At 70.1% G+C, this 54,678-nt stretch carries 57 protein-coding genes (2 of these 57 only partly in view); 19 read left to right on the plus strand and 38 right to left on the minus strand.

What is annotated here, in order from left to right; genetic code table 11:
- Positions 1–923, plus strand: the 3' portion of a protein-coding gene (locus tag ABZX12_RS34135; RefSeq protein WP_355699557.1) for a winged helix-turn-helix domain-containing protein. It extends 55 nt beyond the left edge of the window; the window shows 923 of its 978 coding nt (coding positions 56–978); its start codon lies off the left edge, out of view; it ends in the stop codon at positions 921–923.
- 15 nt (positions 924–938) lie between these two features.
- Here the strand turns inward: ABZX12_RS34135 and ABZX12_RS34140 are convergent, their stop codons facing one another.
- Positions 939–1,742, minus strand: a complete 804-nt coding sequence (locus ABZX12_RS34140) for a TetR/AcrR family transcriptional regulator (RefSeq protein WP_355699558.1) — start codon at positions 1,740–1,742, stop codon at positions 939–941.
- Between the two features lie 68 nt (positions 1,743–1,810).
- Between ABZX12_RS34140 and ABZX12_RS34145 the strand changes: the two genes are divergently transcribed.
- From ABZX12_RS34145 to ABZX12_RS34155, 3 genes are read left to right on the plus strand one after another with little or no spacing between them, the layout of a single operon-like run.
- Positions 1,811–2,674, plus strand: a complete 864-nt coding sequence (locus ABZX12_RS34145; protein ID WP_355699559.1) for an NAD(P)H-binding protein — start codon at positions 1,811–1,813, stop codon at positions 2,672–2,674.
- Entirely contained in the window at positions 2,655–3,218 is a 564-nt protein-coding gene (locus tag ABZX12_RS34150; RefSeq protein ID WP_355699560.1) for a DinB family protein, read from the plus strand. Before ABZX12_RS34145 ends, ABZX12_RS34150 begins: the two co-directional genes overlap by 20 nt.
- A gap of 32 nt (positions 3,219–3,250) precedes the next feature.
- Positions 3,251–4,279, plus strand: coding sequence for an Rv2578c family radical SAM protein (locus ABZX12_RS34155; protein WP_355699561.1), 1,029 nt, complete (start codon positions 3,251–3,253; stop codon positions 4,277–4,279).
- Between the two features lie 144 nt (positions 4,280–4,423).
- Here the strand turns inward: ABZX12_RS34155 and map are convergent, their stop codons facing one another.
- On the minus strand, positions 4,424–5,191 hold the full coding sequence (map, locus tag ABZX12_RS34160) for a type I methionyl aminopeptidase (protein WP_355699562.1): 768 nt from the start codon (positions 5,189–5,191) through the stop codon (positions 4,424–4,426).
- Between the two features lie 106 nt (positions 5,192–5,297).
- Between map and ABZX12_RS34165 the strand changes: the two genes are divergently transcribed.
- Positions 5,298–6,437 carry a CapA family protein gene (locus ABZX12_RS34165; protein ID WP_355699563.1) on the plus strand — a complete coding sequence of 380 codons (1,140 nt, stop codon included), beginning with the start codon at positions 5,298–5,300 and terminating at the stop codon, positions 6,435–6,437.
- Between the two features lie 61 nt (positions 6,438–6,498).
- Entirely contained in the window at positions 6,499–7,041 is a 543-nt protein-coding gene (locus tag ABZX12_RS34170; protein WP_355699564.1) for an rRNA adenine N-6-methyltransferase family protein, read from the plus strand.
- A gap of 65 nt (positions 7,042–7,106) precedes the next feature.
- Here the strand turns inward: ABZX12_RS34170 and ABZX12_RS34175 are convergent, their stop codons facing one another.
- Positions 7,107–8,843, minus strand: a complete 1,737-nt coding sequence (locus ABZX12_RS34175; RefSeq protein WP_355699565.1) for an ABC transporter ATP-binding protein — start codon at positions 8,841–8,843, stop codon at positions 7,107–7,109.
- Positions 8,840–10,558, minus strand: coding sequence for an ABC transporter ATP-binding protein (locus tag ABZX12_RS34180; protein ID WP_355699566.1), 1,719 nt, complete (start codon positions 10,556–10,558; stop codon positions 8,840–8,842). Before ABZX12_RS34180 ends, ABZX12_RS34175 begins: the two co-directional genes overlap by 4 nt.
- A 169-nt stretch (positions 10,559–10,727) precedes the next feature.
- Between ABZX12_RS34180 and ABZX12_RS34185 the strand changes: the two genes are divergently transcribed.
- Positions 10,728–11,693 carry a glycerophosphodiester phosphodiesterase gene (locus ABZX12_RS34185; protein ID WP_355699567.1) on the plus strand — a complete coding sequence of 322 codons (966 nt, stop codon included), beginning with the start codon at positions 10,728–10,730 and terminating at the stop codon, positions 11,691–11,693.
- Positions 11,694–11,761: 68 nt separating this feature from the next.
- On the opposite strand, the gene ABZX12_RS34190 is transcribed toward ABZX12_RS34185, so the two are convergent.
- Positions 11,762–12,097 (minus strand): PspC domain-containing protein, encoded by a 336-nt coding sequence (locus ABZX12_RS34190; protein ID WP_355699568.1) that lies wholly within the window; start codon positions 12,095–12,097, stop codon positions 11,762–11,764.
- Between the two features lie 129 nt (positions 12,098–12,226).
- Here ABZX12_RS34190 and ABZX12_RS34195 point away from each other — a divergent pair, with 129 nt between their 5' ends.
- The 3 genes from ABZX12_RS34195 to ABZX12_RS34205 are packed head-to-tail and all read left to right on the plus strand — an operon-like array spanning position 12,227 to position 13,907.
- Positions 12,227–12,718, plus strand: a complete 492-nt coding sequence (locus ABZX12_RS34195) for a SigE family RNA polymerase sigma factor (RefSeq protein WP_355699569.1) — start codon at positions 12,227–12,229, stop codon at positions 12,716–12,718.
- Positions 12,715–13,539: a PASTA domain-containing protein gene (locus tag ABZX12_RS34200; RefSeq protein ID WP_355699570.1), complete on the plus strand. Its 825-nt coding sequence runs from the start codon at positions 12,715–12,717 to the stop codon at positions 13,537–13,539. Before ABZX12_RS34195 ends, ABZX12_RS34200 begins: the two co-directional genes overlap by 4 nt.
- A 32-nt stretch (positions 13,540–13,571) precedes the next feature.
- Positions 13,572–13,907 (plus strand): MmcQ/YjbR family DNA-binding protein, encoded by a 336-nt coding sequence (locus ABZX12_RS34205; RefSeq protein ID WP_355699571.1) that lies wholly within the window; start codon positions 13,572–13,574, stop codon positions 13,905–13,907.
- Here the strand turns inward: ABZX12_RS34205 and ABZX12_RS34210 are convergent.
- The gene (locus ABZX12_RS34210) at positions 13,888–14,451 is read right to left on the minus strand and encodes a GNAT family N-acetyltransferase (RefSeq protein WP_355699572.1); all 564 of its coding nucleotides are present in this window, start codon (positions 14,449–14,451) and stop codon (positions 13,888–13,890) included. The two genes, ABZX12_RS34205 and ABZX12_RS34210, sit on opposite strands and share 20 nt — an antisense overlap.
- Positions 14,452–14,683: 232 nt before the next feature.
- On the opposite strand from ABZX12_RS34210, the gene groL reads away from it, so the two are divergent.
- Positions 14,684–16,309, plus strand: a complete 1,626-nt coding sequence (gene groL, locus ABZX12_RS34215; RefSeq protein WP_355699573.1) for a chaperonin GroEL — start codon at positions 14,684–14,686, stop codon at positions 16,307–16,309.
- A 173-nt stretch (positions 16,310–16,482) separates the two neighbouring features.
- On the opposite strand, the gene ABZX12_RS34220 is transcribed toward groL, so the two are convergent.
- A complete protein-coding gene (locus ABZX12_RS34220) occupies positions 16,483–17,430 on the minus strand; it encodes a glycoside hydrolase family 6 protein (protein ID WP_355699574.1) in 948 nt (315 codons plus the stop codon).
- Between the two features lie 55 nt (positions 17,431–17,485).
- A complete protein-coding gene (locus tag ABZX12_RS34225; protein WP_355699575.1) occupies positions 17,486–17,896 on the minus strand; it encodes a ribonuclease domain-containing protein in 411 nt (136 codons plus the stop codon).
- A gap of 215 nt (positions 17,897–18,111) precedes the next feature.
- On the opposite strand from ABZX12_RS34225, the gene ABZX12_RS34230 reads away from it, so the two are divergent.
- Both ABZX12_RS34230 and ABZX12_RS34235 read left to right on the plus strand, forming a co-directional pair.
- The gene (locus ABZX12_RS34230; protein ID WP_355699576.1) at positions 18,112–19,044 is read left to right on the plus strand and encodes a GNAT family N-acetyltransferase; all 933 of its coding nucleotides are present in this window, start codon (positions 18,112–18,114) and stop codon (positions 19,042–19,044) included.
- A gap of 80 nt (positions 19,045–19,124) precedes the next feature.
- The gene (locus ABZX12_RS34235; protein WP_355699577.1) at positions 19,125–19,586 is read left to right on the plus strand and encodes a hypothetical protein; all 462 of its coding nucleotides are present in this window, start codon (positions 19,125–19,127) and stop codon (positions 19,584–19,586) included.
- Here the strand turns inward: ABZX12_RS34235 and ABZX12_RS34240 are convergent.
- The 12 genes from ABZX12_RS34240 to ABZX12_RS34295 all read right to left on the minus strand — a co-directional run bounded on the left by ABZX12_RS34240 (position 19,583) and on the right by ABZX12_RS34295 (position 33,247).
- The gene (locus ABZX12_RS34240) at positions 19,583–20,323 is read right to left on the minus strand and encodes an FHA domain-containing protein (protein ID WP_355699578.1); all 741 of its coding nucleotides are present in this window, start codon (positions 20,321–20,323) and stop codon (positions 19,583–19,585) included. The genes ABZX12_RS34235 and ABZX12_RS34240 overlap by 4 nt on opposite strands.
- Entirely contained in the window at positions 20,320–21,597 is a 1,278-nt protein-coding gene (locus tag ABZX12_RS34245; RefSeq protein ID WP_355699579.1) for a VWA domain-containing protein, read from the minus strand. The genes ABZX12_RS34240 and ABZX12_RS34245 overlap by 4 nt, the downstream gene beginning before the upstream one ends.
- Before the next feature lie 28 nt (positions 21,598–21,625).
- Entirely contained in the window at positions 21,626–22,681 is a 1,056-nt protein-coding gene (locus tag ABZX12_RS34250; RefSeq protein ID WP_355699580.1) for a PP2C family serine/threonine-protein phosphatase, read from the minus strand.
- Positions 22,678–25,023, minus strand: a complete 2,346-nt coding sequence (locus ABZX12_RS34255; protein ID WP_355699581.1) for a tetratricopeptide repeat protein — start codon at positions 25,021–25,023, stop codon at positions 22,678–22,680. Before ABZX12_RS34255 ends, ABZX12_RS34250 begins: the two co-directional genes overlap by 4 nt.
- On the minus strand, positions 25,020–26,060 hold the full coding sequence (locus ABZX12_RS34260) for a hypothetical protein (RefSeq protein ID WP_355699582.1): 1,041 nt from the start codon (positions 26,058–26,060) through the stop codon (positions 25,020–25,022). Before ABZX12_RS34260 ends, ABZX12_RS34255 begins: the two co-directional genes overlap by 4 nt.
- A 71-nt stretch (positions 26,061–26,131) precedes the next feature.
- On the minus strand, positions 26,132–27,103 hold the full coding sequence (locus ABZX12_RS34265) for a glutamate ABC transporter substrate-binding protein (RefSeq protein ID WP_355699583.1): 972 nt from the start codon (positions 27,101–27,103) through the stop codon (positions 26,132–26,134).
- A complete protein-coding gene (locus tag ABZX12_RS34270; RefSeq protein ID WP_355699584.1) occupies positions 27,100–28,431 on the minus strand; it encodes a hypothetical protein in 1,332 nt (443 codons plus the stop codon). The genes ABZX12_RS34265 and ABZX12_RS34270 overlap by 4 nt, the downstream gene beginning before the upstream one ends.
- Positions 28,428–29,915, minus strand: a complete 1,488-nt coding sequence (locus ABZX12_RS34275; RefSeq protein WP_355699585.1) for an AAA family ATPase — start codon at positions 29,913–29,915, stop codon at positions 28,428–28,430. The genes ABZX12_RS34270 and ABZX12_RS34275 overlap by 4 nt, the downstream gene beginning before the upstream one ends.
- Entirely contained in the window at positions 29,912–30,490 is a 579-nt protein-coding gene (locus ABZX12_RS34280) for a hypothetical protein (protein WP_355699586.1), read from the minus strand. Before ABZX12_RS34280 ends, ABZX12_RS34275 begins: the two co-directional genes overlap by 4 nt.
- A gap of 48 nt (positions 30,491–30,538) precedes the next feature.
- Positions 30,539–31,813 (minus strand): toxic anion resistance protein, encoded by a 1,275-nt coding sequence (locus ABZX12_RS34285; RefSeq protein WP_355699587.1) that lies wholly within the window; start codon positions 31,811–31,813, stop codon positions 30,539–30,541.
- Between the two features lie 190 nt (positions 31,814–32,003).
- Positions 32,004–32,459 (minus strand): dihydrofolate reductase, encoded by a 456-nt coding sequence (locus ABZX12_RS34290; protein WP_355699588.1) that lies wholly within the window; start codon positions 32,457–32,459, stop codon positions 32,004–32,006.
- Positions 32,456–33,247, minus strand: a complete 792-nt coding sequence (locus ABZX12_RS34295) for a thymidylate synthase (RefSeq protein ID WP_355699589.1) — start codon at positions 33,245–33,247, stop codon at positions 32,456–32,458. Before ABZX12_RS34295 ends, ABZX12_RS34290 begins: the two co-directional genes overlap by 4 nt.
- A gap of 33 nt (positions 33,248–33,280) precedes the next feature.
- Between ABZX12_RS34295 and ABZX12_RS34300 the strand changes: the two genes are divergently transcribed.
- A complete protein-coding gene (locus ABZX12_RS34300) occupies positions 33,281–33,958 on the plus strand; it encodes a peptidyl-tRNA hydrolase (protein WP_355699590.1) in 678 nt (225 codons plus the stop codon).
- A gap of 5 nt (positions 33,959–33,963) precedes the next feature.
- Here the strand turns inward: ABZX12_RS34300 and ABZX12_RS34305 are convergent, their stop codons facing one another.
- Genes ABZX12_RS34305 through ABZX12_RS34320 form a run of 4 tightly spaced genes read right to left on the minus strand, consistent with a single transcriptional unit; the run spans position 33,964 to position 35,951 of the window.
- Complete coding sequence (locus ABZX12_RS34305; protein ID WP_355699591.1) at positions 33,964–34,551, minus strand: dihydrofolate reductase family protein; 588 nt, start codon at positions 34,549–34,551, stop codon at positions 33,964–33,966.
- Positions 34,551–35,150, minus strand: a complete 600-nt coding sequence (locus ABZX12_RS34310; RefSeq protein ID WP_355699592.1) for a dihydrofolate reductase family protein — start codon at positions 35,148–35,150, stop codon at positions 34,551–34,553. Before ABZX12_RS34310 ends, ABZX12_RS34305 begins: the two co-directional genes overlap by 1 nt.
- A 1-nt stretch (position 35,151) precedes the next feature.
- Entirely contained in the window at positions 35,152–35,622 is a 471-nt protein-coding gene (locus ABZX12_RS34315) for an SRPBCC domain-containing protein (RefSeq protein ID WP_355699593.1), read from the minus strand.
- A gap of 2 nt (positions 35,623–35,624) precedes the next feature.
- A complete protein-coding gene (locus ABZX12_RS34320; protein ID WP_355482873.1) occupies positions 35,625–35,951 on the minus strand; it encodes a metalloregulator ArsR/SmtB family transcription factor in 327 nt (108 codons plus the stop codon).
- 124 nt (positions 35,952–36,075) lie between these two features.
- Here ABZX12_RS34320 and ABZX12_RS34325 point away from each other — a divergent pair, with 124 nt between their 5' ends.
- Both ABZX12_RS34325 and ABZX12_RS34330 read left to right on the plus strand, forming a co-directional pair.
- Positions 36,076–36,300 (plus strand): hypothetical protein, encoded by a 225-nt coding sequence (locus ABZX12_RS34325; RefSeq protein ID WP_355699594.1) that lies wholly within the window; start codon positions 36,076–36,078, stop codon positions 36,298–36,300.
- Entirely contained in the window at positions 36,300–36,782 is a 483-nt protein-coding gene (locus ABZX12_RS34330) for a Clp protease N-terminal domain-containing protein (protein ID WP_355699595.1), read from the plus strand. The genes ABZX12_RS34325 and ABZX12_RS34330 overlap by 1 nt, the downstream gene beginning before the upstream one ends.
- 11 nt (positions 36,783–36,793) lie before the next feature.
- Here ABZX12_RS34330 and ABZX12_RS34335 read toward each other — a convergent pair whose 3' ends face one another.
- The 6 genes from ABZX12_RS34335 to ABZX12_RS34360 all read right to left on the minus strand — a co-directional run bounded on the left by ABZX12_RS34335 (position 36,794) and on the right by ABZX12_RS34360 (position 40,991).
- Positions 36,794–38,299 (minus strand): multicopper oxidase domain-containing protein, encoded by a 1,506-nt coding sequence (locus ABZX12_RS34335; protein ID WP_355699596.1) that lies wholly within the window; start codon positions 38,297–38,299, stop codon positions 36,794–36,796.
- Positions 38,296–38,730 (minus strand): hypothetical protein, encoded by a 435-nt coding sequence (locus ABZX12_RS34340; RefSeq protein ID WP_355699597.1) that lies wholly within the window; start codon positions 38,728–38,730, stop codon positions 38,296–38,298. Before ABZX12_RS34340 ends, ABZX12_RS34335 begins: the two co-directional genes overlap by 4 nt.
- Positions 38,727–39,092, minus strand: a complete 366-nt coding sequence (locus tag ABZX12_RS34345; protein ID WP_355699598.1) for a hypothetical protein — start codon at positions 39,090–39,092, stop codon at positions 38,727–38,729. The genes ABZX12_RS34340 and ABZX12_RS34345 overlap by 4 nt, the downstream gene beginning before the upstream one ends.
- Positions 39,093–39,150: 58 nt before the next feature.
- Positions 39,151–39,495 carry a hypothetical protein gene (locus ABZX12_RS34350; RefSeq protein ID WP_355482883.1) on the minus strand — a complete coding sequence of 115 codons (345 nt, stop codon included), beginning with the start codon at positions 39,493–39,495 and terminating at the stop codon, positions 39,151–39,153.
- A gap of 152 nt (positions 39,496–39,647) precedes the next feature.
- A complete protein-coding gene (locus tag ABZX12_RS34355) occupies positions 39,648–39,872 on the minus strand; it encodes a hypothetical protein (RefSeq protein WP_355699599.1) in 225 nt (74 codons plus the stop codon).
- Between the two features lie 81 nt (positions 39,873–39,953).
- Positions 39,954–40,991, minus strand: coding sequence for a LacI family DNA-binding transcriptional regulator (locus ABZX12_RS34360; RefSeq protein WP_355699600.1), 1,038 nt, complete (start codon positions 40,989–40,991; stop codon positions 39,954–39,956).
- A 100-nt stretch (positions 40,992–41,091) separates the two neighbouring features.
- Here ABZX12_RS34360 and ABZX12_RS34365 point away from each other — a divergent pair, with 100 nt between their 5' ends.
- Complete coding sequence (locus tag ABZX12_RS34365; protein WP_355699601.1) at positions 41,092–41,796, plus strand: copper homeostasis protein CutC; 705 nt, start codon at positions 41,092–41,094, stop codon at positions 41,794–41,796.
- Positions 41,793–42,059 (plus strand): DUF4031 domain-containing protein, encoded by a 267-nt coding sequence (locus ABZX12_RS34370; RefSeq protein ID WP_355699602.1) that lies wholly within the window; start codon positions 41,793–41,795, stop codon positions 42,057–42,059. The genes ABZX12_RS34365 and ABZX12_RS34370 overlap by 4 nt, the downstream gene beginning before the upstream one ends.
- 16 nt (positions 42,060–42,075) lie before the next feature.
- Here ABZX12_RS34370 and tuf read toward each other — a convergent pair whose 3' ends face one another.
- The 4 genes from tuf to ABZX12_RS34390 form a co-directional block, all read right to left on the minus strand.
- Entirely contained in the window at positions 42,076–43,263 is a 1,188-nt protein-coding gene (tuf, locus tag ABZX12_RS34375) for an elongation factor Tu (protein ID WP_355699603.1), read from the minus strand.
- Positions 43,264–43,547: 284 nt separating this feature from the next.
- A complete protein-coding gene (locus ABZX12_RS34380; protein WP_355699604.1) occupies positions 43,548–45,929 on the minus strand; it encodes a PQQ-binding-like beta-propeller repeat protein in 2,382 nt (793 codons plus the stop codon).
- A gap of 205 nt (positions 45,930–46,134) precedes the next feature.
- Positions 46,135–48,384, minus strand: coding sequence for a PQQ-binding-like beta-propeller repeat protein (locus ABZX12_RS34385; protein ID WP_355699605.1), 2,250 nt, complete (start codon positions 48,382–48,384; stop codon positions 46,135–46,137).
- 67 nt (positions 48,385–48,451) lie between these two features.
- Positions 48,452–48,763 (minus strand): metalloregulator ArsR/SmtB family transcription factor, encoded by a 312-nt coding sequence (locus tag ABZX12_RS34390; protein WP_355699606.1) that lies wholly within the window; start codon positions 48,761–48,763, stop codon positions 48,452–48,454.
- Positions 48,764–48,854: 91 nt separating this feature from the next.
- Here ABZX12_RS34390 and ABZX12_RS34395 point away from each other — a divergent pair, with 91 nt between their 5' ends.
- The gene (locus tag ABZX12_RS34395; RefSeq protein WP_355699607.1) at positions 48,855–50,045 is read left to right on the plus strand and encodes an MFS transporter; all 1,191 of its coding nucleotides are present in this window, start codon (positions 48,855–48,857) and stop codon (positions 50,043–50,045) included.
- Here the strand turns inward: ABZX12_RS34395 and ABZX12_RS34400 are convergent.
- The 4 genes from ABZX12_RS34400 to ABZX12_RS34415 form a co-directional block, all read right to left on the minus strand.
- Positions 50,032–52,041, minus strand: coding sequence for an AAA family ATPase (locus tag ABZX12_RS34400; protein ID WP_355699608.1), 2,010 nt, complete (start codon positions 52,039–52,041; stop codon positions 50,032–50,034). The two genes, ABZX12_RS34395 and ABZX12_RS34400, sit on opposite strands and share 14 nt — an antisense overlap.
- Positions 52,042–52,078: 37 nt before the next feature.
- The gene (locus ABZX12_RS34405; RefSeq protein ID WP_355699609.1) at positions 52,079–52,858 is read right to left on the minus strand and encodes a phosphatase PAP2 family protein; all 780 of its coding nucleotides are present in this window, start codon (positions 52,856–52,858) and stop codon (positions 52,079–52,081) included.
- Between the two features lie 79 nt (positions 52,859–52,937).
- Positions 52,938–53,825: a carbohydrate ABC transporter permease gene (locus ABZX12_RS34410; protein ID WP_355699610.1), complete on the minus strand. Its 888-nt coding sequence runs from the start codon at positions 53,823–53,825 to the stop codon at positions 52,938–52,940.
- Positions 53,822–54,678, minus strand: the 3' portion of a protein-coding gene (locus ABZX12_RS34415) for an ABC transporter permease subunit (protein WP_355699611.1). 88 nt of this gene lie beyond the right edge of the window; the window shows 857 of its 945 coding nt (coding positions 89–945); its start codon lies beyond the right edge, outside the window — the gene reads right to left on this strand; its stop codon occupies positions 53,822–53,824. The genes ABZX12_RS34410 and ABZX12_RS34415 overlap by 4 nt, the downstream gene beginning before the upstream one ends.

The following is a 54,678-nucleotide window of genomic DNA, read 5'->3' on the forward strand; positions in this document are numbered from 1 at the left end:
AGCCCGATCCGTTGTGGGAGGTCCTGCTGGGTCTCCACGTCCTGCAGACCGATGACGAGCCGGAGACGTTCGGCAGGTGGCGCGAGCGGGCCAGAGCCCGGCTGAGCGCCCTGGAGCAGGAGTTGCTCGCGGTGACCCCGCCAGTGGGGTACTCGCCGGACTTCCTGACACCGCGGGCTGCGGGCGAGGGACTCGAGGCGGGACTGGCGGCCGTCGCTGCCACGCCGCCCGGTCAGCTGCGGTCCGAGCTGGGTCGGCTGTCCGACACCGTCCGGCTGCCCGCCTGGACCCGGCGGCTCGCGGCCGGCGAGACCGCCGTGATGCACCGGCTCGTGCAGGGCCTGAAGTCGTTCCACCGGACCAAGATCGCGCCGCAGATGCCGATGATCACGACCGCGATCGAGCCGGCCGTTGCCAAGCACAACGACACGGTCGCGAACGGCGGGCTCGAGTCGCTGATCCCGCAGCTGCACCCGACGCTGCACTGGGACGCGCCGGTGCTGTCGGTCGACCTGCCGCACATCGACCGCGACCTGCACCTGAACGGCCGCGGACTGCGGCTGGTGCCGTCGTTCTTCTGCTGGAAGTACCCGATGATGCTGCTCGATCCCGCGCTGCCGCCGGTCCTGGTGTACCCGGTCCGGCACGAGGCCTTCCCGGTCGTCACCCGCCGGGCGGACCGTGACGGCGCCGTCGCCGATCTGCTCGGGAAGACCCGGGCGCGGGTGCTGCGGAGCATCTCGAGCGGCGCCTGCTCGACCAGCGAACTCGCGGTCCGTGCCGGCATCTCTCTGGCCTCGGCCAGTGAGCACGCGCGCGTCCTGCACGACACCGGCCTGGTGACGACGCGCCGCATCGGCAGCTCCGTGCGGCACATGCTGAACCCGGTCGGCGCGGACGTCCTCACCGGTGTCCGCGGCTGAGCCGGAGCCCTTGGGCTATTGGGGTTTCATGGACTGGATGCCGTCGAGGAGGCGGTCCAGGCCGTACCGGTACGAGTCGGCGGCGGCCTCCCGGGTGGACGACTGGTAGCCGTCCGCGTGCCAGATCGCGGTCATCGCGGGATGCCTGTCGACGTCGAAGTACGTCTCCCACAGGTCGTTCCGCTCATACCACCAGGCGTCGTTGGTCTGGCCGGTCGCGCGCTCGACGAGCCGGCTCTCCGCCTCGAGACTCGCCGCGGAGTCGACGTACGTCGTGACGGCGAGCGCGGCCGTGTTGGTCTCGAGCGCGCCGAGTCCGAGGCCGAGCAGCGCGGACAGCAGGTACTCGCGGCCGGCCAGCATGCCCGGGCCGACCGGCGGGCGGATCGTCGACACCTGTGACAGCCACAGGTGCCGCTGGAACATCGCACGGGTCTGCTCGGAGTAGATCTCGACCTGGTCCCGCCAGTCCTCCGGTCGCGCCTCACCAGGGCCCGGCAGCTCGCGTTCGCCGAGCACCTGGTCGACCATCAGGTCGAGCAGCTCGTCCTTCGACGGCACGTACGTGTAGAGCGTCATCGTGCCGACGCCGAGCTCCTTCGCCAGCCCGCCCATCGACGCGGCTGCCAAGCCTTGGTCGTCCGCGAGCTGGATGCCCGTGCGCACGACGTCGTCCACGTTCAGCGACGGCCGACGGCCCGCGCCCCGCTTGCGCGCCGCTCTGTCGACGAGCTCATCGGCGGCCGGCTGGCGGTGGTTTCGCCACAGCAGCGCCAGCGTCTTGTCCGGCTGCCCCTCGCCACTCCGCCGCTCGCTCACGGCCCTACGATAGGCGCTTCGATTAATTCTCGTATACCCTACGAGAATTCGAGTGAGGGGAGATCCGGATGACCATCCTGGTGACGGGTGCGACCGCGAGTGTGGGGCGCCTGCTGGTCGACGAACTGGTCGCGGCCGGAGCGCCGGTGCGGGCGCTGACCAACCAGCCGGCCCGGGCCGCGCTGCCGCCGGGGGTAGAGGTCGCGCGCGGGTATCTCGGCAAGCCCGAGACGCTGCCCGCGGCGCTCGCAGGCATCGACACGGTGTACCTGGCGCCGCTTCCGGCGTATGTCGACGACTTCGTCCGCTGCGCGCTGGACGCCGGCGTGCGGCGGGTCGTCGTACTGTCGGGGGAGCCCGCGGAGTACGAGGCGCAGGGTGATCCGTCGACGTGGCACTACTACCGGATCGAGCGGGCGATCGAGGCGGCCGGCTTCGACTGGACGTTCCTGCGGCCCGGGCAGTTCATGAACAACACGCTCGACTGGGCTCCGTCGATCAAGGCCGACTCCGTCGTGCGCGCGCCGTACGCCGGCGCCGTGCAGACGCCGATCGACCTCGCCGACATCGCGGCGGTGGCGCGGGTGGTGCTGCTGTCCTCGGCGTACGGCGGGCAGAAGATCACGATGAGCGGGCCTGAGGGGATCACGCCTGTGGAGCAGGTCGCGTGCATTGCGGACGCAATCGGGCGGGAGGTGCGGTTCGAGGAGCTCACGCCGCAGGAGTACCTGGACGGTCTGGCGCCGGTGATCGGGCTCGAGACGGCGCAGTGGCTGCTGGACGGTTTCCGGATGATGGCCGAGCACCCGATGAAGCCGGAGCCGGCCGTGGTCGAGCTGACCGGCCGGCCGGGAACGACGTACCGCGAGTGGGCGTTCTCGAACGTCGGCGCCTTCCGGCATGATCGCGGGCGTGAAGGAAACTCTGCATGACTACCTCCGTAATGCCCGCGAGGCGATCGTCTGGAAGCTCGACGGTCTCGGCGAGTACGACATCCGCCGGCCGCTGACGCCGACCGGCACGAACCTGCTCGGTCTGGTCAAGCACCTGACGATCGTCGAGGCCTGGTATTTCGGCAAGAGCTTCGACCGGCCGTTCCCCGAAGAGCTGACCTGGTGGGACGACGACGCCGAGCCGAACGTCGAGATGTGGGCCACGGCCGACGAGACGCGCGCCGAGATCGTCGACCGCTACCGGCGCGCGTGTGCGCACGCCGACGCGACGATCGAAGCGCTCGACCTGTCGGCGGTCGGGAATGTCCCGTGGTGGCGCAAGTCGTCGGTCACGCTGCACGGGATGCTCGTCCACGTCCTCGCCGAAACCTGCCGGCACGCGGGCCACGCCGACATCATCCGCGAACAGGTGGACGGCGCCGCCGGCCTGCGCGCCGACAACTCGAACCTCCCCGAGCAGGACGCCGCGTGGTGGCAGGCCTACCGCGCGAAGGTCGAGGAGGCCGCGCACGCCGCTGTTTGACGCCTACGGGAACATGTGTTCGACTATGAGGCGTGAGGTGGGCCGGGCAGCAGATCGACGCCGAGACCCCGGGGACGTTGCCCGGGCTCGGGGCGATCGCCGGGCTGGTCCGGTCGGTGACGACGCCCGAGTTCCAGGGCGTCACGTTCCATGAGGTGCTCGCCCGCTCGGTGCTGAACTCGGTGCCCGGATCGGCGCTGCCGTTCAACTGGACCGTGAATCCGTACCGCGGGTGCACCCACGCCTGCCGGTACTGCTTCGCTCGGCCGACGCACACCTACCTCGAGTTCGACACCGGCCGCGACTTCGACCAGCAGATCGTCGTGAAGACGAACGTGGCCGACGTCCTGCGCCGCGAGCTCGCTCGCCCGTCCTGGCGGCACGAGCGGGTCGCCCTGGGCACCAACACGGACCCGTACCAGCGCGCCGAGGGCCGCTACCGCCTGATGCCCGGCATCATCGACGCCCTCGCGTCGTCCGGCACGCCGTTCTCCATCCTCACCAAGGGCACGCTGCTCCGCCGCGATCTCGATCTGCTGTCGGCGGCCTCGGCCGACGTCTCCGTCGGTATCGGCATCTCGCTCGCGCTCGGCGACGAGGAGCTACGCCGGCGTCTGGAGCCCGGCGTGCCGTCGGTCCGCGGCCGCCTCGATCTCATCCGCGCCCTCCGCGCCGCCGGCCTCCCGTGCGGCGTCATGGTCGCGCCCGTCCTCCCCTGGCTGACAGACTCGACCGACCAGTTGGACCACCTGCTTGAAGAACTCTCCGCCGCCGGCGCCACCGGCGTGACCCCGCTCGTCCTGCACCTACGCCCCGGCGTCAAGGACTGGTTCATGCAATGGCTCGCCCACGACCACCCGCACCTGGTCAGCCGGTACGAGTCGTTGTACGCCCGAGGCGCCTACGCCTCCCCGAGCTACCGCAACACCTTCGAGGAGAAGATCCGCCCCCTCCTGGAGAAACACGGCTTCGCCGGCCCCTCGTCCCACCGCTCGGAACCAATCCGAGGCATGCACCCCACCAAACCCGCCAGCACCCCATCCCAGCAACGGCTGTTCTGAAGCAGGATCTGCAGTTCGACAGGTAGAGCACCGCCGAGACACCGTACGCGCCGAGCCGACCAGACTCAGGTGCACTACCCAGCCGACCGACACCTCCTGTCCACCCGCAGGCCGAGAGTGCTCGGGCGACCGCATCCCCAGTTGTCAGGGGAGGGTGAGGATCTGGGGGCCTTCGGGGGTGATGGCTACGGTGTGTTCGGCGTGGGCGCCTCGGGTGCCGTCGCTGGAGCGGAGGGTCCAGCCGTCGTCGTCGATGGTGTAGGCGGACCCGGGGCCCGCCCAGAACCAGGGCTCGATCGCGAAGACGTGGCCGGCATGGAGTTTGAGGCCGCGGCCGGGGCGGCCGCCGTTGGGGATGTGCGGGTCCTCGTGCATGCGCCGGCCGACGCCGTGGCCGCCGAAGTCCAGGTTCGTGCCGAATCCGGCGTCCTTCCCGACCCGGCCGATCGCGGCGCCGATGTCGCCGATCCGGTGGCCCGCGACGGCGGCGGCGATTCCGGCCGCCAGCGCCTCTTCGGTCGTCGCGATCAGCTCCAGGTCCTCGGCGCGCGGGGTGCCGACGCAGAAGCTGATCGCCGAGTCCGCGCACCACCCGTCGACCGAGGCGCCGCAGTCCACGTTCAGCAGGTCGCCATCGGCGAGCCGCAGGTCCGACGGCAGCCCGTGCAGGACGGCGTCGTTCACCGACGTGCAGATCACGCCGCTGAACGGCGATGCCGCGAAACCGGGCTGGTACCCGTCGAACAGCGACACCGCGCCGGCAGCCCGCAGTACGTCGCGCGCCACCTCGTCGAGCTCGCGCAAGGACACCCCGACCGCGGCCTCCTTCTTCACCGTCGCGAGCGCGGTGCCGACGACCCGCCCGGCGACGCGCATCTGCTCGATCTGCGCCGGTGTCTTCAACTCGACCATGGTTCCTCCGGGATAGTTATACCGGCAGTCCTACCACAACGCGCTCTCAACCAATCCGCCCCGCACAGCGTCTTAGACGACAACAGCAGAGTTTTGGGGGCAGGGGATGGCGGTACGACGACGCGCGGTGCTCGGGGGAGTACTCGCCGGCGCCGCGGCGGTGGCGACGAGCGGGTGTATCGCGGACACGTACGCGAGCACGCCCGCCGGTAGGCCCACGCCGACGCCGAAGGCGAAGCCGGACAAGCAGCCCGAGCGGCTGACCGTGGTCGCGACCGGCGACGTCCTGCTGCACGAGCGGCTGTGGACCACCGCGAAACGTGACGGCAAGGGCGGCCGCTGGGACTTCGCGCCGTTGATGAGCAGCGTGAAACCCCTGGTGCAGAAGGCGGATCTCGCCATCGCGCACCTGGAGACACCGCTCGCCCGCGCGGGCGGTCCGTACCACGGGTACCCGCTCTTCCAGGGCCCGCCGCAGATCGCCGCGGCGCTCAAGCAGACCGGGTACGACCTGTGCACGACCGCGAGCAATCACAGCTTCGACGGCGGCGCGGACGGCGTCGACCGGACGCTCGACACGCTGGACAAGGTGGGCCTCAAGCACGCCGGCACGGCACGCTCGCGGGCGGAGGCCGAGGAGATCACGATCGTCGACGTCCACGGAGTGAAGGTCGCTTCACTGAGTTTCACCTTCGGATTCAACGGCCTGCCGTATCCGAACGGCCAGACCTGGCGGGCCGGCACGATCAGCACGAAGACGATCAAGCTGAAGGCGCGAGAAGCCCGGGACCGCGGCGCCGACCTCGTGCTGGTCAGCTGCCACTGGGGTACGGAGTACTCCAGCAAGCTCAACGACCAGCAGCGCGAGATCGCCCCGCAACTGCTTGCCGACAGCAACATCGACCTGGTGATCGGCCACCACGCGCACGTCGTGCAGCCGATGGAGGAGATCGACGGCAAGTGGGTCGCGTACGGACTCGGCAACCTGGTGGCCGCGCATCGCGAACCCGACAGCACCAAGGCCGAAGGGCTGCTGGCCCGCTTCACGTTCACCCGCAGCGGCGACCGCTGGACGACCGAGGCCGAGTATGCGCCGCTGCTGATGACGGACGACCTGCCGGTCAGGGTCCTCGACGTACGCCGGGAGCTCGCGAAGGACACCGCCCGGCGCAGCCGTCTGGAGCTGGCGCAGCGGCGGACGACGGACACCGTGACGGCACTGGGCGCGAGGCCGAAAATGCTTTGAGTCATGGCGTTGCGGCGGTCTAGGGTCGGGCGCATGATTACGTACTTCGTGATGGTCCGTCGTGCCCGCCTCCGGGCAGGCGCGGGGTGCCTGGGGATGGCATCCGCTCGATAGTCGTTGGGCGCAACGGGTCGTGGACGCGGCCGGGATCGTTCCCGGCGAGCTCGTCCTCGACGTCGGGGCCGGCCTCGGTGCGCTGACCGCGCCGCTGGTCCGGGCCGGCGCCCGGGTGGTCGCCGTCGAACTCCATCCCGGCCGGGCGGATCGGTTGCGCCGTCGGTTCGCCGACGCGCCGGTGACGGTCGTCCGGGCCGATGCCGGTGACCTGCGGTTGCCGTCGCGCCCGTTCCGGGTGGTGTCGAGTCCGCCGTACAACATCTCCACGTTGTTGCTGAAGCGCTTGCTGTCGCCGGGCTCCCGCCTGGTGTCGGCCGATCTGGTGCTGCAGCGGCAGGTGGCGAATCGGTGGGTTCGCGGCGACGCGCCCGGGGCGAACCGCTGGTTCCGCCACTACGACCCGTCGATCGGGCTTCGCCTTCCCCGCAAGGCTTTCACCCCACCGCCGCATGTCGATTCAGCAGTGTTGATACTGCGCAAACGCTAGAACCTGAGACCAGCAATTGTGGGCTGGGACCTGCTATTTCAGGTCCCAGCCCACCCGTTCAGGTCTCAGCCGTGCCAGGAGTTCCAGAGGGCGGCATACGAGCCTTGGCGGGCGACCAGCTCGTCGTGGCTGCCCAGCTCCGAGATCCGGCCGTCCTCCACCACGGCGACGCGGTCGGCGTCGTGCGCGGTGTAGAGCCGGTGGGCGATCGCGATCACCGTCCGGCCTTCCAGTACGGCGGCCAGCGAGCGCTCCATGTGCCGCGCGGCCCGCGGGTCGATCAGCGAGGTCGCCTCGTCGAGGACCAGTGTGTGCGGGTCCGCCAGCACCAGCCGCGCCAGCGCCAACTGCTGCGCCTGCGCCGGGGTCAACGCCAGCTGACCCGATCCGACGCGGGTGTCGAGACCGTCCGGCAGCGCTTCGGCCCACTCCCGCGCGTCCACCGCACCGAGCGCGTCGAGCAGCTCCGCGTCGGTCGCCGAGGGACGCGCCATCGACAGGTTGTCCCGCAGCGTGCCGACGAAGACGTGATGCTCCTGCGTGACCAGCGCGACCTGCTTGCGCAGCGCGTCCAGCGGCAGCTCGGTCATCCCGACGCCGCCGACCGTCACCGAACCGGTCCGGGGCGGGTGGATGCCCGCGACCAGCCGGCCCAGCGTCGACTTGCCCGCGCCGGACGGCCCGACCATGGCGATCCGCTCACCCGGCTGGATCGTCAGGTCGACGCCGTGCAGCACGTCGCGACCGTCGACGTACGAGAACCGCACGTCGCGGGCCTCGACCAGCTCACCGGCCGGTGCCTGTCCCGACGGCGTCCGGTCGTCCGGCACGTCGCTGATGCCGAGCAGCCGGGCGAACGCCGCGCCGCCGGACTGGAGCTCGTCCAGCCAGGACAGCAGCCGGTCGACCGGGTCGATCAGCTGGTTCACGTACAGCACGGCGGCCGTGACGGCGCCGAGCGACGCGTGGCCGTTGAGGTGCATCCAGCCGCCGAACAGCAGCGTGCCGACGACCGGCACGAGGTACCCGAGCTCGGCGGCCGGGAAGTACACGGTGCGGAGGAACAGCGTGTAGCGCTCCGCCAGATAGCTGCCGCGGATGTCCGCGTCGCCGCGCCGCACGCGGTCGTCGTACCGCCGGAGGGCCTCGACGGTGCGCGCGCCTTCGACCGTTTCGGCGAGCGAGCTGGTCATCTGCGCGTACGCCGCGTTCTCCCGGAGGTAGCCGTCCTTGGCTCGGCGCAGGTACCACTTCGTGCTCAGCCAGAGCAACGGGACCATCGCGACCAGCGGCACCAGCACCCAGACGCCGACCAGCGTCGTTGCGACCACGGTGAACACCACGGTCACGAACGCGATGATCGTCTCCGGTACGGCGAAGCGCACGGTGCGGGACAGCGTGTCGACGTCCCGCGACGTCCGCGACAACAGGTCGCCGGTGCCGGCCCGCTCGACGGTGCCGATCGGGAGCGCCAGCGCGTTGTCGACGAACTCCTCCCGCAGCTCGGCCAGCACCTGCTCGCCCAGCGCGAACGACCGGTACCGCGCCCAGCGGGTCAGCAGCGACTGCGCGACGATGAAACCGGCGATCACGGCGATCACCAGGTTGACCTTCGCGGCAGTGGTGCCGTTCTGAACGTCCTCCACCAAGCCGCCGATCAGCCGCGGGGCGGCCAGACCCGTGACCGCCGCCAACCCGTGCAGCCCGAGCGCGATCAGCAGAGCGCGTGGGTGCCGGCGGGCCAGCCGCCGGGCATGCCGCCGGATCTCGGCCGACCCGGCCACGGGCAGGATCTGCCTCATCGGACGGCCTCCTCTTCGGTCTGACGGGTGACGGTACGGCGGTACTGCGGGGTGGTCTCGAGCAGCTCGCGGTGCTTGCCGGTAGCAACCACTCGGCCGGCGGCGACGAAGATCACCTCGTCGACGCGGTCCAGCAGCAGCGGGCTCGCGGTCAGCACGACGGTGCTGCGACCGGATCGGTGCTCGCGCAGCCGGTCCGCGATCCGTGCCTCGGTGTGCGCGTCCACGGCCGACGTCGGCTCGACCAGCACCAGCACGGACGGGTCGGCGAGCAGCGCGCGCACCAGCACCAGTCGCTGACGCTGCCCACCCGAGAACGAGCGGCCCTTCTCCTCCACCTCGGAGTCGAAGCCGTCCGGCAGCGCGACCAGCACGTCCTCCGCCGACGCCGTACGCATCGCGGCCATCAGTTCGTCGTCGGTGCACCGGCCGGACGGGTCCAGCTCCGTGCGCAGGTGTCCGGTGAACAGTTGGGAGCCTGTGTCGCTGACCAGGATCCGCTCACGGATGTCGGCACGCGTGGCGCTGGCCAGCGTCACACCGCCGTATCTGACCTCGCTGGCGTCGTCATACCGACCCAGGCGGTCGGCGAGCTCGCCGTAGCTGTCGGGCTCCGCGCTGACCACCGCGGTCAGCAGACCGTCGCGGGCGCGGATGCCCGAGACCGGATCGACCAGGTCTCCGTGCTCCGGCAGCCGCACCGACGTCTCCGGCTCGGTGATCTCGGTCTCCAGCTTCAGCACGCGGATCACCCGGCCCGCGGCGACCAGCCCGCGCATCAGCTGGTTGGCGAACTCGGTCGCCGTCCGCAACGGCAGCACGAGGAACGTCGCATAGCCGTAGAACGCGACCAGTGAGCCCGCGCTGAGCTCTCCGCGCAGCGCGAAGTGCGCACCCAGGCCGACCACCAGCACGACGAAGACGCCCGGCAGCAACACCTGCGCCGCGTCCAGCACGGACTGGATGCCGGCCACCCGCACGCCCGCCTGCCGGACCTGCTGCGACTCCGTGCGGTACCGCCGGGAGAAGGAGTCCTCGCCGCCGATGCCGCGCAGCACCCGCAGGCCTGCCACGATGTCGGAGCCGAGCGAGTTCAGCTCGCCGACCGCTTCGCGTTGCGCGGACTGCCGCTTGTGCAGCGGCCGCAGCATCGGGCCGAGGCAGAACAGCATGATCGGCACGCCGATCAGCACCACCAGGCCGAGCACGGTCGACGACGACAGCAGGATCGCCGCCACCACGGCGAACGCGACGATCGCGCCCGCGAACCGGGCCGAGATCTCCATCAGGTTGCCGATGTAGGACAGGTCGCCGGCGCCGATGCTGACCACCTCGCCGGTGGCGAGCTGCTTGGGCAGCGTGGCGCCGAGGTCAGCGGATTTCCGCGTCACCACCTGGACCGTCCGGTACGCCGCGGTCAGCCAGTTGGTGACCGCGAACCGGTGTCGCATGATGCCCGCCGTCGCCTGCACCACGCCGACCGCGAACAGCAGCGCGGTCCAGCGCAGCAGCCGCTCGCCGTCCTGCGCCGCGATGCCCTCGTCGATCGCCCGCCCGAGGATCGCCGGGATGAAGGCCTGCGCCGCCATCCACAGGATGCCGAAGGTCATCCCGCCGGCGAGCGTGCGGGCCTGACCGCCCGCGACCCACCACAGGTAGCGGGCCGGCGAGCGATGGTTCGGGACGCCGGGATCGGCGAGTGGAAGTTGTCTCATGGCCCACTCAGGCTAGGTGTCGCCACGGACAGTCCGCATGCGAATTACTCGCACCTGTGGACCCCGCCCGCGGCCGGCCGGCGTGCTGCGTGGTGACGGTCGGTAGACCTTCACCTTGCGTTGGGCAACGGGTTCCCGTCGGGCCATGTCGGGCCCCTGTCCTGGATCCATGTTGGTGATCGCGCATCGCGGAGCCAGTGGCTACCGCCCGGAACACACGACGGGGGCCTACCGGCTGGCGGCGGTCCAGGGAGCCGACTACCTGGAGCCGGATCTGGTCGCCACGCTCGACGGCGTCCTGGTCTGCCGGCACGAGAACGAGATCTCCGGTACGACGGACGTCGCGGAGCACCCGGTGTTCGCGGACCGGAACATCACCAAGATCGTCGACGGGACCGCGGTCACCGGCTGGTTCGTCGAGGATTTCACGTACGCCGAGCTGCGGACCTTGCGGGCCCGGGAGCGGATGCCCGCGCTCCGGGCGAGCAACACGGCCTACGACGGGCTCGAGGAGATCCCCACCTTCGACGACGTGGTCGCACTGGCGCGCCGGGAGTCGGCGCGGCTCGGCCGGCCGATCGGGGTGATCCCGGAGATCAAGCACCCGGCGTACTTCCGGCGGCTCGGCCTGCCGCTGGAGGAGCTGCTGACAGAGCGGATCCTGGCGCTCGGGCTGCGCCCCGACGAGGTCATGATCCAGTCCTTCGAACCGACGAGCCTGCGCCGGCTGTCAGTGATGACACGCGTCCCGCTGGTGCAGCTGATCGACTCCGAGAGCGCACCGAACGACTTCCTGCGGATCGGCGACGGCCGCACGTACGCCGACCTGATCGAGCCCCGCGGCCTCCGGGAGATCGCGACCTACGCGCAGGTGCTGGCGCCGTACAAGGACCTCGTCCTGCCCCGCACAGCCGCCGGCTGCCTCGGCGAACCCACCCGCCTGGTCGACCACGCCCACCGCGCCGGACTGGCCGTCCAGGTCTGGACCTTCCGCGCCGAACGCCGCTTTCTCCCCACCGCCACCGACTTCCCCACCGAACTGACCCGCTTCGCGGCCCTCGGCCTGCAGGGCGTCTTCACCGACCACCCCGACCAGACTGTCGCCACTGTCCGCAAGCCGGCCCTGAACGTGTAGCAGCGGGGCGACCGCTGCCCGCGATCACCCCGCCTGGAGTCCTGCGCCTCCTCTGGGCGCAGTCCTGCTCACGCCGCCGGGGGCTTGTTGTTGGTGTCGTCGTAGATGCGGGAGGCGATGTCCTGCTCGGTGGTGTCCTGGTTCTGGTTGACCGAGTGCTGGACGTTCTGCCAGACCGCCTTGCCGTCGGACTCGGGCATCACGATCCAGGCGACCGCGTAGCCGATCATTGCGGCGCCGCCGGTGATCAGGGTGAGGCCGACCCAGCCGAGGCGGACCAGGGTCACGTCGACGTTCAGGTACTCGGCGATGCCGCCGGACACGCCGGAGAGCATCCGCTGGTTCGCGGAACGACGGAGGACCTTGCCGGAGAGGTTCTGGAACGGTGCGTTGGAGTTCGTCATGGCTCCACTGTCCCGTTTCGGCACCCCGCGCCACATCCGGATCGGTACCGACCCGCCCCTGATCCGACCCCGACGACTTTCGTGGAACCCTCGTCACACCCCAGCCTGTCTCTAAGGGTGAGGAGGGACATGGACGAGTTCACCGAGTACGTCACTGCGCGCTGGCCAACGCTGGTCCGGTCCGCGGTCTTGCTCGGCTGTACGCCGCCTGAGGCCGAGGACCTCGTCCAGTCCGCGCTGGAGCGCTGTCTGCTCAAGTGGAACCGGGTGCGGGTCGCGGAGGACCGGGACGCGTACGTGCACCGCGTACTGGTCAACTGCTTCCGGTCGTCCCGTCGGCGCCGCTGGCACGGGGAACTGCCCTCGGCGTCCCTCCCGGAAGCGCCGGGGAGCGATCAGACGGCCGGTGTCGACGACACGGACGCCGTGATGCGCGCGCTCGACCGCCTGCCCGGTGACCAGCGCACTGCCGTCGTACTGCGGTACTACGCGCACCTCAGCGAGCAACAGATGGCGTCCGTGCTGGGCGTCGCGGCCGGCACCATCAAGAGCCGACTGTCCCGAGCGGTGAAAGCCCTGGCGCAGGACCCACACCTGGCAGAACTGCGAGAACCCCGATGACCGACCTGACCGACCTCCTGGAACGAACCGCCGCTCACACACCCGTCGGCCCACCCCCGCTCGACGCACTGCGAGCCGGGGCAACCCGACGCCGCCGACGCCGTACGGCGGGAATCACAGGCGCCGCGGCCGTCGCAGTAGCAGCAGTGGTCGGCGGTACGACCCTGCTGACCTCGCCCGAACGCACCGCACCCGTGACCTCACCAGCTCCGGCGGTCCCCACACGTCTGGTGGGCCAGGGGCACGCGGCCATCGCCGTGCCGCAGAGCTGGGGAACGAACCAGAGCATGTGTGGTACGCCCAGGCGAGACACGGTTCTCATCGCCGACCCGACCGAGCTCCAGTACTGCATGGCGTTTCCCGTGGCCGGTGTCGACAGTGTGCGGGTCGCGACCACGCCGAGAACGCAGTTCCGCGCCGACGAGACGCTCACGATCGACGGTGTGCGGGCCGAGCGGCAACGGACAACCTGCAGCCAAGACAACTACCGGCACGTCCTGACCTGTTCCGCCACCGTGTGGATACCGTCCCTGCAGGTCTGGTTCGAGGCCCAGTCGTCCACCAGCGCCGCGGAGGTCGACCGGATCCTGTCGCGGATCGTGATCGTGCCGGACCGGGTCGGCGTGCCGAGCTACTCGTCGATGGCGATGCCGCTGTCGGGAGCGAAGTACGCGGCGGTGCTCCGGGGGCTGGGTCTGAAGGTTTCGTACCGTTCCATGGCGAACCCCAACTACCCTCGCGGATCGGTCCTAGGTGTCTCGCCGGCCGTCGGAACGATGGTGGCGAACGCATCGACCGTGACGGTCACCGTGGTCAAGTGAAACTGTCGGCGGGGCCGCCTAGCGTGCCTGCTATGGACGCGCAGGCGGTGGTGAAGGTGATGGCGGGGCTGCCGGGTGCAGAGGAGCGCGAGGGGTGGGCCGGGCAGCCGGTCTTCAAGGTGCGCAACAAGAGCTTCGCGTACCTGTCCGAGGACCAGACGCGGATGCACCTGAAGGCGCTCCGCGAGGAGCAGGAGGCACTCGTCGCCGAGAACCCGGAGGTCTACGAAGCCTCCTGGGAGGGCGGCCGGTTCGCCTGGATCCTGATCCAGCTGGACCTCGCCGACGAGGAAGAGCTGGCCGAGCTGATCACGGAGGCATACCGCCTCACCGCCCCGAAGTACCTGGTCACCCAGCTGGACGCCTGACCAGGACCCACTGCGGGCTGGTGCGGCTGATCTCGGTGAAGCCGGCGTCGAGGTAGACGGACAGCGGGCCGCGGTACAGGTCGGCGGAGGGGATGCGGCCGGCAGTCGTGGTGTCGACGGCACACGCTTCGACGTTGGGGGCGCCGTACGAGCGGGCCAGCTCAAGGGCTCCGCGGACCAGCTCGCCCGCGACACCCTTGCGGCGGTGGCCGACCGGTACGACGAAGCAGGTGATCACCCACGCGTCCTGGTGGTCCGTGCGCCAGTTGGGCAAGGCGACCACCCGCGGGTACGACGTCCGCGGCCCGACGGCGCACCAGCCGACCGGAGCGTCCCCGTCGTACGCAACGACACCGGGTGGCAACTCGCCGTCACAGACCTGCGCCCGGAGGCCCTCACGGTTGTCCGCGGGGCTGCTGCCGGACCACGCCTTGCCGCGGAGGCGGAAGTACTGGCAGAAGCAGCGGGAGGGGTCGCCGCGCTCGCCCATCACCGTCGCGACGTCGGGCCAGGAGTCCGGGCCGGCCGGGCGTACGTTCACCATGGGGTCACCGTAGCCGGGGGCTGGCTTGCACTCGCTTGGGGCGAGTGCTAATACTTGGTTAGCACTCCATGGGTGAGAGTGATAAGAACTCGCGCTCGCGGGGTGTGCAAGAAGACGGCCTCGATGAGGTGCCGGAGTGCGGCGGGACATGAGCGTCGCGGTGCCGGTGCCGTCCGTCGCGGGCATCGAGCCGGCTGGACCACAGAACTCGACGCGGGAGGACTCGCGGAGAATGCCCAAGCTGATTTCGTTCGATGAAGAGGCGCGCCGCGGCCTCGAGCGGGGAATGAACACCCTCGCCGACGCGGTCAAGGTGACGCTCGGCCCGAAGGGCCGCAACGTCGTGCTGGAGAAGAAGTGGGGCGCACCCACGATCACCAACGACGGCGTCTCCATCGCCAAGGAGATCGAGCTCGAGGACCCGTACGAGAAGATCGGGGCCGAGCTCGTCAAGGAAGTTGCCAAGAAGACCGACGACGTCGCGGGTGACGGTACGACGACCGCCACCGTGCTGGCCCAGGCTCTCGTCCGCGAGGGGCTGCGCAACGTCGCCGCCGGCGCCAACCCGATGGGCCTGAAGAAGGGCATCGAGAAGGCGACCGAGGCCGTCAGCGAGCAGCTGCTGTCGCTGGCCAAGGACGTCGAGACCCGGGAGCAGATCGCCTCGACCGCGTCGATCTCCGCCGCGGACACCCAGGTCGGCCAGATCATCGCCGAGGCGATGGACAAGGTCGGCAAGGAAGGCGTCATCACCGTCGAGGAGAGCAACACCTTCGGCCTCGAGCTCGAGCTCACCGAGGGTATGCGCTTCGACAAGGGCTACATCTCGCCGTACTTCGTGACCGACACCGACCGGATGGAGGCCGTCCTCGACGACCCGTACATCCTGGTCGTGAACAGCAAGATCGGCAGCATCAAGGACCTGGTCCCGGTGCTGGAGAAGGTCATGCAGACCGGCAAGCCGCTGGCGATCATCGCCGAGGACGTCGAGGGCGAGGCCCTGGCCACCCTGGTCGTCAACAAGATCAAGGGCACCTTCAAGGCCGTCGCCGTCAAGGCGCCGGGCTTCGGTGACCGCCGCAAGGCCATGCTCGTCGACATCGCCGTCCTCACCGGCGGCGAGGTGATCTCCGAGGAGGTCGGCCTCAAGCTCGACACCGTCGACCTGGAGCTGCTCGGCCAGGCCCGCAAGATCGTCGTCACCAAGGACGAGACGACCATCGTCGAGGGCTCGGGCGACGCCGACCAGATCACCGGCCGGGTGAACCAGATCCGCGCCGAGATCGAGAAGTCGGACTCCGACTACGACCGCGAGAAGCTGCAGGAGCGGCTGGCCAAGCTGGCCGGCGGCGTTGCGGTGATCAAGGTCGGCGCGGCCACCGAGGTCGAGCTGAAGGAGCGCAAGCACCGCATCGAGGACGCCGTTCGCAACGCGAAGGCGGCCGTCGAGGAGGGCATCGTCGCCGGTGGCGGCGTGGCGCTGCTGCAGGCGTCCGTGGTCGCGTTCGAGAAGCTGGAGCTCGAGGGTGACGAGGCGACCGGTGCGGAGATCGTGCGCAAGGCCGTCGAGGCGCCGCTGAAGCAGATCGCCGTGAACGCCGGCCTCGAGGGCGGCGTCGTGGTGGAGAAGGTCCGCAACCTCGAGCCGGGTCACGGTCTGAACGCCGCGACCGGTGAGTACGTCGACCTGATCGCCACCGGCATCATCGACCCGGCCAAGGTGACCCGGTCCGCGCTGCAGAACGCGGCGTCGATCGCGGCCCTGTTCCTCACCACCGAGGCCGTCATCGCCGACAAGCCGGAGAAGGCCGCGGCCGCTCCGGGCGGCGCGCCCGACATGGGCGGCATGGACTTCTGATCCAGTAGTCCGACAGCACCCGCAGTACCCCAAGCGGTCCCGAGCTCCGGCTCGGGACCGCTTGCTGCTTCCCGTCCCGCCGGCCGAACCGGCCAGGTCCACTTTGTGCACCAGATCCGTACGCAGAGCCGCGCGCCGTACGGATCCGGTGCACAAAGTGGGGCGAGAGCGTGTTAGGTGCCCCTGAGGAGGTGGTGGGCCAGGAGGGGGGAGAAGGTTCTGGTGGGGAGGGTGGGGGTGAGGCCGCAGGGGCCGTCGGATTCGCCGGGGGTGCGGAGCCAGAGGTGGAGGTCCACAGGGGCGGCGGTGCGGGCCGGGGGTGTGCCGAGCTTGCGGGACGGCGGGTTGCAGGAACTGCCGTCGGAGCCGTTGCCGTTGCGGCTGGTGTCGACGACGTAGTGCGTGCCGCCGCCGAGCGCCTGCAAGATTTCGTTGCCGCGGGCTACCGACTGGTCGGTGGTGAAGTAGTTCGCGGTGTTCAGGGCGAACCCACGGATCTTGCCGACATCCGCGAGCCGCAGCCGGCGGGCCATCTCCTTCGCCTCGCCGGACGTCACGTTTCCGGCGTCGAGGTACGTCCAGGTGTTCGGGTTCTTCGCCGCGAGCACGCCGACGGCGTACTTCAGCAGCGCGATCCGCCCGTCCCACTCCGTGGTCGGATAGCAGTCGAGCCGCGCCAGCGCATCCGGCTCGAGCACCACCACGGCGGGCCGCGCCCCGATCCCCGCCGACACGGCCGCGATCCACGTCCGGTACGCCGCCGCCGACGCGGCCCCGCCGCCGATCCCGCACTGGCGCCCGGGCAGGTTGTCCGTCACCAGCACCGGCAGTTTCCCGGCCTTGTCCGCGGCCGTCGTGTACGCCGTGACGCCCGTCTGCACGTCGCCGCTCCACGCGCCGACCCATCGCGCCGACGCCTGCGCGGCGATCCTCGACGCGAGCTCGGTATCCTCCGGGTGCCGTCGTACGTAGGCCGCCGCGGACGAGGCCGGGTCGACGTAGAACTCGGTGGTCAGCTTCAACGGATCACCGGTCGCTTCGGCCCGCCCGGACTCGGGCGGACCGAAAGCGAGCAGCGCGGCGGTCAGCAACAGCGCGGTCGTGAAACGCAGAGTCGGCATCGGTGAAGGACCCTCCTGATCACTCAACGTGCCGCCGACATTACTCGCAGGCAGATCAGCTGTTCTCGTCGACCTCGCAGAACGAGGAGTAGTGGTCGGCGGTGTAGTAGACGTGCTCAGGTGTGGTCTTCGCGCCGCCACCGACCAGCCGGCGGGCGCCGCGGTCGGGGGAGCCCGGCGTGATCACGGTGTACTCGTGGTAGTAGCCGCTCGACTCCGACGGCAGGATGCCCTCCCGGTTCGAGAAGACGGTGCCGTCCTGGTCGTACGGGAACGGTCCGCCGGAGTGGATCAGGTCGAGGGTGTCCGAGGCCTCGGGCGGCAACGAACTCAAAGCACAGGTGTCGATCGCGGCCGGCGAGCTGACGACGGACACGGCAGCGGTGGTGGGGACTGGGGCGGCGTAGGCCGTGGAGCCGAAGGCAACGGTGGTTGCCAGGGCCACGGCGGCGATGAGGGTTCTCATGCCGGGAGGCTTCCCGTGGGCAGCGGCGTCGGTACATCCCAGCTGTGAATAACAGGTGGACTATGACCCCGTCGTACCTCTAGAGTCTGGCGCGGCGAGAGAGATCCCGGAGCGGAAGGAGCGACCGATGAACACACTGACTTGTTTCCCGGCGCGCCCGATCCGCTCGCACAGCTCGCACTGAGCGGAGCAGTGCGCCTCCTGCTGGAGGATCTGTGACCATCCGCACCACCGTCGAGGCCGACCTCGACACCATGCTTGCTCTGATCGAGCAGCAGTCCGTCAACACCGTCACGCTCGACCGCTACCGCGAATACGTTGCCGCGGGCTACTACAAGCACGACTGGAACTGGGTCGTCGAGGAGAACGGCAGCATCCAGGCGCTGGTGATCTGGTGGGGCGCCCCGGGCGAGACCCACCCGTTCAGCATCGACGGCCTCTACTATGCCGGCGACGGCGACCCGGTCCCGGTGTGGACCGAGCTGCTGAAGTACGCCGTCGCTTCGCGCCCGGCCGACGCCGAGCCGCCGGAGTACCACTTCTTCCTGGACAGCGACTGGCAGGACCGGCCGGACGTCGTCGCGGCGCTGGAGACGCGGGCCCGCGCGGCCGCGGCGGTCGGCATGAGCAACGTCACCGACCGGCTGCGGTACGAGTGGAAACCGGCGTACGGCCTGCCGGAACGCTCCACACGGCTCACGTTCGGGCCGGCCGACGACGAGGCGTTCGTCGACGTGTTCGTGCGGGTCAGCCAGGGCAGCCTGGACGCTGCGACCGCACGGGAGATCAAGCGACTGGGCGTCGAGGGCGCGGCCCGGGAAGAGTTGGCGCTGTACAAGTCGATGCCGGGCGACCGCGACCTGTGGCGGCTGGCGTTCGACGGTGACGGTGACCTGGTCGGTTTCGCGCTGCCGACGGCGAACGCGGGCGGTCCGGTGGTCGGGTACCTCGGCGTCGTACCGGAGCACCGCGGCAAGGGGCTGAGCGACGACCTGCTGGCCGAGATCACGCACCTGCTCGCGGAGACCGGCGCCGAGCAGATCCGGGCCGACACGGACTTCGGCAACGTCCCGATGGCGAAGAGCTTCGAACGCCAGGGATACCGGAACTTCGCGGTCCGCCGCGTGCTGTCGTTCCCGGAGAACTAGGCCCTGTCTGACGCGAGGTACTGACGCACCACGCCCGAATCCCTATGCTCCTGACATGTCAGAGAGCTCCGGGGGAGCCGATGCGTGACATCGCGTTGATCCTGCATGTCCTGGCGGGGGTTGGTGCCGTCCTGTTCGGCCCGTTGGCGATCGTGTTCACACTGCGCCGCCGCGGGCTGAACTGGGCCGGCGAGGTCTACCACTGGGCGATCGCGCTGGTCTGCCTGACCGCGCTGGTGATGGTGCCGTACGACTGGGCGCGGCTCTGGTACTTCTGGCCGATCACGATCGCGTCGTACCTGTTCGTGTACGTCGGCCAGCGCGCGGCCGAGGCGCCCGGCGGACTCTGGTACCGCGGCGTGCTGCGCGGGTACGGCGGCGGCTGGGTCGCACTCTGGACGGCGATCGCGGTGGTCTCGCTGCCGCACCAGTGGTGGGCGTGGCTGATCCCGATCGTGATCGGCTCGACCGTGATCGAGTGGCTGTGCTTCAACCCGGCGCCGGGCTGGACCCAACAGGCCCAACCCGGCCGCGCCAACTAGGCCTGGCCGGCCTGCTCCTCCGGCGTCGCCTTGCGGACCACGAGGCGGGTCCAGGCGCCGACGTAGATGCGGTCGTCCGGGTTCAGCTCCTGGCGCTGGCCCGGGATGATCGGGGTCTCCGGCAGCGGCCCGGCCGCGGAGGCGACGTACGTGCCGTTGGAGGACTGCAGGTCCTCGACCCACCAGCGCTGGCCGTCCGTGGTCAGCTGCGCCTGCCGGCGGCTGACGCCGGTGTCGTCGCCACAGTCGATCTCCGGCGAGATGCCGCGGCTCTTGGACGGCCGGCCGATCAGCAGGCTCTTCTCGGTCAGCGGGATCACGGCCGGCAGACCAGGTGACGGACACGGGTCGTCGCTCTGCTGTACGGCGTACCAATCGGGGTCGACCCAGCGCTCGACGACCCACTCGGCCACCGCGGCGGGTGCCGGCGGGGGCGGCGGACTCGCCGGGTCGGGGCCCAGGTCGAGTGCGGACGCGGGCCGCGGCATCGTCCCGGTGGTGAAGTCGTACCCGCAGCTCTCACAGAACAGCGCGTCGGCTGCGGCCGGCTCGGAGCAGTTCGGGCAGGTCTGGCCTGCCGGTGCCGGTGCCGGCGTAGCAGCCGGGCCGGGCGCCGCGACGGCCGGAGCCGGGGTGCCGGCCGCTGCCGGAGTCGCGGCGGCGCCGATCGGCAGACCGCAGACGTCGCAGTAGTCGGTCGACGTGGAAGGGTGTCCGCTCGGACAGTTCACGGTCATTTCCGCACCCGGGTGGTCTTGGTGGAGGCTGTGTCGAGCGCCATCTCGTCGGCCTTCTCGACCGTGCGCTTGAGCCGCACCGTACCCGTTTCCTGGTCGTCGATGTCCACGACCTTGCGCAACCGCGTGGTCGCTTCTTCGTTGCCGGTCGCCGCGGCGAGCTGCACGGCCCGGCCGAGCTTGGTGGTTGCGGTCGCGGTGTCACCCGCGGCCTTGGCGGCCAGGCCTTCCTGGATCGCCTGCGCCAGCTCGGTCTGTCCGGTGTAGTGCGCGACCTCCGGGCTGATCCGGGTGGTGAGCGCCTCGTCCGCGGACCACAGCGCCTTCACCAGGCCCTGCGCGACCGTGTCGTCGCCGAGCACCAGCTGCACGCGCGCGGCGAGCTGCTCCTGCCCGACCGCCTTCGCGGCCAGCCGGATCGCCACGTGGTAGTCGCGGGACTCGTCACCCCACGAGCCGGTCGGATACGACCCGGTCAGCGGGTTCACCGCCGTACGGCGCGATGTCAGGTCCTCGACCGTCGGCGCGACCTGCCGGACGAACAGCACCTCGGCGCCCTGCGGCGCCCAGACGCGCAGATCGGCCTGGGCGACGCCGCGGCTCATCGCGTTCTGGATGATCTTGGCGAACTCGGCGGCCAGCTGGTCCGGCGCCGGGATGATGTCGACGGTGCCGAGCAGCGCCTGCGCGATCCGCCGGACCTCGTCGACCTGCCAGGCCACACCGACGCCCCGGGCGTCGCACTGGAACTGACCGGTGACGGAGGTGATCGCCTGGGTCAGTGCCTCCGGGGTCTCGTGCTGGTTCTCGCCGTCGGTCAGCAGGAGCGCGTGCTTCTGCGACAGTGACGGCACGGTGGCGAACACCCGCGAGGCCAGCCGCAGCCAGGTGCCCATCGCGGTCCCGCCGTCTGCGTAGAACCGGGACACGGCGTCCTTGGCGGCCTGCCGGGTGTACGGATCCATCTTGACCATCACCGGCTCCGCGGACGGCGGGAACGCCAGCTGCGCGCGGTCGTTGCCGGAGATCACCGCGAACCAGACGCCGTCGAGGATCTGGTCGAGCGCGGTCTGCGCGGCGTACGCGGCGGCCTGGACCCCGTCGCGGCCCATCGAGCCGGAGGTGTCGACGATGATGATCTCACCCGCGTCGCCGCTGCCGGACTGTCCCGCGGCGCCGGCACCGGTGCAGTTCACCGTGACGATGGCGTGCACGTCGGTCCCGCCGTCGGGCAGGAACTCGTTCTGGTAAACGGTGGCGGTGAAGTCGGCCATCTCGGTCCTCTCCTTAGGTCCGCGCCGGTCAGAGACGCGCGAGCGCGACGGTGATGTTGTCCTGGCCGCCCTGGGCGTTGGCCCAGTCAACCAGGGCGGACGCGGTGGCCTTCGGCTCGCCTCCGTGGTCCGCAGCTGTCTGACGTACGAGGTCGGCCAGCGGTGCCGCCTCGGAACAGTAGTTCCACAGGCCGTCCGAGCACACCAGCAGCCAGCCCGGCCCGGTCACGTGCAGGGTCGTGGTCCGCGGCGTGTGGTCCGGCGCGTCCTTGCCCAGCCAGCGGGTGATCGCGTGCGCGTGCGGGCCGGACTCGGCCTCCTCGCGCGACACCCCGGTGGCGATCAGCTCGGCCGCCCAGGAGTCGTCCACGGTCAGCGCGATCGGCTCGGCCGTGTCCGGGAACCAGTACGCCCGGCTGTCGCCGACGTTGCCCGCCACGAGCAGCCCGTTCTCCAGGACGGCGGCCACGAACGTGCAGGACGCCGGGTTCGGGCTGTCCGGACTGGTGCTGTCGAGTACGGCGTCACTTGCCGCGTCGGCCGCCGCCTTCAGCCGGGCCGCCACCGCGCCGGCCCGGGAGGTCTCGGTGCCGAGGCCCTGCGCGTGTCCGGCCTCCAGCACGTCGCGCGCAGCCCGGGCGGCCGCGAGCGAGGCGACATCGGAGTCGAGCGACGAGCTGACGCCGTCGCAGACCACCAGCAGCGCCCGGCTGCCCGGCTCGGCATCCGCCGCGATGGCCATCGCGTCCTCGTTGCGGCTGTGCCGGATACCGCGGTCGCACACGCCGGCCACCCACGGAGCGGGCTGCTCCTCGAAGTGGTCCCGCGGCTTGGCGGCCTTGGTGCCGCACGTCTCGCAGTAGCCGTCCGCGCCGATGGTGCCGCCGCACGACCTGCAAGGACCCACCGCCTCCACAACGGCTGCGGTGATCTCCACCGTCGGCTCGGTGTCGGTGTCCAGCGCCGGGGAGGTCGGAGCAGCGGTCCCAGGCTTCAGCTCGGTGCCGCAGGCTTCGCAGAACAGGTCGGCCTCGGCCACCGGCCCGCCGCAGTTGGGGCAGACCGTGTCGGTCGAACTCGTCATCGCAACGTCCATCCTCGAACCTCGTTCGCCCAGTCGACCAGGACGATCCGTTCCGTCCGGGTCGGGGCCTGGTCGGCCAGAAACCGGTACGTCGCCTCGAGGCCGTCCCGCAGGGAGGACTCGGTCGCCGCGCGGCCGTCGATCCGGAGCGCTTCCTGTGGACCGGACTGCTGGACCTCGGTCAGCGCCGTCCGGAACACGTCCGCGGCCAGGTTGGCCCGGTCGACCGGGTCGATGGTCAGCGTCGCGATGCTGTCCATCGCCTGGGCGAGCGCGGGAAGGCCACGCCCCGATCCTGCCAGCAGACCGGCTCGCTGGCGACGAGCCCGCACGTACGCGCCGCTGGTGCGGGGCACCAGGTCGAGCGCGTCGAGCGCGCCGTCCACGTCGCCGCGCGAGGTCCGGATGTCGGTCAGACCGAACGCCGAAGGAGCGATGTAGTTGGCGTCGGTGCGCGCACACGTGAGGTAGAGGCCCTCGGCAACGTCGAACTCACCGCTGTGCTCACAGGCGATCGCCAGGGCGAGCTTCGGCGCCAGCTCACCCGGCACCTGGCCGTACACGGCGTTGAACGCGGACTGCGCACCGGCAGAGTCACCACGAGCCAGCGCAACCAGGCCGGCCATCCAGACCGCTCGCCACTCCCAGGGGTCGGCGTTGAGCAGGTCGGTCACCGCGGTGTCGACCATGTCGTAGCGGTCCGGCCCGGTCTCCAGGGCCGCCTCTGCGATCTCCAGCAGCGTCTGCGGCGACTGCTCCGGCGCGTCGATGAGCAACTCGAGCCGCTTGGCCGAGTCCGGCACACTGACCGTCTTCAGCCAGCCGGCCATCTTGTCGCTGTCGTCCGGCGCCAGCGACGGCAGCTGCTGCCAGGGCAGCGCCGCGTCGCCCAGCCCGACCGACTTGTCGCCCGGCGTACCGAACAGCAGTGACGAGGCCGAGTGCTGCGCGGCCTTGACGCCCTGCTTGTCAGCCACCACCTCACGCAGTACGCCGAGCAGTTGCACGCGGAACTCGTCCGCGGACTGGAAGCGGTCCGCCGGGTCCTTCGCGCACGCCTTGGCCAGCAGGCGGTACACCGAGTCGTACTTCTGGAACAGCGGTACGTCGCTGACCGGCGGCAGCGAGTCGACGTACCGGCTCTGGTAGCCGCGGAACTCCATCGCCAGCACGCACAGCGTCCGGCCGAGCGTGTAGATGTCGGAGGCGATCGACGGGCCGACCTCGGCCACCTCGGGCGCCTGGAAGCCAACCGTGCCGTAGATCGCCGAGTCCAGGTCGTCGATCCGGCGGACACCGCCGAGGTCGATCAGCTTGACCGCGTCACCGACCTGGATGATGTTGTCCGGCTTGAAGTCGCAGTACACCAGGCCGAGGTCGTGCAGGTACGAGAACGCCGGCAGGATCTCCAGCAGGTACGCGATCGCCTGGTCGATCGGCAGCGCGTCGTACTGGCCGTTGTTGGCGGCCATGCGCTGCTTGAGCAGGGTCTTCAGCGAGGTGCCGCCGACGTACTCCATCACGATGTAGCCGGCGCCGTCGTGGGTGACGAAGTTGTAGATCTCGACGATCAGCGGGTGCTCGACCCGGGCCAGGAACGTCTGCTCGGCGATCGCCGCCGCCACCGCGTCCGGGTCCTCGGAGTTCAGCAGGCCCTTGAGCACGACCCAGCGGTCCGAGACGTTCTTGTCCCGGGCGAGGTAGATCCAGCCGAAACCGCCGTGCGCCAGACAGCCGGCCACCTCGTACTGGTCGTTGACCAGCTCGCCCGGCTGCAGCTTCGGCGAGAACGAGAACCGGTTGCGGCACTTCGGGCAGAAGCCCTCGGTGCGGCCCGGCTGCCCGTTGCGGGAGCGGCCGACCGGGTTGCCGCAGTTCGGGCAGTTCCGACGGTCCTCCGGCACCATCGGGTTGGCCAGGATCGCCTTGCTCGCGTCGATCGCCGGGATCGACGGGACGTGCGTCAGTCCGGCGCCGAGCCGCGCGCCACGCAGCCGGGTGGACGACGTACCGAGCTTGCGGGTCAGCTTGGAACCGGCCTGCGCCGCGCGCGCCGAGCCGAGCGGCGTCGAGGCCAGGCGGTTGGAAGCGCGCGAGACGGTCGACACCGTGCTGATCGGATCCGGGGCGGCCGCCGTACCGCCGTCCGGCGCGGGCGAGCCGCACACGTCGCAGTAGCCGTCGACGTAGGTGCCGGTGCAGCCGGGCTCGGTGCACTTGCCGGTCGCGGGGGCCGCGGCGGGTGCGCTCGCTGCCTTGCTCGGCGCGGCGGGGGAGCCGCAGACGTCGCAGTACCCGTCCACGATGGAGCCGGTGCAGCCCGGCTGGGTGCAGGTCGTCATTTCGTTCCTTCCAGGTAGGCCTGGTAGGCCGCTACCAGTGCAGCGAGGCGAGGCAGGTCGACCGGCTCGTTCTCGATCGCCGCTCGGCCGCGCCGGTACAGCTCGCCGAGATCTTCGTTGCCCGGAGCAACACTTGCCGCCTTCACCTGATACGCGTCCAGCAGTTGGGCCAGCTCGTCGCGGCGCTGCAGCGCGCCGCCGTACGCCGCCTGCGCCTGGCCGAGCGCCCGCCGGACGGCGTCCAGCCGGGTCAGGTACTTCTCCAGCTCGGCCGGGGTGTTCGGCACCGATCCGAGCGCGGTCACATCGGGTACGGCGAGCCGCGGGGCGGGACTGACCGTCGCGACCGCCTTGTCCGCGAGCGCGCGGACCGCCGTACCCTGCGCCTCCAGCTCACCGCGGAGCGTGCGGGCCCGCGCGACGTCGGCGGCGCGCTCCTTGCGGGTCGCGGCGCCGACGATCAGGTCGCGTTCGACCTTCGCGGCGTCCAGCTCGAACGGGCCGATCAGCCCGCCGATGTCCGCGCCGCGCTTGTTGCGGTCGGCAAGATCCGTGAGCCGCCGGTCCAGGTCGTGGTGCTTCGCGAGCGCGTCGTTGCGGGTGTTCGCCGGCTCCTGCTTGACGAGGTCGCTGATCCGCTCGACCTGGGCACGCAGCTGCCGCAGCCGGGCCGCCAGATCGGCATCGCCGGGCTCGAGCGCGAGCTTGGCGCGCAGCGTCGCCGCCAGCGCGTCCGACAGCTTGCAGGCCTCAGGCAACGAAACCGCGAGCGACCCGCCCGCACCGCCGGCATCCAGTCCGCCCCAGATCAGCGCCGAGATCTGCTCGGTCTCCTGCTGCCCGACCCGCCCCGAGTCCCAGGTCACCAGAATCAACTCGTACCGATCCGAGACCGCCTTCCAGACCGTCATGCTGAGCACGACATCCGCACTCAGCGCATCAGCCTCGTCCGAGTGGAGAGCAGCCTGATCCAGCTCGTCCAGCTCAGCCTTCCGCCGATCCCGCCACTCCCCGAGCAGGCCCAAGTAGGAAAGCAACTCCGAAGCCGGAACACTGCTCCCCATCCGCCCCGGCGGAACGGGCGCTGAGACGATCGGCGCACGAACGGTCATTGCGTCCGGCCGTAGACGGCAGGTGGCGGGGTGGTGAGCTTTCCCAGGTCTGGCATCAGCCATGCGTTGTAGGAGTCCATCCAGGCCCCGCTGGACTTCATCTGCGCGAGCACGCCGTTCACGAACTTGACGAAGTCCACGTTTCCCTTCTTGATACCGAGCCCGTACGGCTCCTCGCTGAATCTCTCGGTGGTGAGCACCTTCGCGTACGGATCCTGCGCGGCGTCGCCGGCCAGTACGGTGTCGTCACCGGAGATCCCGTACGCCTTGCCCTGCTGGAAGAGCACCAGGCAGCCGGTGTCGGTATCCGCGGTGATCGGCTTGACCGCCGGGTTCTCCTTGATCAGATTCGTCAGGCTGGTCGATCCCGCGGGAGCACAAATCGTCTTGCCGGACAGCTGCTTGACGCTGGTTTCCTTGGCGTCCAGTGGCACCAGCGTCTTCTGGCCGGAGCGGTAGTACTCGGCCGAGAAGGCGATCTGGTCCCACCGCTCACAGTTGATCGTCATGTTGCGCGCGACGATGTCGACGGAGCCGTTCTGCAGGGACGGGATGCGCTGCGGGCTGGAGATCACCCGGAGCTCGAGATGGCCTTCCCAGGTACCGAAGATCGCGGTGGCGACGGCCTTGACCATGTCGATGTCGAAGCCCTCGATCTGGCCCGTGATCGGGTTCCGCGCACCGAGGTGCAGGCTGTCGGCCGAGACACCGGCGATCAACCGTTTGCGGTCTCTGATCGTCTTCAGGTACCCCGTCACCGGCTCTTCGGGTTTCGGCAACGTGGCCGGCGGCTGGTACGAGGCCAGCGGGTCCTTCCCGTCCGTGCAGGCCTTGGGCTCGGTTGCCTTCGGCGGTGCGGCTGCCGACGGTGACGGCTTGGTGGGGATCTGGGTGGCGGCGTAGTCGCCGGTGCTGCAGGCGGTGAGGAGTAGGGCGGTGGTGAGGGCGATCGGGATCAGTTTCTTCATCGGTACTCCTCCAGGCGCTGCGACATGCCCCAGGCGACCAGCAGGGCGGCGACGATACCGATCGGTATCCCGAGCCACCCGATGGGAGGCAGGCCGTCGCGGGCGTCGGTCAGGTCGCCGGCGACGGCGTCGCTGCTTGCCGTCAGTTGCTGTGACGACGCGGTGTCGAACTCGCCGAACGCGTTGGCCGAGTTGTTGTCGCCGGCCTTGGGGTCGCCGACGGCCATCGCGACGGCGCCGTCCCAGTTGCCGCCGGTGTCGGCCTTGCGGACCTCGCCGTGCACCCGCTTGTACTCGCCCCAGGCGTCCTGGAGTCCGTCGGTGGTGCCGGACGACTTGCCCAGTTGGTTGTCGACCTCGGCGGCGGCCGCGGTGTACGCCTTGTCGAAGGCGTCGCCGGAGCCGCGGGCGATCAGCGTGAGGCTTTCGTTGGAGCGGGCGTCGTACGCGGCGATCCGGGCGCGGGACAGCGCGAGCGTCCGCTCGTACTCGGAGCTGCGGGTGTCCTTCGCGACACCGGAGGCGCTCGCGAGCGAGACGCCGCCGATGATCGTGGTCAGCAGTACGAGGGCGGCGCCGGCCGCGATGGGGAGGTTGAGGTAGCGGTGCGTACGGCGGGCCAGCCAGCGCAGGGTGATCACGAAGACCACCAGGCTGAGGAGACCGCCGACGAGGATCCAGATGGTGCCCTTGCCGATGCCGTCGAACTCGGTGTCGACGCGCTGCTCGTTCGCCTGGACCAGCGCCTTCACCAGCGGCAGGGAGTCGTTCTGCAGGACCGAGTTCGCGTCCTTCAGGTACTGCGAGCCGATCGGGAGACCCTGGCGGTTGTTCGCGCGGGCCTGCTCGATCAGGCCTTGGTACGTGACGAGGGTCTTGTTCAGCGCGCCGAGGACTTCGCGGTCCGCGGGCTGTGCGCTCGCGGCGTCGGCGATCAGCCCGGCGGCCGCGGCCATCGAGTTGACGAAGTGCGCCCGCTGTTCGGGCGGCTCGAGACCGCCGACCAGGAACGCGTTGGTCGCGTCGGCGTTCGCACTGACCAGGTTGGTGTGGATCGCCTGGATGCGGACGAGCTGGGCGGTGTTCGCCTGCGCGCGTTCGAGGGAGCCGTCGGCCTGGCTGAAGCCCTGCGCGGCGGCGAGCCCGAACACCACGCTCATCGCGGCGGCGAGGATCAGGAACGCGCGCATCCGGCCCGGCGTACCTTCGAACCACTGCGCGACCGCGCCGCGTGGACCGGCGCTCCGGGCGTTCGGCGCCTGCCCGGCCGCACCCTGCGGCGGGGCCGCCGCCACACTCGGGGGCGGCGCACTCTGCGTCTGGGTCACGCCTGTTCTCCTCGTTCGCTCTGCTCCGTCTGCAAGCCGTCAGCCGGCGTACTCGGTCCGGCCTCCGCAGTCTCACCTTGCGCAGCCTCACTGTGCGCCGGCCCGCCCTGCTGCGGCTCGTCTGCCGGTGCCGGCTGTCCTGACTGTTCTGACTGTTCTGCTTCGTCGGTCAGGTCGGCGGCGATGATCTGACGCAGTTCGTCCCTGGTCGGTGCCTTGACGTCCCGGAGGCGCCAGGCCTGGCGGCCGATCGCGGCTTCCAGGACGTTGCGGGCGAACCGCCCGTTGCCGAAGGAGCTGTCGCGTGGGGTGACCGCGAGGATCTCGTGGAACGCCTCCACCGCCTCCGGTACCAGCTCGTAGTCGGCGGCCTCGGCGAGCCCGGTGAGGATGTCGGTGAGCTCGTCGTCGCTGTAGTTCTCGAACTCGATGGTGGTCCGGAACCGGCTCGCCAGCCCGGGGTTCGCGGCGATGAACACTTCCATCGGTTCGGGGTACCCGGCAACGATCACGACCAGGTCGTCGCGCCGGTCCTCCATCTCCTTCACGAGCGTGTCGACGGCTTCCCGCCCGTACTGGTCGGCGCCCAGGTCACCGGCGGTCAGGCTGTACGCCTCGTCGATGAACAGCACGCCGCCCGCGGCGGAGGCGACCACGTCGGCCGTCTTCGTCGCGGTCTGCCCGAGATATCCGGCGACGAGCTCGGACCGGTCGACCTCGACCAGCTGGCCCTTCGACAGCAGGCCGAGCGCCTTGTAGATCCCGCTCACCAGCCGCGCGACCGTCGTCTTTCCGGTCCCCGGATTGCCGACGAAGACCAGGTGCCGCGTGATCGTCGGACTCTTCAGTCCCGCCTCGGTCCGCAGCTTCTCGACCCGCAGTACGGCGACCTGCCGGTGCACCTCCTGCTTGACCCGCGCCAGCCCGGTCAGCTCGTCCAGCTCCGCCAGCAGCTCCTCGACTGTCTTCACCGGAGCAACTTCCTCCGCTGCCGTCGTAGCCGTCGCAGCGGCCTCGGTTGTGCCGGCTGCGGCAGCAGGTGCGTCCGCGGTCGGCTGCACGGGACCATGTCCGACCTGCAGCGGCCGCACGCCCGCCGCCTGCAGTTGTGCAGCAGCCGCGACCGACGCATTGCCTACGACCCGCATCGTCGGTTCGCCCAACGTGCAGGCCGCGGAGGCCACCTCCGCGAGCGCTTCGGCGTACGCCGACTTCTCGGACGAACCGTTGGCGATCAGCTCGGTGAGGACGGCGGTGGGGGCGCCCCGCCAGCGACGGCCGCGAACGGCGGCGTCGAAGAAGTCCTGTGTCGTTCCGCCCGGGACTGCCTTGCCCCAATCCGCAGGAGCCCCCGGCGCCGACTCGGCCAGGGCCGCGGCGAGCGACAGCGCCTCGCTGCGGGCGGTGTCTTCGGCGATACCGGCCCGGCCCGCGACGGTGAGGAGCGCGGACAGCGCCTCCTGAAGTCCCCCCGCGCCGCTCATGACCCTCCTCGTCCAGGTGGTGGTGCCAACGGTCCCGCCCCGGGATCGGGTGGCGGGGTCGACTCGGTCGGTCCGAGCGCCAGTCCGCCGCCGGTGGAGCCGGTGCCGAACTTCTCCTGCAGGAACCTGCCGTGGGCGATCAGCGCCGCCGCGTCGGCGCGGTTCACCGCGTCGAAGACCTTGTCCATCGTCGCGGCCAAGAGGTCCAACTGGTCGATCAGGATCATCAGCGACGTCTTGCCGCGGTCCACCGGGCGGGTGTCGGCCCACTGCCGCGGCAGCCGCAGGTACCCGCCGATCGCCTCCGGCAGGTAGTCCGTCGCGGTCGCCATCACGGAGTACGCCTGCACGCTGCCGCCGAGGTTGCCGAGCCGCGGGATCGTCTCCCGGACCACCCGCACCACCCGCGCGACGCGGGACGCCACCACGGCCGGTACGGCGCCGCCCGCGACCAGCTGCTCGACCCGGACCAGCGCCGCCAGCAGGTCGTCGTTCGTCGGCGGCCTGGGAACCGGCGCAGGCTCGGGCTCCTCCTTGCGACCGGTCAGCCGCGCGAAGAAGTCACCCAGAGCCAACGCCGTACCCCCTTACTTCCTGTTGCTTTCCAGTTGCTTTCCGGTGACTCAGCGACCGAGGTTGAGGTCGAGGCTGCCGTGCACGACCTGCTGGTTCTGCTGGGCGACCCGGTCCAGGTACGACCGCGACTTGGTCACCTCGGTCTCCAGCGTGCCGATCGTCGCGGCCATGTTGTCCAGGGCCTCCACCTTGAACGTGTCGATCGCGTCCATGGTCGCGTAGATGTTCGCGAACGCGGCCTGCAGCTGCGGCAGCCCGATGGTCGCCGACGCGGCCTGCTGCTGGATCGCCACCGAGTTGTCCTTCAGCATCTGCGAGGTGCGCTCGATCATGCCGCTGGTGGTGGTGTTCAGCGCGGTGATCTGGTCGAGCACGAGCTTCTGGTTGCCGAGCGCCTGCGCGACGATGACCGCCGTACGCAGCGCCGACACGGTGGTCGTGGAGGCCCGGTCGACGCCCTTGATCAGCTCGATGTTGTTCTTGATCACGATGTCGATCGCCAGGTAGTTCTGGATCGACACGGCGAGCTGGGTGAGCAGGTCCTGGTGCTTCTGCCGGACGTAGAACAGCACGTCCTCGCGGAACGCCTTCGCCTTGTCCGGATTGGTCGCCTCCAGCTCCGCGATCGCCGCGGACAGCCGCGCGTCGAGGCGCTCGGCGACGTACACGTACTGGTTCAGCCGGGTCATCGCGTCCCACAGCTGCTGCTTCTCCAGGTTCAGCGCGGCATTGTCCTTGCCGAGCTCGTCCTGGCCGTTGCGCAGGGCATGCAGGATGCCCTCGAGGTGACTCTGCGCGGTCTGGTACTTGCGGAAGTAGTCCTCGAGCTTGTCCCCGAACGGGATCATCCCGAGGAGCTTCTTGACCCCAGTGGCTTCCTTGGGGTCCAGCTCCTCGACCGTACGGCGAAGCTCGAGCAGGGTCTTGCCGACGGTCGAGCCCTCCGACAGCCCGCCCTCCTGCAGCGCCCGGACCGGCGACTGGAGCAGCCGGTTCGAGCTCTCGGCGGCGGAGCGGATGTCGACGTCGCCCATGCTGCGTACGTCGGTGGCCTTCGCCGCGAACTCCGGCGACCGCGGCTCGGCCGCCATCAACGCGGTCAGGAACGTGTCCACCTTGCTGTCCAGCCCCGGCAACGCGGCCGGGTCGACAGCCGGCGCCATGCTCGGCGCCGCAGTGGCCGCAACAGGCTGTGACGGCGGCGGGGCGGTCAGTATCAACCCCGGCGCGGTCGCGGTCGGCGGCTGCAGCGGCATCGCCGCCTGCGCTGCGGGCTGCGCGCCCGTGGCGCCTCCACCTGCTGCGTTGTCTGCTTCGGTCATCGTCGTTCCCCTCCGGTGGCCTCCGCGAGGCGTCCCCTCGCCGCGCGCTTTCTCCTCCGTGACGCGCGCCCAATCTAGTCGGTTCCAGGTCCCCGCGGGCGGCCCGTTGCCTACTCGTTGCGAGGCCGGGGGTGGTGATCACACGCCTACTGCGCGGCACTCGGCACGGCGTGTGATCGCCACCCCCAGCCTAGCTGCGGCGGTAACCGACGAAGGAGAAGCCGTCGTGCGTCTCGCGGGCGGTCTCGGTCCAGTCGGCCTGAGTAATCTCCGGGAACGTGACGTCGCCGTCGGGTGACTGGTCGACCTCGGTGAGTTCGAGAGCGTCGGCGTGCGGGAGGGCTTGGCGGTAGATCTCGCCGCCGCCGGCGACGTACAGCGTGCCGTCGTACTTCAAGGCGTCGTCGACGGAGTGGGCCACCTCGACGCCCTCGGCGGACCAGTCGCGCCGGCGGGTGACGACGACGGTACGGCGGCCCGGGAGCGGGCGGCCGATCGAGTCGTAGGTCTTGCGGCCCATGACGAGGGTGTGACCGAGGGTGAGCTGCTTGAACCGCTGCAGGTCTTCCCGGATCCGCCAGGGCAGGTCGTTGTCCCGGCCGATCACACCGTTCCGTCCGACCGCGGCGATCAGGATGATGGTCATACGGCGATCGGGGCCTTGATCCCCGGGTGCGGGTCGTAGCCGATCAGCTCGACGTCGGCGATCTCGTAGCCGTCGATCGAGTCCCGCTTCGCCAGCTGGAGGGTCGGCAGCGGCCGCGGCTCGCGGGTGAGCTGCAGGCGGGCCTGGTCCAGGTGGTTCAGGTACAGGTGGGCGTCGCCCAGCGTGTGCACGAAGTCGCCGGCCTCGAGACCGGTCTGCTGCGCGACCATGTGGGTGAGCAGCGCGTACGACGCGATGTTGAACGGCACGCCCAGGAAGATGTCGGCCGACCGCTGGTACAGCTGGCAGGACAGCCGGCCGTCCGCGACGTAGAACTGGAACATGGTGTGACACGGCGGCAACGCCATGTCGTCCACGTCGGCCACGTTCCACGCGTTCACGATGTGCCGGCGCGAGTCCGGGTTGTTCCGGATCGACGCGATCACGTTCGCGATCTGGTCGACGTGCCGTCCGTCCGGCGTCGGCCAGGACCGCCACTGGTAGCCGTACACCGGGCCGAGCTCACCGTTCCCGTCGGCCCACTCGTCCCAGATCGAGATGTTGTTCTCGTGCAGCCACTTGACGTTCGTCGAGCCGCTGAGGAACCAGATCAGCTCCCCGATCACCGACCGCAGATGCAGCTTCTTCGTGGTCACCGCCGGGAAGCCGTCCCGCAGGTCGTACCGCGACTGGTACCCGAACACGCTCAACGTGCCCGTCCCGGTCCGGTCCCCCTTCTCGGTCCCGTTGTCCAGCACGTGCCTCAACAGATCCAGGTACTGCTGCATGCCGCCAACTTACAGCCCTGGCAGACTCGCGGCGTGGAACAGGTGCTGACGCTCGTGGTGCGCGTCGAGAAACAGGCCCGGCCGGCGCAGACCGATGCGCTGGAGACGGCGGCGCGGGCCGTGCTCGCGATCCTGGCCGACGAGCGGTCGTACGGCGAGGGGGAGTGGGCGGACGCGATGGCCGCCTGGCAGGACAACCGCATCCGCAAGATCGCCAAGCGAGCCCGCGGCGCCGAGTGGCGCCGGGCCGAGGCGCTGCCGGGGATCACGCTGCACGGCTACGGCACAGGCGCAGAGGAGTCGGCTGTGGCGGCCGAGGTGCGGGTGTTTCCGCCGTCGGGTGTGGACGACGTACCGCCCGACCTGTTCAAGCTCCAGGTGTCCGGCACCGACTTCGAGGACACCGCGGATCTTCCGCCGGTCAGGCCCGGCGTACCGGTGCTGTGGGTGAATCCGGCACTGGAGATGTCGAGTGGGAAGGCGATGGCGCAGGTCGGTCATGCTGCCCAACTCGCCTGGTGGGCGTTGCCGGCGCAGGCGCGGAAGGAGTGGGCGGCAACCGACTTCGAGCTTGCCGTTCGGACGGCGACTCCGGAGCACTGGCGAACGCTGCTCGCCGGCAACCTCCCGGTGGTGCAGGACGCCGGCTTCACCGAGATCGCCCCCGGTTCCCGCACCGTCATCGCCGACCACCCGCAGCTCCGGCGATAGCCCTTCTACCGGACGACGCGGTAGTGCAGGTGGGTGACGCGGTCGCCCTGGACCACGCGAGGGTTGTCCAGCAGGACTTGCGGGCCCACGTAGTCGCCGAAGAACTTGATGCCGCTGCCGAAGACGACCGGGGCGACGTTGTAGGCGATCTCGTCGACGAGCCCGGCCGCCAGCGCCTGGCCGGTGAGGTTTCCGCCGGTGACCGCCACGTCGTGGTCGCCGGCGTGTTCCTTGGCGCGGGCGATCGCCTCCTCGATGCCGTTGACGAACGTGAACGGTGCGTCGGGGAACGGCCATCCGGCCGGCGGCTGGTGGGTGACGACGAAGACGTGGTCACCCACCGAGGGCACGCCGTCCCACCCGTTGGTGATGTCGAACAGCCGCCGCCCGATCACGCAGGACCGTACGTTCGGCCAGGTGGAGTTGATGTAGTCCGCGCTCGCCCGGCTGAGGTGGAAGGGCCGTCCGGGGTCGGTCCCGTACACCTCGACCGGCCCGTTGCCGTACCAGTCGAACAGCGGCCCGACCGCGTCCTCGGTGTCCGCGACGAAGCCGTCCAGCGAGACGACGGCCGTAGCGATGACGCTGCCCATCACCTCACCACCCGGTACGTGAGGTGCTGCGCGGCCGGCGTCGACACGGCCTCGATCAGCTCCAGCGCGTACGCCGGTGCGCTCTCGGCCGGGAACAGCCGGGTCCCACCACCGAGCACGACGGGTGCCAGGTGCAACCGCAGGACGTCGGCCAGCCCATCCGCGAGCACCTCGTGGCAGATCTGCCCGCCGCCCATCACGTACACGTCCTTGCCGCCGGCAACCTCCTTGCCCTGGGCGACCGCCGCGGCCGGGCTGCCGACGAAACGGAACCGGTCGCCCAGCCGGGGACTGGCCGGCGGTGTGTGCGTGACGACGAAGACCGGCGGGTTGACCTCGCCGGTCGGCTTCGCGCCGTACCCCATCTCGTCGCTCCACCCGTCCGGGGCGTCGATGACGTCGAAGAGGTTCCGGCCCTGGACGACCGCTCCGCTCGCGTCGAAGGCGGCGTCGAGGACGGCGCGGTCCGCGTCGGTGCCGTGGAAGACCCAGTCGTGCAGGGCCTCGCCGCCGTCGCCGAGCCCGTTGCCGACGCCGGCGTTGGGCCCGGTGACGTAGCCGTCCAGCGACACCGAGATGTCGACGACGACCTGGCTCATGTCAGCCCTCCTTCGCGACCAGCTCGGCCAGGCGGTCCATCGAGTCCTCGATGCCGTTGGCCATGCCGTACTCGATCGACTGGTCGCGGGCCTCGACCGACGGGAACACCGACCGCTGGTGCAGCCGGACGCCCTTCTCGGTCGGCTCCAGCGTCATCTTCTCGATGCACACCTCGCCCGGCGCGCCCTCCCACTCGAACGTCTGGATGACGAGCCTGTCCGGCTCGACGGTGTGGAAGACGCCGCGGAAGGCGTACTCACCGGACTCGTCCTTGTGGATGTAGCGGTACTTGCCGCCGGTGCGGACGTCGTACTCCTCGATGGTCGCTTCCAGGTTGCGCGGGCCGAGCCACTGGGCGACCAGGTCGCGGTCGGACATCACCCGGAACAGTTGCGCGGGCGTGGCGGCGAACTCGCGGGTGACCTCGACGAACGGGGTGCCGGCCGGGGTGTTGATCGTGGTGCCGTTCATGGTTACTGCTCCTTGTCCAGTAGTGCTTCCATCCGGCGGAAGCGGCGTTCGGTCTCGAGCCGGTACTCGTCGATCCAGCTCGTCAGTGCTTCGAGGGCGGCCGGCACCAGGTGGCACGGGCGGCGCTGGCCGTCCCGGGTCCGGGTGATCAGCCCGGCGGCCTCGAGCACCTGGATGTGCCGCGACACCGCCTGCTTGGTGATCGGGAACGGGTCGGCCAGCTCGTTCACCGTGGCCGGTCCGCGCGACAGCCGCGCGATCATCGCCCGTCGCACCGGGTCCGCCAGCGCCGCGAACGCCCGGTCGAGCTGATCGTCGTCAACCATCATCTTTATCAACCATTTCCTTGATCAACTGATGCGTTGAATATAGACAGAGGCCGACGCGACCGTCAACCCGTCGACTTGAGCAACTTTGGTTGACAACCTGGAGATGTCAACCTAGGTTGCTTAGATGACCGAGTTGGTGGATCCCGAGGACCCTGCGGCCGGCCTGGCCGCGGTGGTGGCGCTGCGCCGGCTGGCCGACCGGCTGGAGGACAGCCAGGTGGAGCGCGCGATGCGGGCCGGCTGGAGCTGGTCCGACGTGGCCGAGGTGCTGGGGGTCACCCGGCAGGCCGTGCACAAGAAACACGCCCGGCGGCTGGTGGCCGCCGGTGTCGCCCTGAGGAGGCGCTGATGCCGTCCGACGTTCGTTCGATCCTGGTCCGGTCCGCGCGCGACGAGGCGCGCCGCGACGGCTCCCGCACCATCGAGGCCGAGCATGTCCTGCTCGCGCTCGCACGCCTCGACGAGACCGCGGCCGCGCGGCTGCTCGCCGAGGCCGGGCTGACCGAAGGCGCGATCCGCGACGCGCTGAACCGCGAGTGGGAGCAGAGCCTGGCGGTCGCCGGGATCGCCGTCCGGACCGGTTCGTTGCCCGAGGCAACGCCGGATCCGGATCGGCATCCGCAGATCGGCGAGTCCACGAAGCTGCTGCTGAAGCGCGCGATGGACGCACCGCCGAAGATCGGTGGCGGCGGCATGGGACCGATGCGGATGCTGGTCGGCATCCTCGACGCCGAGCGCGGCCGCGTGGCCCGCGCCTTCGCCGCGGCCGGCGTCGACCGCGCCGCCCTCCGCGCCCGCGCCGGCGCCGCGCTGGCCGCCGGCACTCGCTGATCCGGCGCGGGTTAGACCGTCTCGAAGGCCGCCATCATGGCCATGTCCTCGTGTTCGAGGTTGTGGCAGTGGATCAGGTACTTGCCCTTGTGGGCCGTGAACCTGACGAGCACCTCGACGACCTCGGCCGGGCGGATGTCGACGGTGTCCTTCCAGCCGCGGTCGTACGCCGAGATCTTGCCGCCGCCGCGGCTGAGGACCTGGAACGGGGCGAGGTGGACGTGCACCGGATGATGGACATCGGTGACGAACGACCAGATCTCGTCCTGGTCCAGCTTCACCTGCGCCTGCATCACCGCCGGATCGAAACCCTTCCCGTTGATCGTCCAGCCGCGGTGGTCACCCGCGCTCCCGCGCCGGAACCGCCACTCGCGCCGTACGACGCCCTTCGGCCGCGGAGCGTTGGCGTACGACGAGAGCGTCGCCGGGATCCTCGTGTCGTCCGGCGCCTTGCGCGCGATCTTGAAGCGCAGCACGTTCGCGTCGTTGTCGAGCTTGTTGACGACCGTGACCTCGTCGCCCGGCTGGTACTGCGAGAAGTCCACGATCACGTCGAACCGCTCGGCCGGCGCGATCACCAGCGTCTGGTGCTCGACCGGCCTGTCGAGCAGTCCGCCGTCGCTGCCGATCTGCACGAACGTCGCCGGGCCCTTGTCGGCGGCGAGCTCGTACCGGCGGGCGTTGCTCGCGTTCAGAATGCGGAAGCGGTACCGGACCGCGTCCACCTCGTGCACCGGCCACGGCGCGCCGTTCACCAGCGTGACGTCGGCGACGACACCTTCCATGTACGCCGACTCGACGCCGGGGCCGTCCTTTGCGGCCGGGTACAGGAACGATCCGTCGGCGTCGAACGCGCGGTCCGCGATCACCAGCGGGATCTCCCGATCGCCCCTCGGCAGTGGAAGATTCTCCTCCTCGTCGTCGCGGATGACGTGCAGGCCGAACAGGCCGCGATACACCTGCGGTGCGGTGTAGTCCATCGTGTGGTCGTGGTACCAGAGCGTCGCGGCGCGCTGCGTGTTCGGGTACGTGTAGGTGCGCTTGCCCATCGCCATGTCGCCGCCGGACATGTGGTGGCCGCCGTGCTGCCCGTTCGCGGGCATGATCAGGTCGAGAGGCCAGCCGTCGCTCGGCGCGGGCGTGTGGCCGCCGTGCAGATGCACCACGGTGGACACGTCCAGCTCGTTGACCTGCTCGACCACGGTGGTCCGTCCGCTTCGTACGTCGAAGGTGGGGCCGGGGAACAGGCCGTCGTACCCCATCACCTCGGTCTTGAGGCCGGGCAGGATCTCCAGGCTCGCCTTGCGCTGGACGACCCGGTAGTAGTCGGCCTTCGCGTCCGACCGGGCCGGCTTCTTGACCGGTGGGACCGGCAGCGGCACCTGGAACGGAGCGGGGAGTTTTGCCTTGCTGCGCAGGAGTTCGCCGGCCTGCGCGGGCTTGGCCTCCTGGCCGCAAGCGGTGAGAACCACGGCGCCACCGGTGGCGGCCAGAAGTCCTCGGCGGGAAAGCCTCATCGTTTCGCCTCCTGGCGGCTCAGACGTGCGGTGCGGCGGAACGACCAGGCGGTCATCCAGCAGACGGCGCCGACGATCGCGGTGCCGAGCGGGACGTGGACGGCGAAGTTCTGCAGGTAGCCGAAGGTGAGCTGGACGAACTCGGCGACGACCAGCAGCACGGACATCAGGGCCGGCCAGATCCGGCCGCCGCTGCCGATCGCGTAGCAGACGGCGGCGACCGTCTGGAGCAGCGCGATCATCCAGATGGTGCCGCCGATCACGCTGTGCACGTTCGTCATCGCGTCGACGTTGCCGGCCAGGAAGTACCCGGCCGCGATCGGCTGCGCGATCACGAGCACGGTGTGCAGAAGCAGGGTGACGCGCAGCACCTGCAGGCTGACGCGCGGCCGTCGTACCTTGATGGCCGGCTGGGGCTCGAGGGTGATCATGCGGCGACCGCCTGACGCCTGCCGACCCGGAGGGCGAAGGCGACCGAGACCACGACCAGCGCGATGCCCAGGGGGACGTGGATCGCCAGTTGGCGGCTGTACCCCATCGCGATCTGGACGACCTCGCCGGCCCCGATCAGCAGACTCACCGCCGGCGCGATCCGGTCGCCGCCCGTCCGCCACCAGATCGTTGCCAGCAGCAACTGCGCGAGCCCGAGGAAGGCCAGCGCCAGGCCGATCGGTTCGTGCAGGCGCAGGCCGGACGGCGAGCCGTTCAGGTACACGCCCGCGAACACCGGTTGCAGGCAGATCGCCAGCGCATGCACCCCGGCCGTCACGCGAAGCGCGTTCAACACCTTCATGTAGACAGACAATAGTAGCCTGGCTACATGTAGAGCAATCAGGTATTACCCCGAGGGGTCAGGTGAGGTGTCCCAGGGGTGCGACGGTGATGCCGGCCCGCTCGCAGACCCAGTGCGGGTCGGGGCCCAGCTCGGGCTCGATGCGGAGCTCGTGGTCATGCAGGTCGTCGCAGGCCGTGCAGCGCGGCCAGCGGACGCCGGAGTCGACCAGGCGGTCCTGGACATCCTGCGCCACCAGGCCCGCGATGTGCTCGGCGCCGTCGGGCCACTGGTCCAGCCACCACTGACGACCGGCGACGGCGTCCTCGAGCAAGGACACCATCACCGCGTCGTCGAAGCCGCGCGCGGCGAGGTCGTGGAGCACCATCGCCCGCGCGGTCAGCAACACCCCTGGCTCGTTCATCGCCCTTCAGAGTGCCAGACACGTCCGACAAAACCACGCCGCCGCCTGTCCGCATTTGGCTGGCTGACCAGCCAAATGCGGGGTTCGTCACTCCTGTTCAGGGTGGAGAACCCCAAAGCTCGGTGGTCAGCCAGGCAAATGGGGGTGGGCGGTCAGCGGGCAGGGGTGGGGCAGGTGGGGGCGGGGTCGATGCGGTTGGCGAGGCGGACCTCGCGTTCGGCGGCGGCCCGCAGTACGGCGCTGATCCGGGTCCGGATCGCGAAGACGCGGCGCGGCGTTGGCTCGTCGTAGGGCTGCTGGGGAGCGTTCGGGAGCGCGGACTGCGTGAGGCTGCGCGCGTTCTCGACGGCGGTGTTGCCGGCAATGAAGTACGTCATGGTTCTGCTCCCTCCCGAGAGCGTGGTTGATCGACCCGGGAACCGGACGGTTCCTGGGGGGTGTGTGGTTGTCAGTGCCTGTTAGGGCTTGGGCGCGGGTCCGCTGCTGGAGCGGACGATCAGCTGCGTCGGCATCAGCAGCTGGCGCTCGGTCGAGGCCGGGTCGAGCAGGATGCGGCCGACCGCGCGCCCCTTGTCCTTGATCGGCTGGCGGACCGTCGTCAGCCCGGCGGCCGCGGCGGCCGGGATGTCGTCGAATCCCGCCAGGGTCAGATCGCGACCCGGGGTCAGCCCCCGGACCTTCATCGCCTCCAGTGCGCCGAGCGCCTGCACGTCACTCAGCCCGACGATCGCCGTCGGCCGGTCCTGGGAGTCGAGCACGAACTCCGCGCCCTTCAGGCCGGACGCGAACGCGTTGTGCCCGCCGGAGACGATCCGCAGCCGGGCGTCCGGCATCGCCTTCTGCAGGCCCTGGATCCGCAGCTCGCAGTCGGTGTACCCGACCTCGTCGAGCGTCAGCTCCACCGGCCGGCCCCCGGCCGCCTGCGCGTTGTCGACCAGGACGACGACCTCCCGGTGACCGAGCCGGGCCAGGTGCTCGCCCAGTTGCGCGGCCGCCTCGACCTCGTCGATCGCGACCCAGGACAGGTCCGGGTGGTCGCCCCGGTCGGTCGACACCGCCGGGATCCCGCGGTTGGCGAGGATCTCCAGCGCCGGGTGTCCGCCCGGCACGCAGAAGATCGCCGCCGCGTCGATCGCGGCCTGCTGGACGGCGTTGCTGCCGCCGGCGATGTCGGTCGAGCTGAGCGGCATCAGCAGCAGGCTGGTGGCGAACTCCTCGGCGACCTCCGCGAGCCCGGCCAGGAAGCCGACTGCGTACGGGTCCGAGAAGGCGTAGGCCAGCTTGTCCGTGAACAGCACCCCGACGGCGCCCGCCTTCCCGCTGCGCAGCGCGCGGGCCGACGCGTCCGGTCCGGCGTACCCGAGCTCCTGGGCGGTGGCCAGGATCCGCTCGCGCAGCGCCGTGGAGAGCTGGTCGGGCTTGTTGTAGGCGTTCGAGACGGTCGACGGCGAGACGCCCACGGCCTTCGCCACGGTCTTCAGCGTCACTCCCGCCACCTCGATCACCTCATCTGTATCGTTCTTCTAAATCGTTCTAGAAAAACGATACAGATGGTCGTGCGCGAGTGCAACCGCAATATGGGAGATGATGGCGCGCATGGGTTCGTTGCTGGAGATCATCGCGTTGCATCCGGCGGACGCGGAGGCGGCGCAGGAGGGCGGGGCGGACCGGCTGGAGCTGTGCGCCTCGATGGAGGCGGACGGGTTGTGCCCGTCAGTGTCGACGGTCAGCGCGATCCGCCGGGTCACCGATCTGCCGCTGCGGGTGATGCTGCGGCTGGAGAATTCGTTCACCGCCAGCGGCGGTGATCTGAACCGGCTGACCGCGATGGCGCAGTCCTTCCTGGCCGCGGGTGCGGACGGCTTCGTGCTCGGGTTCCTGACGCCGGACAACCAGGTGGACGTCGAGTCGGTATCCGCGCTGGTCGGCACGTTCGCCGGGACGCCGTGGACGTTCCACCGCGCGATCGACGCGGTCCTGGATCAGCAGCAAGCCTGGCGTGCACTGCGCACGCTGCCCGGTCTGGACTGCGTGCTGACGGCCGGCTCGTCGATCGGTGTCAGCCACGGTCTGGACGACCTGTGCAAGCTGGCGAAGGAGGACGCCGCGGTGGCGGGCGTGATGATGGCAGGCGGCGGCCTGCAGCCCGAACACGTGCCCTGGCTGTACCAGAGCGGCGTCCGCCGGTTCCACGTCGGTACGTCGGTCCGCCAGGACGGCTCGTGGACGAAGGCGTACGTGAACTCCCGGTTCGTGCGCTCGTGGCGCACGCTGCTCGACGCGCAGGACGCGCGCGAATGATCCTCATCGACCCGCCCGCCTGGCCGGCCTGGAACCGGATCTGGTCGCACCTGGTGAGCGACGAGTCCCACGAGGAACTGCACGCGTTCGCGAAGGCCAACGGCATCCCGGAACGCGGCTTCGACCGCGACCACTACGACGTACCCAGCGACCGGTACGACGACCTGGTCGCCGCCGGTGCCGTACCGGTGTCCAGCCGCGAGCTGGTCAGCCGGTTGATCGCGTCGGGGCTGCGGCATCGCAAACGGCCCCCGACCGGATAGGTCAGGGGCCGTTTGTTCAGTCGAGCAGCTCGGTGACGGTGCCGGCGGCGACCGTGTGGCCGCCCTCGCGGACCGCGAAGCCGAGGCCGACGTTCATCGCGACCGGCTTCTCCAGCTCCACGCCGAGCTCGATCGTGTCGCCGGGCATCACCAGGGCGATCTCACCCAGGTCGATCCCGCCGGACACGTCCGTGGTCCGGAAGTAGAACTGCGGCCGGTAGTCCGCGGCGAACGGGGTGTGCCGGCCACCTTCGGCGGTGGACAGCGCGTGCAGGTTCGCCCGGAACCTCCGGTGCGGCCGGACACTGCCCGGCAGCGCCACCACCTGGCCGCGACGGACTTCGTCGCGCTTCACGCCGCGCAGCAGCACCGCCGCGTTGTCGCCCGCGTCCGCGGACTCCAGCGACTTGCCGAACGTCTCCATCCCGATCGCGGTGCTGGTGATCGTCGGACCGAGCCCGACCACCTCGACCGCGTCGCCGAGCTTCAGCGAACCGCGCTCGACGGCACCGGTGACCACGGTGCCGCGGCCGCTGATGGTGAGCACGTTCTCGATCGGCATCAGGAACGGCTCGCCGAGCTCACGGTCCGGCACCGGCACGTAGGTGTCGACCGCGTCCAGCAGCTCGCCGATCGCGGCGGTCCACTGCGGGTCGCCTTCCAGCGCCTTCAGTCCGGACACGCGGACGACCGGTACGTCGTCGCCGGGGAAGCCGTACTCCGAGAGGAGCTCACGGACCTCCAGCTCGACCAGGTCGAGCAGCTCCGGGTCGTCGACGGTGTCGGCCTTGTTCAGCGCGACGACCAGGTACGGTACGCCGACCCGGCGCGCGAGCAGCACGTGCTCCCGCGTCTGCGGCATGGCGCCGTCCTGCGCGGACACGACCAGGATCGCGGCGTCCACCTGGGCGGCGCCGGTGATCATGTTCTTGACGTAGTCGGCGTGCCCGGGCATGTCGACGTGCGCGTAGTGCCGGGTCGCGGTCTCGTACTCGACGTGCGAGATGTTGATCGTGATCCCGCGCTGCATCTCCTCCGGCGCACGGTCGATGCCGTCGAAGGCGACGAAGCGGTTCACACTCGGGTCGCGCTCCGCGAGCACCTTGGTGATCGCGGCGGTCAGCGTGGTCTTGCCGTGGTCGACGTGACCCATCGTCCCGATGTTGAGGTGCGGCTTGGTCCGCACGAACTGGCTCTTGGCCATGAGAAATCCTTTGTCTGTCAGAAGGTTCGGTGTGAGCCAGGACCCTCCGGCAAGCCCTCACAGCGCTGTCACCGCGTGGAGGGGGCCGGTTCGGGCCACCCTCCTCCGCGGGTCCTGCCGGGCAGGAGGAGGGTCAGCTTCGAGCGCCGGTGCAATCGACTGACAGAGCCCACGTGGGAGCGCCCGTCAGGCCGGTGCCTGACAGGTCGGACTCGAAAACCACGCGGAACATGCGGATCACGGTAGATGTCAACAGTGCCGGGAGCAACGGAATTCCCGGGCCCTCAGTTGAGCGCGAACAGCCGGGTTCCGTCGGAGAAGACCGGGCGGGCGGCGGCCACTGTGACGGCCGGCCTGTTGCAAGTGACTTCCTCGGACTTGGCCACCGGCTGCGTGTTCGGGCTGGGCAGGATCGGTCGCGGCTGGACGCCGGTGCTGCCGATCATCACGGGGGAGCAGCTGCCGTTCGGCTGCGGCATCAGCGTCACCACGCGCCCGTCCGGCAGCAGTGCGAACCCGTTCCGCGGGTACTCCGGCTGCTGCAGCCGCGGCGGCACCTGCAGCAGGTGGTGCCACTGCGGTGTCCCGTCGGCAGGACTCGACGACGACACGTCGTACGTCTGCGGTTGCCCGGGGTCGTTCCCGGTCCGGCAGGTGATGAGCACCAGTGCGGCATGCGTCGCGGCCAGCTGCGCGTCGCAGGACGAGGAGCCGAGCCGTGGGCGCGGGGTGCCCGGCACCGGCGTGGTCCAGATCAGGTGGCCTTCGCTGATGTCGACCGACCACTGGTACAGGGTGCCGCCGGCGGCGCCGGTCCAGATCAGGCCGGACACCTCACGAGTGTCCGGTACGGCGACCAGGTCGCCGACCCACGTCGACGGGTCCAGCTCCGAGCTCAGGTCGATTCGTGCGCCCAGGTCGACCTCCCAGCGCTGTGCGCCGGTCTTGATGTCGAGGCCGCGGACGACGGCGCCGTTGCCCGCACACGCGTCGACGACGACTGCCTGGTCGCCGACCAGCGCGCCCTGGGTGACGGTGCAGCGCACCTGCGCCCGCCAGTGTGTCGGGCTGCTGACGCCGTGCGCGACCACGTAGTTGTCTTCAGCCACGAGCAGCTGGTCGGCGTCGACGGCCAGCGCGGTCCCGTCGGTGTCGACCTCGGTCAGCACCTGTCCGCTGACCGCGTTCAGCACGGCGTACGTCGGCAGCTTGATGCCCGCAGGAGCGCGGTTGTCCGAGCGCGGGAGGTGCGCCACGACCGTGCGTCCGTCGGCGGACACCACCAGGCCCTTGGCGCCACTGGACGCGGCGTCCTGGACGTCGGCCCGGGAGTACCGCCACCTGATCTGACCTGTGGCCGCGTCGGACATGACCACGCCGTCCGGCCGCAGTTCCGCGACGCCGCCCGCCGTACCGGTGATGGCGCCGGTCGCCGGGACCTCACGGCTCCACGCCAGCGTCCCATCGAGCTGGACCGGCAGCTGGGTCGGCTGCGCGGTCGTGGTCGTGCTGACGGTGTTGGCCGTCTCCAGCCGGGCTTGGACGAACGGCTCGCCCGCCGAGACGACGACCCACGCCAGCAGCGCGCCACACACGGCGGTGGCGCCGATACCCAGCCAGCGCGGAGGAGCCTGGGCGTACGGCGGGGCGAGCCGCAGCCGTCGTGCCAGCGCCAGCAAGGCGCCGGCGAGCACCAGCGCGACCGAGGCGATCAGGAGGTACGGCCAGCGCTCGGACATGGCTGCACCGGGCTGGGCGACCGGCCAGCGCCACCAGCACACGCCGACGGCGATGAGCCCGACAGCCGCGAAGACGATCGCCGGAACGGTCATCAGGCGCTGCTGCGACCTCCGGAACCACGCACAGGCCAGGGCGGTCGCCACCGCCGTACCGGCGATCGGGGCCCACACCGGGAAGCCGCTGATATCGGCCGGGTCGGCGGGCCACTTGGCGGCGGCGCCGAGGCCGCGGCCCAGCAGGACCGAGGACGCGACGACCGCTCCGAGGGCCGCACCGAAGTAGACGACCGGGATGAGCCCGCCGATCGGCCGGGCCGCCTTAGGGCCCAGGGAGGCGACCTCCCGGGTCAGGTTCTCCCTGGCCGGCCGTTCCCATTCCTCGTGGCCCTTGGCGGTCGCGTACAGCCGGGTCTCGCTCAGACTCTGCAGGAACGACATCCGGCCGCGGGCGAAGTCCCGGTCGGCGATGTGGCCGTACTCCTGCCGGATCCCGGCGGCGTACTCGTCGTACCGCGCGGCCGGCAGGCTCAGAACCCGCAGATCGGCATCGCAGAGCACGGCGCCGTTGCGGTCGTCCGCCGCGCAGTCGTGCTTCGCAGTCAGCCGGACCAGGCGGCCGATCTCCTCGACCCGCGCGGCCTCGACGCCGTACGCCGCCAGCTCGAGCTCGGCCAGCTGCGCCGAGACCTCCTCGTTCTCGCCGGGGTCGGCCTGCGGGTCGTAGATGGCGTCGTGGAACCAAGCCGCCAGCCGCACCGTGTCCGCGTCGTCGGCGTACCCGGCCAGCTCGTCGATGGTCTGCAGGACCTCGGTGAGGTGCTGCTGGTCGTGATAGTGGCGATGTTGCTCTGCGTAACGAGCCAGCAGGTCGTCGCCCAACGGCTGCGCGTGCGGCAGCAGGCGATTCCACTGGTCGCGCAGGTCCATGGCCAAGGAGTCTGGCACCGGTAGGGAGCCGTCGCCGACCGATCCGGCGTTCCCGGATCGGTCCGTGGCCAAAGCGATATCGGCTCGTCACCTGACCGCTCCGGCAGCTGCGCTCCGCAACGAATTGCACCCGTAGAATTGCGGCGCAGATCACACTCCGGCGCAGCCTCCGGGCCTCGCGGACGACCCCGGCTACGCGCAGTCACTAGCGCAGCGCGACGACGATGTTCCGGCCGGAGGTGAGGACGAGGTTGCCGACGGCGCGGGGGTCGCGGCTGCAGGTGATGCCGGTGGGGAGGGGGACCTGGCGGAAACCGGCGCGGCTGATCACGTTGGCGACGCAGGCGGTGGTGCCGCGGGCCAGTGAGACGACTCGGCCGTCCGCGGTGACTGTGACCTTGTTGCGCGGGTTCACCGGTGCCAGGGTCTGCCAGGCGGTCAGGCCGGTGTTCGCGTCGATGGCGGTGACGATCGTCCGCCGGCTCACCGTGGTGCTCGGGCCGGGGCAGTCGATGACGATCAGGTACTTTCCGGCCGCATTGAGCAGCGTGCGGCAGGCCCAGGTCTTCGGCACCTCCCAGCGCCACCGGATGTCGCCGGTGCGTGGCTCGATCGCGGTCAGCGCTGCCGGTACGTCGGAGTCGCCCCCGGGCTCGGCCACCACGATCAGGCCCGCGACCACGACCGGGCGGCGGTAGGTGTCCGCCGAGGTCTTGGTCCACAGTTTCTTGCCCGACTGGACGTCCAGGGCGGTCATCTCGTCCGGCCGGTCGTCGCAGGTGTAGCTGACGAAGGTGATCACGGTCTCGGCCGTGGCGATGGCGCCCATGTCGGTGCAGTCGCCGGAGTCGTACGTCCAGCGCTCGTGACCACTGGGGTCGACGCCGTGCAGCTTGCCCGAGCGTTCACCGACCAGGAGCGGTTGCGCCTGCAGCACGAAGCGATCCCGGGTCCGGCCGGGCCACGCCGCCTTGCGGTGACCGGTGTTCGCGTCGAGCAGCAGGTAGCCGACGTCGGCGAACTGGGCGAGCACGTACTCGCCGTTGCCGGTGGCCGCGATCACGGGCTTCTCGTCGGAGTCGGAGCGGCTGTAGCGCCAGCGCAGCGCACCGGTGGCCGCGTCGAGCATCTCGACCACGCCGTTCGGGCGCGGGATCGCGACGCCGTACCGGGTGCCGATCGCCTCCTCCGCTCCGGTGCCCGCGACGGAGTCGCTGACCCACGCGACGCCGCCGTCGAGCACCGACGGGCTGGCCTTCCCGGCCTCGCGCGCGGCGCCCTCGATCCGCTCGTTCGACCGCAGGACGTACCCGCGGGACAGCGGCTGGACGATCAGCAACAGGACGAGAGCGACTGTTCCGGGTACGGCGATCCAGGCGAGCTGCTGACCGAGGTTGCGGGCCGGCAGGAAGCGGGCGGTCCGCGTGCGGAGCAGCGAGGCCACGAGGGCAGCCGCGCCGGCGCCGAGCAGCAGGATCAGTGCGGAGATCAGCAACGGGACGCGCAGACCCACGCCGACGGCCGGGTTGGTGCGGGGCGCTTGGGCCCAGGCGATGAGCAGTCCGGTGACGGCAACCGCCAGTACGGCGCCTGCGATGAGACGGGCGCGCTGACTGGCGCTACGGGCGCAGCGGAAGAGGACTGGCGCGCTGAAGAACGAGAGGACAGCCAGAGCGACCGTCGGCCAGCCGGCCTCGTCTTGTGCGGCCGGGGTCTGCCAGGACGCGCCCGACGCCGCAATGGCGACAACCGCGGCAGCAATCGCGGTGAAGGTGGCGGTCGCGGTCAGGGCTGCTTGTTGCCAGCCACGCCACGGGGCCGGAAGCTCGCTGTCCAGCTCGGCGAGCTCTGCTTCGAGGTTGACCCGGGCGACCGGGCTGAGACGTTGGCGCGCCAGCTGGGTCCGGTACAGATGGCCGCCGAGCAGTTCACGGACCTCGTCGTACCTGTGCTCCAGCGCGGCCTTCCGGTCGCCGGCGTCGCGTCGTACCTCGGCTGTGTGAACGGCGTACCGGCTGGGGTCGGAGGCAAGGACGGCGTTGACGGCATCCAGCAGTACGTCGCCGTTCGCGTCGCGGCGCGGCGGCGCGTAGGAGTCCGGCGGCGGTGCGGCGAGGTCGCCGGTCAGCCGGATCAGCCGGGCGACCTCGGCGATCCGGACAGGAGGTACGCCGTACTGCGGCAGCAGCTGCTCGGCGAGCCGGGCCGAGGCCTCGGCGTCCTCGTCCGGGGTGCCCCCCGGCTCGTGGACCGCCCGGTGGAACCAGGCCGCGAGGCGGACGCTGGTGGGGTCCGTGGACAGCTGGATGAGCGAGTCCAGCGCGGTGAGGACGATGCCGAGGTAGTGGTCGCGGTAGGCGCGACGGGTGCGCTCGACGTACCGCGCGACCAGGTCGTCGGCCAGCGAGGCAGACCCGGGCACCAAGTCGTCCCACCGCGCCCGGAGCTCCACCACTGCTTCAGTCTGCCAGCCGCACTTCTACAACCGTCCCACGATCACCCCACCGCGAGCTTGCGGTTGCTTACTGCTTCGCCGACAGGATGCCTGTGAGCAGGCCGGGGTAGAGGGCCTCGAGGTCTTCGCGGCGCAGGATGCTGATCCGCCGGGTGCCGTCGGTGTGAGTGGACAGGACGCCTGCCTCGCGCAGGATCTTGAGGTGGTGGGCCCGCGTGGACGCGGTCACCGGCAGCTCGATCTCGCCGCAGCAGACGCCGGCCGGGTTGTCGGCGAGCGCGCGGACGATGGTCAGCCGGACGGGCTCGCCCAACGCCTGGAGAACCGCCTCGACGCGGATCTCGTCCCGCCCCGGCTGCGGGAGAACTTTCGTGGCCATGGCTCAATAGTACGACGCCTGTCGAAGTTCGATGAACTTCGTAGTACGATGCTCGTCGAACTACTGAACCTCGTCCCCCGGAAGGTCTTCGATGTCCGCACGGATCTACCTGCTGGGCGCCGGTGCATTCGCGGTCGGCACCAGCGCGTACGTCGTCTCCGGTGTCCTGCCCGACGTCAGCTCGGAGCTGCACGTCTCGCTCACCGCCGCGGGTCAGCTCGCCACCGCGTTCTCGCTCTCGTACGCGATCGGCGCCCCGATCCTGTCCACACTGACCGGTCGGTGGGAGCGTCGTACCCTGCTGATCGCCGCACTGGTCCTGGCCGCGCTCGGCAACCTGATCGCCGCGGTGGCCGCCGACTACCCGGTCCTGATCGCCGGCCGGGTCGTGGCCGCGCTGGGCGCCGCCCTGTACACACCGGCCGCCACACTGTTCGCCACCAGCCTGATGCCGCCTGAGGAACGCGGCAGGGCAGTGGCCATCGTCTTCGGCGGTCTCACCTTCGCACTGGTCCTCGGCGTGCCCGCCGGGACACTGCTGGGCCCGACGCTCGGTTACAAGGGCGTCTTCGCACTCATCACCGCGGTCGCCGTACTGGTCGCCATCGCCGAGCGTGGCGCGCTCCCGAAGGTCGACGCTCCGCCTGTGGTCAGCCTGCGCGAGCGCTTCGCCGGCGTGACCGACCGGCGTGTGCAGGTCGTCCTGGCCATCACGGTGCTCGCCGTGCTCGCAGCGTTCAGCGTGTACATCTACATCGTGCCGCTGCTCAAGCACACCGCCGGACTGACCGGCAACGTCACCGGCCTCCTCCTGCTGCTGTACGGCGTGGGCGCGGTGATCGGGAACTTCCTCGGCGGACGGATCACGGACCGGTTCGGCAGCCTCCGCACGCTGGTCGTCCTGATGGCCGGCATCACGGCCGTCCTCGCCACACTGGACCTGACGCTCACGACCGAGGTCGGCGCCGGAGTGGCCCTCGTGGTGTGGGGCATGCTGACCTGGGCGTTCAACCCACCGATCCAGAATCTGCTGATGGAGCTCGGCGGCGGACTCCTCATCTCACTGAACGCGTCCGCGATCTACCTGGGCGCCGGACTGTCGGCCGTTGTCGGCGGACTGGTCATCCAGACCGTCGGAGTCGGCTACCTCCCCGTGCTGGCCGCAGCGCTGTCGCTTGTGGTGCTCGGCCTGGTCTACGTGCTGTGGCGTGACCCGTCTCTGCAGCGCGTCGAGGAGCTCGAGCGTGACGAGGACATCTACGTGACGGCTACGGCTGACTGAGAACTGCAGGCAGGTCCTCGCTGTGCAGGACGACCAGTGAGGTGACCGCGCGAGTCAGACACACGTAGAGGCGGCGGAGCCCGGTCCGCTCGTCGGCTTCACCAGCCACGATGCCGGCCGGCTCCACCAGCACCACATGGTCGAACTCGAGACCCTTGGCGAGTGAGGCCGGTACGACGTCCAGGTGGGCCTCGACGTCGTCCTCGTCGCCCAGCACCGAGAACGGGATGCCCTGCAGCGCCTTGCGGGCCGCGGGGACCAGCGCGTCCGGGACGATCAGCCCGATCGAGCCGAGACGCTCCGACACCTCGCGGACGGTGGTCACCGCGGCGGCCAGGCTGTCGGGCACGCGAGTGATGGTCAGCTCACCGCGTGCCCGTCGTACGGCCGTCGGCGGTTTCAGGTGCGGGGCGATCGTCGGGAGCAGGCGGGCGGCGTACTCGATCACCTGACCCGGGACACGGAAGCCCGCGGTCAGCTCCTCGGTGTGGGCGCTGGTCTTGCCCAAGTGCTTCAGCGCCTCGTCCCACGACGGCGTGGCCCACGGCGTGGTGCCCTGTGCGATGTCGCCGAGGACCGTCATCGAGCCGGTCGAGCAACGCCGCCCGACGGCCCGCAGCTGCATCGCGGACAGGTCCTGCGCCTCGTCCAGCACGACATGCCCGAGCGACGGCGTACGGTCGACCAGGTCGGCGATCTCGTCGATCAGCGTGGCATCTGCGACGGACCACTTGGCCGCGCCCGCGAACCGCGGCACCTTGTCCCAGATCAGCAGCGCCTGCTCTTCCGCGGTGAGGATGCCGTCGGCGTGCCGGGCCAGGAGCTCAGGGTCGGTAAAGAGACGGAAGAGCAGCTTCGCCGGGTCCACAGCCGGCCAGAGCGCATCGGCGTACTGCTTGACCGGGCGGCTGCGGGCCACCGAATCCTGCACGCGGTCGTCGGGGGAGTCGCCCGCCGCCTCCATCCGCAGCAGGACAGCGTGCGCCAGGCGCTGCGGCAGCATTGCACGGCCGGCGCCGTACCGGATGCCGCGGCTGCGTAGCTCGGTGACGAGCTCCTCGGCCTGGTACGCCGCCACACGCCAGCGGTGCGCCCCGCGGGGCACCACGAGCGACTCCTCGGGCAGCTTGACGTGGGACCAGACAGCCCGGTGCAGCACCTCGGCCATCCGCGCATCGCCCTTGAGTACGTCGACCAACGCCGGCCCGGGCCCCGCCACCTTCACGCGCGCGACCATCTCCTCGACGGTCGTCTGCTTCGCCTCGATCTCACCGAGAGCGGGGAGGACGTCGCCGATGTAGCGCAGGAAGCTCGCGTTCGGACCGACGACGAGGACACCGGCCCGGCTGAGCTGGTCACGGTACGCATAGAGCAGGTACGCCGCTCTGTGCAGCCCGACCGCGGTCTTACCGGTACCGGGGGCGCCCTGGACACAGATGGTGTCGTCGACGCCGGCGCGGACGATCACGTCCTGCTCGGGCTGGATGGTGGCCACGATGTCGCGCATCGGGCCGGACCGCGGGCGCTCGATCTCCGCGTCGAGGATGTCGCTGTGCTGGTCGTCCTGACCGCCCGCGGTGAGGTCCTCGTCCTCGAAGGCGGTCATCTCGCCATGCGTGAAGCCGAACCGCCGACGGATCCCCACGCCCATCGGCTCGGTCTTGCTGGCCCGGTAGAACGGCACCGAGATGTCGGCCCGCCAGTCCACCACCAGCGGCTCGCCCAGCGCGTCGTTTACGTGCCGGCGGCCGATGTGGAACGTCTCGTCGGTCGGCTCGAGGTAGTCCAGCCGGCCGAAGAACAGGGGTACGTCAGGGTCGTCCTCCAGCTCCTTCATCCGCTGGAAGATGGCGGCCTGCAGGAACTCCTGGTTCACCCGGTCCGCGCTGTGGATCTCCAGTGCGCCGGTCTTCTCCCGCATCTGCGCCAGGGCCGCCCGGGAGGTCTTCAGGTAGTCCTTCTCGGCCTGGAGAGTGTCGGACGTGTCTGAGGGCATGCTGAAACCTCCGGCGAGTGTGGGGAGCCCAGCTACGTTACTTGAGCACTCTGCGCGGCGGAACTGAATTACGGGTCCGTGGGCTGTCTGCGCGCAGACCGCGCCGCAACAGCAACGGCAGGCTGACTGCCAGCAGGACCAGCGCGACGAGGCCGTCCAGCCAGTAGTGATTGGCGGTCACGACGACGACGCCGAACGTGATGATCGGGTGCAGCAGCCAGAGCCAGCGCCAGCGCGACCGGGTGATCAGGATCATCGACAGCGCGATCAGGGCGGCCCAGCCGACGTGCAGGCTCGGCATGGCGGCGAACTGGTTCACCGCTCCGCCGGTGTGGTCCGGTCCGTAGACGGACTGACCGAACCGCAGCCCGGTGTCGACGAAGCCCGGCATCATCCGCGGCGGCGCCAGCGGGAACGCGATGTGACCGATCAGTGCCAGTCCGGTCAGCGACACCATCGTCCAGCGGACATGTGAGTACGCCTGCGGCCGCCAGATGCTCAGCCAGAGCAGTACGGCGGCCGTCAGCGGCGCGTGCACGCTGGCGTAGTACAGGTTGGCGCCCTGGATCAGGTGCGGGAGCTGGAGGGCCCAGTGCTGGACCGCGGCCTCGTTCGGCAAGTGCAGCCAGTTCTGGAACGACAACACTTCGTGGGCGTGATCGAACGCCGACCCGGAGTGCCGGGCAGCGAGCTGCCGGCCGGCGCTGTAGACGAGAAAGAGGGTGGCCAGCAGGACTGCTTCCCGGACCACTCTCCAAAAGACCTTCTGCTGTTGTTCCCTGCCCTGCCCCACCCGCTCCAGCGCTTGTATCCCCATACCGTTCGACGGTACTCGCCGTACCCTCAGGATGTGCCCAGGCCGGTCCCTGATGTTGCCCTGGGCAACCCCTGAGCGGTCAGCCCTTCACGGCGCCGGTCAGCACCCCCTTCGCGAAATGCCGCTGCAGGAACGGGTAGATCACCAGGATCGGCACGATCGAGACGACCAGGATCGCCATCTGGATCGATGCCTGCGGCGGCAGCAGTTCGGCGCCGAGCTCCGCGCTGCCGAGCTGCGTGTCGTTGATGACGTAGGTCCGCAGGACCAGCTGCAACGGCCACAGCCTGGAGTCGTTCAGGTACAGCAACGCGGAGAAGAACGCATTCCAGTACGCCACCGCGTAGAACAGGCCGATCACCGACAGCACCGCCTTGGACAGCGGCAGCACGATGTACGAGAACGTCTTCAGCTCACCCGCGCCGTCGATCCGTGCGCTCTCGGTGATCTCGTTCGGCAGGTTCATGAAGAACGCCCGCAGAACGACCACGTTGAACGCGCTGATCATCGTCGGCACGATCAGCGCCCAGATGCTGTCCAGCAGCCCGACACCCTTCACCGTCAGGTACAGCGGGATGATGCCGGGGGAGAACAGCATGCTGAACAGCACGACCAGCAGGATCGGCCGGCCCGCCACGAAGCCGGGCCGCGACAGCGCGTAGGCCAGCAGACACGACACCGTCAGACTGAGCAGCGTGCCGACGATCGTCACGAAGATGCTGACGAACAGTGCCCGCGTCACCACGCCGCCGGCGAACAACGACTCGTACGCCGCGAAGTTGATCGACTTCGGCAGCAGCACCAGACCGCCGGACTCGTTGATCTGCTTGTTCGGCGCCACGCTGGTCGAGATCACGCCGACGAACGGAATGATCACGACCGCGCAGAAGACCAGCAGCACCAGGCCCTTGAAGGCCCGCATCGGCCAGCCCGGCATCGGGACGCCCTGGACGATTTTCCGGCTCATTTCTGATACACCCCCTGCTCGCCGAAGATGTGGGCGACCTTGTTCGCGGTCAGTACGAGCACCACGCCGACGATGCCCTTGACCAGCCCGACCGCCGCCGCGACGCCCCAGGCGCCGCCCAGTACGCCGTTGTTGTAGACGTAGGTGTCGAGCACCTCGCTGACGTCGCGGCCGACCGCCTGCTGCTGGAGGATGATCTGCTCGAAGCCGACGGTGAGCGAGTCACCGAGCCGCAGGATGAACAGCAGGATGATGATCCCCCGCAGGCCCGGCAGCGTCACGTGCCAGAGCTGCTTCATCCGGCTCGCGCCGTCCACGCTGGCCGCCTCGTACAGCTGCGAGTCGATCTGGGACAGCGCCGCCAGGAACAGGATGGTCGCCCATCCGGTGTCCTTCCAGATGATCTGCGACGTCAGCAGCACGTGGAACAGCTCGGAGTTCCCGATGATGTCGATCGTCGACAGGTCGTGGGACCGCAGGTAGTTGTTCAGCAGGCCGCTGCCGCCGAGCATCTGCTGGAACAGCGCGACCACGATCACCCAGGACATGAAGTGCGGCAGGTACAGGATGCTCTGTGCGATCCGCTTGATCCGCTCCGAGAACAGCGAGTTCAGCAGCAGCGCGAGCAGGATCGGCGCCGGGAACACGAAGACCGACTGCAGGCTGGTGAGGATCAGCGTGTTCTTCAGCGCCCGCAGGAACGCCGGGTCGCCGTTGAAGATCACACTGAAGTTCGCCCAGCCCGACCAGTCGCTGCCGCCGATCCCGAGGAACGGCTGGTAGTCCTTGAACGCGATCACGTTGCCCAGCAGCGGCACGTAGTGGAACGCGACGATCAGCGCGACACCGGGCA

Origin of the sequence: Kribbella sp. NPDC003505 (assembly GCF_040610875.1) — a bacterium.
Lineage (GTDB): Bacteria > Actinomycetota > Actinomycetes > Propionibacteriales > Kribbellaceae > Kribbella.

Bases quoted from the DNA above. Each gene is read 5' to 3' on its own strand.
- ABZX12_RS34145 (WP_355699559.1), top strand. From the start codon at position 1,811: ATGACCATCCTGGTGACGGGTGCGACCGCGAGTGTGGGGCGCCTGCTG.
- map (WP_355699562.1), bottom strand. From the start codon at position 5,191: ATGGTCGAGTTGAAGACACCGGCGCAGATCGAGCAGATGCGCGTCGCC.
- ABZX12_RS34165 (WP_355699563.1), top strand. From the start codon at position 5,298: ATGGCGGTACGACGACGCGCGGTGCTCGGGGGAGTACTCGCCGGCGCC.
- ABZX12_RS34175 (WP_355699565.1), bottom strand. From the start codon at position 8,843: ATGAGGCAGATCCTGCCCGTGGCCGGGTCGGCCGAGATCCGGCGGCAT.
- ABZX12_RS34180 (WP_355699566.1), bottom strand. From the start codon at position 10,558: ATGAGACAACTTCCACTCGCCGATCCCGGCGTCCCGAACCATCGCTCG.
- ABZX12_RS34185 (WP_355699567.1), top strand. From the start codon at position 10,728: ATGTTGGTGATCGCGCATCGCGGAGCCAGTGGCTACCGCCCGGAACAC.
- ABZX12_RS34190 (WP_355699568.1), bottom strand. From the start codon at position 12,097: ATGACGAACTCCAACGCACCGTTCCAGAACCTCTCCGGCAAGGTCCTC.
- ABZX12_RS34195 (WP_355699569.1), top strand. From the start codon at position 12,227: ATGGACGAGTTCACCGAGTACGTCACTGCGCGCTGGCCAACGCTGGTC.
- ABZX12_RS34200 (WP_355699570.1), top strand. From the start codon at position 12,715: ATGACCGACCTGACCGACCTCCTGGAACGAACCGCCGCTCACACACCC.
- ABZX12_RS34205 (WP_355699571.1), top strand. From the start codon at position 13,572: ATGGACGCGCAGGCGGTGGTGAAGGTGATGGCGGGGCTGCCGGGTGCA.
- ABZX12_RS34210 (WP_355699572.1), bottom strand. From the start codon at position 14,451: ATGGTGAACGTACGCCCGGCCGGCCCGGACTCCTGGCCCGACGTCGCG.
- groL (WP_355699573.1), top strand. From the start codon at position 14,684: ATGCCCAAGCTGATTTCGTTCGATGAAGAGGCGCGCCGCGGCCTCGAG.
- ABZX12_RS34220 (WP_355699574.1), bottom strand. From the start codon at position 17,430: ATGCCGACTCTGCGTTTCACGACCGCGCTGTTGCTGACCGCCGCGCTG.
- ABZX12_RS34225 (WP_355699575.1), bottom strand. From the start codon at position 17,896: ATGAGAACCCTCATCGCCGCCGTGGCCCTGGCAACCACCGTTGCCTTC.
- ABZX12_RS34235 (WP_355699577.1), top strand. From the start codon at position 19,125: ATGCGTGACATCGCGTTGATCCTGCATGTCCTGGCGGGGGTTGGTGCC.
- ABZX12_RS34240 (WP_355699578.1), bottom strand. From the start codon at position 20,323: ATGACCGTGAACTGTCCGAGCGGACACCCTTCCACGTCGACCGACTAC.
- ABZX12_RS34245 (WP_355699579.1), bottom strand. From the start codon at position 21,597: ATGGCCGACTTCACCGCCACCGTTTACCAGAACGAGTTCCTGCCCGAC.
- ABZX12_RS34250 (WP_355699580.1), bottom strand. From the start codon at position 22,681: ATGACGAGTTCGACCGACACGGTCTGCCCCAACTGCGGCGGGCCGGTG.
- ABZX12_RS34255 (WP_355699581.1), bottom strand. From the start codon at position 25,023: ATGACGACCTGCACCCAGCCGGGCTGCACCGGCTCCATCGTGGACGGG.
- ABZX12_RS34265 (WP_355699583.1), bottom strand. From the start codon at position 27,103: ATGAAGAAACTGATCCCGATCGCCCTCACCACCGCCCTACTCCTCACC.
- ABZX12_RS34275 (WP_355699585.1), bottom strand. From the start codon at position 29,915: ATGAGCGGCGCGGGGGGACTTCAGGAGGCGCTGTCCGCGCTCCTCACC.
- ABZX12_RS34285 (WP_355699587.1), bottom strand. From the start codon at position 31,813: ATGACCGAAGCAGACAACGCAGCAGGTGGAGGCGCCACGGGCGCGCAG.
- ABZX12_RS34290 (WP_355699588.1), bottom strand. From the start codon at position 32,459: ATGACCATCATCCTGATCGCCGCGGTCGGACGGAACGGTGTGATCGGC.
- ABZX12_RS34295 (WP_355699589.1), bottom strand. From the start codon at position 33,247: ATGCAGCAGTACCTGGATCTGTTGAGGCACGTGCTGGACAACGGGACC.
- ABZX12_RS34305 (WP_355699591.1), bottom strand. From the start codon at position 34,551: ATGGGCAGCGTCATCGCTACGGCCGTCGTCTCGCTGGACGGCTTCGTC.
- ABZX12_RS34310 (WP_355699592.1), bottom strand. From the start codon at position 35,150: ATGAGCCAGGTCGTCGTCGACATCTCGGTGTCGCTGGACGGCTACGTC.
- ABZX12_RS34315 (WP_355699593.1), bottom strand. From the start codon at position 35,622: ATGAACGGCACCACGATCAACACCCCGGCCGGCACCCCGTTCGTCGAG.
- ABZX12_RS34320 (WP_355482873.1), bottom strand. From the start codon at position 35,951: ATGATGGTTGACGACGATCAGCTCGACCGGGCGTTCGCGGCGCTGGCG.
- ABZX12_RS34325 (WP_355699594.1), top strand. From the start codon at position 36,076: ATGACCGAGTTGGTGGATCCCGAGGACCCTGCGGCCGGCCTGGCCGCG.
- ABZX12_RS34330 (WP_355699595.1), top strand. From the start codon at position 36,300: ATGCCGTCCGACGTTCGTTCGATCCTGGTCCGGTCCGCGCGCGACGAG.
- ABZX12_RS34335 (WP_355699596.1), bottom strand. From the start codon at position 38,299: ATGAGGCTTTCCCGCCGAGGACTTCTGGCCGCCACCGGTGGCGCCGTG.
- ABZX12_RS34340 (WP_355699597.1), bottom strand. From the start codon at position 38,730: ATGATCACCCTCGAGCCCCAGCCGGCCATCAAGGTACGACGGCCGCGC.
- ABZX12_RS34345 (WP_355699598.1), bottom strand. From the start codon at position 39,092: ATGAAGGTGTTGAACGCGCTTCGCGTGACGGCCGGGGTGCATGCGCTG.
- ABZX12_RS34350 (WP_355482883.1), bottom strand. From the start codon at position 39,495: ATGAACGAGCCAGGGGTGTTGCTGACCGCGCGGGCGATGGTGCTCCAC.
- ABZX12_RS34355 (WP_355699599.1), bottom strand. From the start codon at position 39,872: ATGACGTACTTCATTGCCGGCAACACCGCCGTCGAGAACGCGCGCAGC.
- ABZX12_RS34365 (WP_355699601.1), top strand. From the start codon at position 41,092: ATGGGTTCGTTGCTGGAGATCATCGCGTTGCATCCGGCGGACGCGGAG.
- ABZX12_RS34370 (WP_355699602.1), top strand. From the start codon at position 41,793: ATGATCCTCATCGACCCGCCCGCCTGGCCGGCCTGGAACCGGATCTGG.
- tuf (WP_355699603.1), bottom strand. From the start codon at position 43,263: ATGGCCAAGAGCCAGTTCGTGCGGACCAAGCCGCACCTCAACATCGGG.
- ABZX12_RS34380 (WP_355699604.1), bottom strand. From the start codon at position 45,929: ATGGACCTGCGCGACCAGTGGAATCGCCTGCTGCCGCACGCGCAGCCG.
- ABZX12_RS34390 (WP_355699606.1), bottom strand. From the start codon at position 48,763: ATGGCCACGAAAGTTCTCCCGCAGCCGGGGCGGGACGAGATCCGCGTC.
- ABZX12_RS34395 (WP_355699607.1), top strand. From the start codon at position 48,855: ATGTCCGCACGGATCTACCTGCTGGGCGCCGGTGCATTCGCGGTCGGC.
- ABZX12_RS34400 (WP_355699608.1), bottom strand. From the start codon at position 52,041: ATGCCCTCAGACACGTCCGACACTCTCCAGGCCGAGAAGGACTACCTG.
- ABZX12_RS34405 (WP_355699609.1), bottom strand. From the start codon at position 52,858: ATGGGGATACAAGCGCTGGAGCGGGTGGGGCAGGGCAGGGAACAACAG.
- ABZX12_RS34410 (WP_355699610.1), bottom strand. From the start codon at position 53,825: ATGAGCCGGAAAATCGTCCAGGGCGTCCCGATGCCGGGCTGGCCGATG.